The 57,671-nt window shown below is 37.7% G+C and carries 54 protein-coding genes (1 of these 54 only partly in view); 24 read left to right on the top strand and 30 right to left on the bottom strand.

Annotation, left to right across the window (positions count from 1 at the left end; genetic code table 11):
* Together H4J57_RS11445 and H4J57_RS11440 are read right to left on the bottom strand one after the other, a co-directional pair.
* Positions 1 to 216, bottom strand: partial view of a LiaF domain-containing protein gene (locus tag H4J57_RS11445; RefSeq protein WP_070376125.1) — the 5' end (the start) only. It extends 426 nt beyond the left edge of the window; the window shows 216 of its 642 coding nt (coding positions 1–216); the start codon lies at positions 214 to 216; its stop codon lies beyond the left edge, outside the window.
* Between the two features lie 184 nt (positions 217 to 400).
* Positions 401 to 1,174, bottom strand: coding sequence for an ABC transporter substrate-binding protein (locus tag H4J57_RS11440; RefSeq protein WP_182242973.1), 774 nt, complete (start codon positions 1,172 to 1,174; stop codon positions 401 to 403).
* Between the two features lie 154 nt (positions 1,175 to 1,328).
* Here H4J57_RS11440 and H4J57_RS11435 point away from each other — a divergent pair, with 154 nt between their 5' ends.
* From H4J57_RS11435 to H4J57_RS11425, 3 genes are all read left to right on the top strand, one after another.
* Positions 1,329 to 1,646, top strand: a complete 318-nt coding sequence (locus H4J57_RS11435) for a DUF2956 domain-containing protein (protein WP_070376123.1) — start codon at positions 1,329 to 1,331, stop codon at positions 1,644 to 1,646.
* Between the two features lie 226 nt (positions 1,647 to 1,872).
* Positions 1,873 to 3,744, top strand: coding sequence for a GNAT family N-acetyltransferase (locus H4J57_RS11430; protein WP_070376122.1), 1,872 nt, complete (start codon positions 1,873 to 1,875; stop codon positions 3,742 to 3,744).
* The gene (locus tag H4J57_RS11425; protein ID WP_070376121.1) at positions 3,741 to 4,697 is read left to right on the top strand and encodes a histone deacetylase family protein; all 957 of its coding nucleotides are present in this window, start codon (positions 3,741 to 3,743) and stop codon (positions 4,695 to 4,697) included. Before H4J57_RS11430 ends, H4J57_RS11425 begins: the two co-directional genes overlap by 4 nt.
* Positions 4,698 to 4,765: 68 nt before the next feature.
* Here the strand turns inward: H4J57_RS11425 and H4J57_RS11420 are convergent, their stop codons facing one another.
* The 5 genes from H4J57_RS11420 to yegD all read right to left on the bottom strand — a co-directional run bounded on the left by H4J57_RS11420 (position 4,766) and on the right by yegD (position 8,998).
* Complete coding sequence (locus tag H4J57_RS11420; RefSeq protein WP_070377206.1) at positions 4,766 to 5,716, bottom strand: DUF808 domain-containing protein; 951 nt, start codon at positions 5,714 to 5,716, stop codon at positions 4,766 to 4,768.
* A 214-nt stretch (positions 5,717 to 5,930) separates the two neighbouring features.
* Positions 5,931 to 6,269, bottom strand: a complete 339-nt coding sequence (gene hpf / locus H4J57_RS11415) for a ribosome hibernation-promoting factor, HPF/YfiA family (protein WP_070377205.1) — start codon at positions 6,267 to 6,269, stop codon at positions 5,931 to 5,933.
* A 125-nt stretch (positions 6,270 to 6,394) separates the two neighbouring features.
* The gene (locus H4J57_RS11410; protein WP_070376120.1) at positions 6,395 to 6,739 is read right to left on the bottom strand and encodes a YajD family HNH nuclease; all 345 of its coding nucleotides are present in this window, start codon (positions 6,737 to 6,739) and stop codon (positions 6,395 to 6,397) included.
* A gap of 121 nt (positions 6,740 to 6,860) precedes the next feature.
* Entirely contained in the window at positions 6,861 to 7,538 is a 678-nt protein-coding gene (locus H4J57_RS11405; RefSeq protein ID WP_182171239.1) for a hypothetical protein, read from the bottom strand.
* A gap of 101 nt (positions 7,539 to 7,639) precedes the next feature.
* On the bottom strand, positions 7,640 to 8,998 hold the full coding sequence (yegD, locus tag H4J57_RS11400) for a molecular chaperone (protein WP_182214996.1): 1,359 nt from the start codon (positions 8,996 to 8,998) through the stop codon (positions 7,640 to 7,642).
* Between the two features lie 588 nt (positions 8,999 to 9,586).
* On the opposite strand from yegD, the gene H4J57_RS11395 reads away from it, so the two are divergent.
* From H4J57_RS11395 to H4J57_RS11385, 3 genes are all read left to right on the top strand, one after another.
* Positions 9,587 to 10,699, top strand: a complete 1,113-nt coding sequence (locus H4J57_RS11395) for a DUF3083 family protein (RefSeq protein WP_182242971.1) — start codon at positions 9,587 to 9,589, stop codon at positions 10,697 to 10,699.
* Positions 10,700 to 10,836: 137 nt separating this feature from the next.
* Complete coding sequence (gene rlmF / locus H4J57_RS11390; protein ID WP_182222097.1) at positions 10,837 to 11,802, top strand: 23S rRNA (adenine(1618)-N(6))-methyltransferase RlmF; 966 nt, start codon at positions 10,837 to 10,839, stop codon at positions 11,800 to 11,802.
* 18 nt (positions 11,803 to 11,820) lie between these two features.
* Entirely contained in the window at positions 11,821 to 12,543 is a 723-nt protein-coding gene (locus tag H4J57_RS11385; RefSeq protein ID WP_182222096.1) for a tRNA (adenine(22)-N(1))-methyltransferase TrmK, read from the top strand.
* A gap of 157 nt (positions 12,544 to 12,700) precedes the next feature.
* Here H4J57_RS11385 and hppD read toward each other — a convergent pair whose 3' ends face one another.
* From hppD to H4J57_RS11365, 4 genes are all read right to left on the bottom strand, one after another.
* Positions 12,701 to 13,756 (bottom strand): 4-hydroxyphenylpyruvate dioxygenase, encoded by a 1,056-nt coding sequence (hppD, locus tag H4J57_RS11380; protein ID WP_070376113.1) that lies wholly within the window; start codon positions 13,754 to 13,756, stop codon positions 12,701 to 12,703.
* Between the two features lie 279 nt (positions 13,757 to 14,035).
* On the bottom strand, positions 14,036 to 15,838 hold the full coding sequence (locus H4J57_RS11375) for a DEAD/DEAH box helicase (protein ID WP_070376112.1): 1,803 nt from the start codon (positions 15,836 to 15,838) through the stop codon (positions 14,036 to 14,038).
* A gap of 499 nt (positions 15,839 to 16,337) precedes the next feature.
* Complete coding sequence (locus H4J57_RS11370; RefSeq protein WP_182215003.1) at positions 16,338 to 18,740, bottom strand: ATP-binding protein; 2,403 nt, start codon at positions 18,738 to 18,740, stop codon at positions 16,338 to 16,340.
* Positions 18,741 to 18,857: 117 nt separating this feature from the next.
* The gene (locus tag H4J57_RS11365) at positions 18,858 to 19,343 is read right to left on the bottom strand and encodes a zinc ribbon-containing protein (protein ID WP_182215005.1); all 486 of its coding nucleotides are present in this window, start codon (positions 19,341 to 19,343) and stop codon (positions 18,858 to 18,860) included.
* A gap of 248 nt (positions 19,344 to 19,591) precedes the next feature.
* On the opposite strand from H4J57_RS11365, the gene leuS reads away from it, so the two are divergent.
* The 15 genes from leuS to H4J57_RS11290 all read left to right on the top strand — a co-directional run bounded on the left by leuS (position 19,592) and on the right by H4J57_RS11290 (position 34,240).
* Complete coding sequence (leuS, locus tag H4J57_RS11360; protein ID WP_182222095.1) at positions 19,592 to 22,195, top strand: leucine--tRNA ligase; 2,604 nt, start codon at positions 19,592 to 19,594, stop codon at positions 22,193 to 22,195.
* Between the two features lie 30 nt (positions 22,196 to 22,225).
* Positions 22,226 to 22,747 (top strand): LPS assembly lipoprotein LptE, encoded by a 522-nt coding sequence (lptE, locus tag H4J57_RS11355; protein ID WP_259364662.1) that lies wholly within the window; start codon positions 22,226 to 22,228, stop codon positions 22,745 to 22,747.
* Positions 22,747 to 23,790: a DNA polymerase III subunit delta gene (holA, locus tag H4J57_RS11350; protein WP_182242969.1), complete on the top strand. Its 1,044-nt coding sequence runs from the start codon at positions 22,747 to 22,749 to the stop codon at positions 23,788 to 23,790. The genes lptE and holA overlap by 1 nt, the downstream gene beginning before the upstream one ends.
* Positions 23,777 to 24,445: a nicotinate-nucleotide adenylyltransferase gene (gene nadD, locus H4J57_RS11345; RefSeq protein ID WP_182222093.1), complete on the top strand. Its 669-nt coding sequence runs from the start codon at positions 23,777 to 23,779 to the stop codon at positions 24,443 to 24,445. Before holA ends, nadD begins: the two co-directional genes overlap by 14 nt.
* 70 nt (positions 24,446 to 24,515) lie before the next feature.
* Positions 24,516 to 24,833 carry a ribosome silencing factor gene (gene rsfS, locus H4J57_RS11340; RefSeq protein WP_070376106.1) on the top strand — a complete coding sequence of 106 codons (318 nt, stop codon included), beginning with the start codon at positions 24,516 to 24,518 and terminating at the stop codon, positions 24,831 to 24,833.
* A 28-nt stretch (positions 24,834 to 24,861) separates the two neighbouring features.
* On the top strand, positions 24,862 to 25,332 hold the full coding sequence (gene rlmH / locus H4J57_RS11335) for a 23S rRNA (pseudouridine(1915)-N(3))-methyltransferase RlmH (RefSeq protein WP_070376105.1): 471 nt from the start codon (positions 24,862 to 24,864) through the stop codon (positions 25,330 to 25,332).
* A 2-nt stretch (positions 25,333 to 25,334) separates the two neighbouring features.
* Positions 25,335 to 27,338: a penicillin-binding protein 2 gene (mrdA, locus tag H4J57_RS11330; protein ID WP_182215013.1), complete on the top strand. Its 2,004-nt coding sequence runs from the start codon at positions 25,335 to 25,337 to the stop codon at positions 27,336 to 27,338.
* Positions 27,338 to 28,453, top strand: coding sequence for a rod shape-determining protein RodA (rodA, locus tag H4J57_RS11325; protein WP_182242967.1), 1,116 nt, complete (start codon positions 27,338 to 27,340; stop codon positions 28,451 to 28,453). The genes mrdA and rodA overlap by 1 nt, the downstream gene beginning before the upstream one ends.
* A 39-nt stretch (positions 28,454 to 28,492) precedes the next feature.
* On the top strand, positions 28,493 to 29,287 hold the full coding sequence (locus tag H4J57_RS11320; protein ID WP_310733724.1) for a septal ring lytic transglycosylase RlpA family protein: 795 nt from the start codon (positions 28,493 to 28,495) through the stop codon (positions 29,285 to 29,287).
* A 102-nt stretch (positions 29,288 to 29,389) separates the two neighbouring features.
* Complete coding sequence (locus tag H4J57_RS11315) at positions 29,390 to 30,577, top strand: serine hydrolase (RefSeq protein ID WP_182215016.1); 1,188 nt, start codon at positions 29,390 to 29,392, stop codon at positions 30,575 to 30,577.
* A 173-nt stretch (positions 30,578 to 30,750) separates the two neighbouring features.
* Positions 30,751 to 31,014: a DUF493 family protein YbeD gene (gene ybeD, locus H4J57_RS11310; RefSeq protein ID WP_070376102.1), complete on the top strand. Its 264-nt coding sequence runs from the start codon at positions 30,751 to 30,753 to the stop codon at positions 31,012 to 31,014.
* Between the two features lie 142 nt (positions 31,015 to 31,156).
* Complete coding sequence (gene lipB, locus H4J57_RS11305; RefSeq protein ID WP_220463210.1) at positions 31,157 to 31,780, top strand: lipoyl(octanoyl) transferase LipB; 624 nt, start codon at positions 31,157 to 31,159, stop codon at positions 31,778 to 31,780.
* Entirely contained in the window at positions 31,770 to 32,738 is a 969-nt protein-coding gene (gene lipA, locus H4J57_RS11300) for a lipoyl synthase (protein ID WP_182215017.1), read from the top strand. The genes lipB and lipA overlap by 11 nt, the downstream gene beginning before the upstream one ends.
* Before the next feature lie 247 nt (positions 32,739 to 32,985).
* Positions 32,986 to 33,366, top strand: a complete 381-nt coding sequence (locus H4J57_RS11295; protein ID WP_070376099.1) for a GntR family transcriptional regulator — start codon at positions 32,986 to 32,988, stop codon at positions 33,364 to 33,366.
* 10 nt (positions 33,367 to 33,376) lie between these two features.
* On the top strand, positions 33,377 to 34,240 hold the full coding sequence (locus H4J57_RS11290) for a hypothetical protein (RefSeq protein WP_182242965.1): 864 nt from the start codon (positions 33,377 to 33,379) through the stop codon (positions 34,238 to 34,240).
* Positions 34,241 to 34,318: 78 nt separating this feature from the next.
* Here the strand turns inward: H4J57_RS11290 and H4J57_RS11285 are convergent, their stop codons facing one another.
* The 15 genes from H4J57_RS11285 to trmJ form a co-directional block, all read right to left on the bottom strand.
* Positions 34,319 to 35,719: a hypothetical protein gene (locus tag H4J57_RS11285; RefSeq protein ID WP_070376097.1), complete on the bottom strand. Its 1,401-nt coding sequence runs from the start codon at positions 35,717 to 35,719 to the stop codon at positions 34,319 to 34,321.
* Between the two features lie 132 nt (positions 35,720 to 35,851).
* Positions 35,852 to 36,184, bottom strand: a complete 333-nt coding sequence (locus H4J57_RS11280; RefSeq protein ID WP_182215022.1) for a PBPRA1643 family SWIM/SEC-C metal-binding motif protein — start codon at positions 36,182 to 36,184, stop codon at positions 35,852 to 35,854.
* A 290-nt stretch (positions 36,185 to 36,474) separates the two neighbouring features.
* Complete coding sequence (locus H4J57_RS11275; RefSeq protein ID WP_182242963.1) at positions 36,475 to 37,059, bottom strand: YceI family protein; 585 nt, start codon at positions 37,057 to 37,059, stop codon at positions 36,475 to 36,477.
* 35 nt (positions 37,060 to 37,094) lie between these two features.
* Positions 37,095 to 37,658: a cytochrome b gene (locus H4J57_RS11270; protein ID WP_182215112.1), complete on the bottom strand. Its 564-nt coding sequence runs from the start codon at positions 37,656 to 37,658 to the stop codon at positions 37,095 to 37,097.
* A gap of 160 nt (positions 37,659 to 37,818) precedes the next feature.
* The gene (gene cobO, locus H4J57_RS11265; protein WP_182222086.1) at positions 37,819 to 38,448 is read right to left on the bottom strand and encodes a cob(I)yrinic acid a,c-diamide adenosyltransferase; all 630 of its coding nucleotides are present in this window, start codon (positions 38,446 to 38,448) and stop codon (positions 37,819 to 37,821) included.
* 169 nt (positions 38,449 to 38,617) lie between these two features.
* On the bottom strand, positions 38,618 to 41,005 hold the full coding sequence (locus H4J57_RS11260) for an EAL domain-containing protein (protein WP_182242962.1): 2,388 nt from the start codon (positions 41,003 to 41,005) through the stop codon (positions 38,618 to 38,620).
* Between the two features lie 251 nt (positions 41,006 to 41,256).
* Positions 41,257 to 41,595 carry an ISC system 2Fe-2S type ferredoxin gene (gene fdx / locus H4J57_RS11255; protein ID WP_070376092.1) on the bottom strand — a complete coding sequence of 113 codons (339 nt, stop codon included), beginning with the start codon at positions 41,593 to 41,595 and terminating at the stop codon, positions 41,257 to 41,259.
* Positions 41,596 to 41,616: 21 nt separating this feature from the next.
* Positions 41,617 to 43,479: a Fe-S protein assembly chaperone HscA gene (gene hscA, locus H4J57_RS11250; protein ID WP_182215027.1), complete on the bottom strand. Its 1,863-nt coding sequence runs from the start codon at positions 43,477 to 43,479 to the stop codon at positions 41,617 to 41,619.
* A gap of 115 nt (positions 43,480 to 43,594) precedes the next feature.
* Positions 43,595 to 44,125, bottom strand: coding sequence for a co-chaperone HscB (gene hscB, locus H4J57_RS11245; RefSeq protein ID WP_182215029.1), 531 nt, complete (start codon positions 44,123 to 44,125; stop codon positions 43,595 to 43,597).
* 106 nt (positions 44,126 to 44,231) lie between these two features.
* A complete protein-coding gene (iscA, locus tag H4J57_RS11240) occupies positions 44,232 to 44,555 on the bottom strand; it encodes an iron-sulfur cluster assembly protein IscA (RefSeq protein WP_070376089.1) in 324 nt (107 codons plus the stop codon).
* 15 nt (positions 44,556 to 44,570) lie between these two features.
* A complete protein-coding gene (gene iscU / locus H4J57_RS11235) occupies positions 44,571 to 44,951 on the bottom strand; it encodes a Fe-S cluster assembly scaffold IscU (protein ID WP_070376088.1) in 381 nt (126 codons plus the stop codon).
* A 69-nt stretch (positions 44,952 to 45,020) separates the two neighbouring features.
* A complete protein-coding gene (locus H4J57_RS11230; protein ID WP_070376087.1) occupies positions 45,021 to 46,235 on the bottom strand; it encodes an IscS subfamily cysteine desulfurase in 1,215 nt (404 codons plus the stop codon).
* Between the two features lie 32 nt (positions 46,236 to 46,267).
* Positions 46,268 to 46,780, bottom strand: a complete 513-nt coding sequence (gene iscR, locus H4J57_RS11225; RefSeq protein ID WP_070376086.1) for a Fe-S cluster assembly transcriptional regulator IscR — start codon at positions 46,778 to 46,780, stop codon at positions 46,268 to 46,270.
* 172 nt (positions 46,781 to 46,952) lie between these two features.
* The gene (gene cysE / locus H4J57_RS11220) at positions 46,953 to 47,759 is read right to left on the bottom strand and encodes a serine O-acetyltransferase (RefSeq protein WP_182215031.1); all 807 of its coding nucleotides are present in this window, start codon (positions 47,757 to 47,759) and stop codon (positions 46,953 to 46,955) included.
* Between the two features lie 115 nt (positions 47,760 to 47,874).
* Entirely contained in the window at positions 47,875 to 48,681 is an 807-nt protein-coding gene (gene trmJ / locus H4J57_RS11215) for a tRNA (cytosine(32)/uridine(32)-2'-O)-methyltransferase TrmJ (protein ID WP_182215033.1), read from the bottom strand.
* Positions 48,682 to 49,032: 351 nt separating this feature from the next.
* On the opposite strand from trmJ, the gene suhB reads away from it, so the two are divergent.
* Entirely contained in the window at positions 49,033 to 49,836 is an 804-nt protein-coding gene (suhB, locus tag H4J57_RS11210) for an inositol-1-monophosphatase (RefSeq protein WP_070376083.1), read from the top strand.
* Between the two features lie 170 nt (positions 49,837 to 50,006).
* Complete coding sequence (locus H4J57_RS11205) at positions 50,007 to 52,874, top strand: pitrilysin family protein (protein ID WP_182242960.1); 2,868 nt, start codon at positions 50,007 to 50,009, stop codon at positions 52,872 to 52,874.
* A gap of 95 nt (positions 52,875 to 52,969) precedes the next feature.
* Here the strand turns inward: H4J57_RS11205 and H4J57_RS11200 are convergent, their stop codons facing one another.
* Genes H4J57_RS11200 through prmB form a run of 3 tightly spaced genes read right to left on the bottom strand, consistent with a single transcriptional unit; the run spans position 52,970 to position 56,252 of the window.
* Positions 52,970 to 54,133 carry an MFS transporter gene (locus tag H4J57_RS11200; protein WP_182242958.1) on the bottom strand — a complete coding sequence of 388 codons (1,164 nt, stop codon included), beginning with the start codon at positions 54,131 to 54,133 and terminating at the stop codon, positions 52,970 to 52,972.
* Positions 54,134 to 54,162: 29 nt separating this feature from the next.
* Positions 54,163 to 55,254 carry a chorismate synthase gene (aroC, locus tag H4J57_RS11195; protein ID WP_182242956.1) on the bottom strand — a complete coding sequence of 364 codons (1,092 nt, stop codon included), beginning with the start codon at positions 55,252 to 55,254 and terminating at the stop codon, positions 54,163 to 54,165.
* Positions 55,255 to 55,307: 53 nt separating this feature from the next.
* Positions 55,308 to 56,252, bottom strand: a complete 945-nt coding sequence (gene prmB, locus H4J57_RS11190) for a 50S ribosomal protein L3 N(5)-glutamine methyltransferase (protein WP_070376081.1) — start codon at positions 56,250 to 56,252, stop codon at positions 55,308 to 55,310.
* Positions 56,253 to 56,534: 282 nt separating this feature from the next.
* Here prmB and smrB point away from each other — a divergent pair, with 282 nt between their 5' ends.
* Entirely contained in the window at positions 56,535 to 57,092 is a 558-nt protein-coding gene (smrB, locus tag H4J57_RS11185; protein WP_182242954.1) for an endonuclease SmrB, read from the top strand.
* A gap of 8 nt (positions 57,093 to 57,100) precedes the next feature.
* Here smrB and sixA read toward each other — a convergent pair whose 3' ends face one another.
* Positions 57,101 to 57,574 carry a phosphohistidine phosphatase SixA gene (gene sixA, locus H4J57_RS11180; protein WP_182242952.1) on the bottom strand — a complete coding sequence of 158 codons (474 nt, stop codon included), beginning with the start codon at positions 57,572 to 57,574 and terminating at the stop codon, positions 57,101 to 57,103.
* Positions 57,575 to 57,671: the final 97 nt, after the last annotated feature.

Raw genomic sequence — 57,671 nt, 5'->3', positions numbered from 1 at the left:
TTCTTTTTTCTTCTCGATATATTCTTCGTCAACTTTTAAGTCTAAATCAGCAACAAGTGAAACAAGGTCTTCATTAGATTCAAAAGCCATTGCTTGATCTAATCGCCTTTCAAAAGCTTCATGTGAAAGTTCACCGTGACTATAGTTCATCACTAATTGGTCAACCACCTCTTCTCTTACTTTGTCGGTAGGTCTATCTGCAATGTTAACGGCCATATTATTATTCCTTTAAACAGTTAAAATATTATTAAAATAAAGCAATAAACAGACCATTAATAATAATGTTAAATTACAACACCCTACATATCCACGGTAATAAATAGATAGATAAAACATGATGATTTAGTATTTTTAACCAATATCCATGTAATTCAACCAACCCATCAAGCAATAACAAGGTTTATTCTTTACAGTCATGGTCAAAATTTGGTGCTAACTCATCATAGGATATATTAAGTCTATTTATCAAATCGGAGGAGGTATTAAGGCTACTCGCTAAATATAAATTACGCGTTAAGTAATCAATAGGAAAAATAGGTTCTATCTTGTCCGCATAGGGTGAATTGCTTTCAATGAGCGATGCAAAGTATGTTGATGAGAGAACGACCAACTCTACACGGTCGAAGGCTAACATTTGAATAAAATTATCGTTATTATATGAAATGGATAGATTTTTTTCAGGTTCAAAACCTAGTCTTAATAAATACTCGGCTGAAGCTTGCCCTTTTTGTGCAGCAATAAGATAATTTTTTGCTTCTGCTAATGAATTAACTTGAATATCAGGCCTAGTTTTTAAGCGATAAAATGAAAATTCTATCGAACATAATGGTGCTACCCACCGAAATAAAGACTCCCTCTCTTGTGTCCTTAACAGCGAAAATATAAAAATATTGGGTTGCGTTAACGCTAGTTGATAAGCCCGTGCCCACGGATATATCTTTATCTGATAATCAATAGAGGAATGATGAAAGAGCAATTTTACTTTATCAGCAGACAGCCCACTAAGCTCACCATTTTCATTGATAACTTGGTAAGGTGGATAAATTTCAGATACAACCTGAATGCCAGGTGACTCCTGTTTGAAGGTTTTTACTTGATTTTCATTAGATGCGTAACTATCGACATTAATAAAGATAAGTAAGACAAGTAATTCTCTTTTAAATAATAAGGTCATACAATTAAAAAATCTTCATTCAAAGTTCAACAAATACCTTCGCTGGCATACGCATGGTTTATCACTTTTTAAAAGTTAAGATAAGCCTTGCTCAACAGGTGAGGTTCTTATAGATTCATCCTTATGATATTAATATTAGACGATAATAAATAAAATGTTAGATAAACACTCTCCTGAAGTACAAGAACAAGCAATAAAAATAGCTAAAAGCATACAAAAGCCTAAACAAACGAAGGAGCAGACTAAACTTATTGCCCAAGGTATTGAGAAAGGTATTGCTGAATATAAGAAGCAGCAGAGTAAAAAATCTCGCATACGTGATAAGGCCAAAAAATCATTACTGAGAGAAAAGAACAATCAAGAAAAAAGCACTGAAGCTTGCCCTCAAGAGATACCACCTAAAAGGGCACTTTACTTACCTTGGTTGCTTTTAGTCATCAGCTGGATTGGTTTTATTCTTTTCAGTCAATGATGATAAATAAATTGATTACTTTTATAACCAAAAAGTATCTATCTCAATGTTAAAACCCTTTAATTTTTATTTAAGTATAAACAACAAAATATTCACACGTTAAGACTAAGGTATAAGACCATAGACAATAACGTTACGTTATACTCAATTGCCTTGATTTTAATCAATAAAGCCTTTAGCTGTTGCGGCATACTTTATTTATCATCATTAATGAGAGTCACTTACTATGTCATTATTCGACCAAGATAAGAAAACAGTAAAATGGGAACAATTCTTAAAATCAGGTAATCGCATTTTCATTGGCTCTAATGCCGCTGTACCAAACGCCTTAATCGACGATTTAATTGCCAACAGTGCAAAATTGCATGACATTGAAACGGTTCATATATTAACGCTTTCAGATAATAAGTGGGCAACACCTGAGCACAAAGATTTATTCAAAGTAAATGCGCTATTTATTGGTGGTAAAAATATTCGCGAAGCCATCGCAGAAGGCAGAGCTGACTATACACCGAGCTTTATTTCTGATATTCCCCGTTTATTTCGTGAAAATGTTTTACCACTTGATGCGGCATTAATTATGGTTAGTCCGCCAGATGAATATGGTTATTGTTCACTTGGCGTGAGCGTAGACATAGTGTCGTCGGCAGTAAAATCAGCAAAATATGTTATTGCACAAATCAATTCAAAAATGCCACGAACGAATGGACATAGTTTTGTTCATGTTAATCAAATTCATGCTTGGTTAGAGGCAGATCAAACTCTTCCTGTTTTAGCACAACCGAGTATTGACCGAGTGGCAGAGCAAGTAGGTCAATATGTTTCTATGCTCATTGAAGATGGCTCAACCCTGCAAATAGGTATAGGAAAAATTCCTGAAGCGGTCTTACGCTATTTAGCGAACCATAAAGATTTAGGCATTCATAGTGAGATGATCTCTGATGGCGTAATCGACTTAATACGTTCGGGTGTTATTAACAACCGTAAAAAGACCTTCCACAAAGGAAAAGCCGTGTTAACTTTTTGTATGGGAACGCAGCGACTCTACGATTTTGTTGATGGTAACCCCCATGTTGAATTCTATCCTTCAGAGCATGTTAACTCTCCGGTAAATATTGCTAAAAATGATAATATGGTTTCTATTAATAGCGCTATAGAAGTAGATTTGACTGGTCAGGTCGTTTCAGATTCTATTGGTTATCAATTTTATAGTGGTATTGGTGGTCAAGTCGATTTTGTACGTGGCGCGTCATTGAGTAAAGGTGGTAAACCCATTATTGCGCTGCCCTCGACAACAAAAGATGGAAAAACCTCTCGTATTGTTGCCCATATTACCGAAGGTGGTGGTGTGGTCACTTCTCGCGGTCATGTCTCTTATGTTGTTACTGAATATGGTATTGCTTCATTATTAGGGAAAAGTATCCGTGAACGGGCATTAGAACTTATTCGTATTGCTCATCCAAAATTTCGCGAGCAACTTTTAAAAGATGTCAGGAAAAACTATTGGGTGCCAGAATATCAAGAGAGCTCGCCAACCTCAGTACCTGAATTAGGCGAAATAGAACTCAAAAAATTTACCTTTGAAGACATTAATTATTATTTACGCCCCTTAGCTCCCGCTGACGAACGTCGTTTACAGGAGTTTTTCTATTCGCATACCAAAGAAACCTTGATCATGCGTTATAACCATCATGCCACACAAATGACCCGTGAAAACGCTTGTAAGTTAGTCAGTGTCGACCAACATAAAGATTTAGCCTTGTGCTTTACTCAGCGCACTAATTTAGCTGATGTTATCCATGCCGTTGGTCGCTACTACTTCATCGAAAGTCATAATTGTGGTGAAGTAGCTTTCGTTATCAGCGAGCATAAACGTGGTAAAGGAATGGCAAAAACCTTATTAGATGAAATAATAAAAATTGCTACCCTACGTAAGCTAGACAAGCTCATTGCCTGTGTAAGACGAGATAATGCGCCAATGTTAAAGGTCTTTGAAAAAGCAGGATTTCTTCGGAAATATTCTGAAGAGATGGACGAACTCAATTTAGAATTACAATTAACAGCATCAACAATAGCAGAAATAGAGGAACAATCATGACAGTAGGTGTAATTGGTCATCATAAATGTAATGGGCACAGTATGGGGGATTATCATCCAGAAAGCCCAAAAAGACTGGGGGCGATTCAAGATCAGTTGATCCGCAGTGGTCTTGAATATGTTATCCGCCAATATGATGCTACACCTATCGACCGAGATCTCATTTCACTTGCTCACGATGACAAGTATATCCAATATATTTTTGATAATGCTCCAAAAACAAGCGATCAAGATGCCATTTTTCGCCTTGATGATGATACCAGCATGAATGCTGATACCTTACCAGCTGCCTTATTATCGGCTGGTGCAGCGATTAATGCCGTTGATTTAGTGATGGATAAAACCTTAACGGCCGCTTTTTGTGCTACGCGCCCTCCTGGGCATCATGCTGAATATGATAAAGGTATGGGGTTTTGTTTTTTTAATAATATTGCTATCGCAGCCGCTTACGCAAAGAAAAAATATAAACTAGAACGTGTCGCGATCGTAGATTTTGACGTACATCATGGTAATGGCACCGAAGATATTATTAAAAGAGCCACCGCTAATGGCAAAGAACAAGGTTACTTATTTTGTTCAAGCTACCAGTACCCTTTTTATCCTTTTGAAATGCAAGAAAGTGATACGCCACCTATTATCAACACCCCCTTACCTGCCACTTGCAAAGGCCCTGAGTTTAGAGCGGCGATAAGTAAGCATTGGTTGCCGGCTTTAGAGAAATTTAAACCGCAAATTATTTTCATTTCTGCTGGTTTTGACGCTCATATCGAAGATGAAATGTCGCAAATTAGCCTGACTGAGTGTGATTACCGTTGGGTAACGGATGAACTTAAGACCATTGCTGATAAGTACAGCGAAGGTCGAATAATATCAATGCTTGAAGGGGGCTATGCTTTAAGTGCTTTAGGACGAAGTGTCGTTGAACATATGAAAGGTTTAATCAGTAATCAGTAATCAGTAATCAAGCATGTAGCTGAATATTTTTAAACATCAGCTACATTAAACTAACCACAGAAAACATATTAATGGGCTTTTTTAAGTGACTTTACTAATGTTACGACTAATAACACTAAGCCTCCGGCAATAATACCTATGATACCTTCGGTTAATATCGGTACTATAATTTCAGCGATCGCCCCAAAAGTGTTCGCCAGAAATTCAACCAGATGATGTACCTGCTTATGCAACCATGAAAAACTATGGACCAAAATACCACCGCCTACCAAGAACATTGCAATAGTACCAACCACTGTCAGCGTTTTCATTAATGCCGGGGCAAAAATAAGTAAACCGCGCCCTAAAGCTCGTTGAATGGCATTAAAGCGCCCCGAAACAGACTTTCTTAATAAGTATAAGCCTAAGTCGTCAAGTTTAACGATAGCGGCAACAAGCCCATAAACACCAAAGGTTATTGCTAGGGCAAGTCCAGAAACGACCGCAACTTGAACTTCAAAGGCAGCCTCTTGAACTGTGCCTAAAGCAATAACAACAATTTCTGCTGATAATATAAAATCAGTACGGATGGCACCTTTAATTTTTTTCTCTTCAAAGGCGACTAAATCTACGTTTTCATCGGCTAAAGCTAACAACTTTTTTTGATGTGCCTCTTTTTGATCTTGAGATGAATTATCATTATGTTGGAAGAATTTATGGAAGACCTTTTCAAAACCTTCAAAGCATAAAAACAGCCCGCCAATAACAAGCAAGAGAGTAATTAAGGGCGGCGCAAAAGCACTAATAACTAAAGCGGTAGGCACAATGATAAGTTTGTTTAACAGCGACCCTTTAGCAACAGCCCAAACTACCGGTAATTCACGTTCAGCTTTAACTCCTGAGACCTGCTCAGCATTCAGTGCTAAATCATCCCCTAATACGCCAGCTGTTTTCTTTGCTGCGACTTTTGATAAGATAGCGACATCATCAAGTACTGTTGCAATATCATCGAGTAAGGTTAATAAACTTGATCCGGCCAATGGTTTCTCCCTGTTTACGCTGCCAGTTATAGACATCATCGTTATTTACCATCCACAATGGAAGGTCTAAATTTGTCGGCAGCTAAAATAACGTGCAACAAGCACTATTGCAGCAAAGACTAGGATGCCTAAAGCTGTTATCAACATTTTCCTGAACATAAAAAAGGCTGCTCATAGCAACCTTTGTTAAGATAATAAACTAATTCGATTACATTTATTCCACAGGTAAAAATGCATCTGATTGTTCAACTTCATATTTTTTATGTAATTTTGCAGCTAAGACACCTTTGCGGTGAGCGAGGGCTGCTTCCATCTTTTTAGCGGCACTTGCAATAGCAGCGTACAACTCTTTTCCTGATGCCGTTACGGAGATCTCATTACCTTCATAGTGAGTAGAAACTTCTAATTTTTGTTGATGAGGCTCGACGGTAATAATTGCGCTAATAGAAGTGAGACTTGGGTAATGCTTAGCAACTTTTTTAAACTTGTCCTCAATTGACTGCTGGATACCTTCAGTAATTTCAACATGGTGACCGGAAATATTTATTTTCATAATGTTACCTTTTACTAAGAGAAAATTGTCTTCACTTAATATACTCGGGGTTATCTCGGTAAAACACAATGGTAATTTTGTAAAAAAATGAAAAAAAATTGTAACCATATTGAAATATAAATAAATTATTTCTTAAGCATTGATTTCAAGTCAGCAAATGGATTATAGGTTGCCGTATCTTGATTAGTATCACCGGCAATAACTTCTGTTTTATATTTAGCGTGATCTGTATATTTAGCGTGTTCGTTATCGTGACAGTAAATACATAACAGTTCCCAATTACTTCCATCATTTGGATTATTAGTATGGTCGTGATCAACATGATGCACAGTTAACTCCATAAGGTTTGAATAAACAAACTCACGAGCACAGCGGCCACAGACCCAAGGAAATAATTTGAGGGCACGGTCACGATAACCCTTTTCTTTGGCTTTGTAATTGAGGCTTGCGCCTAAGGTATCAGAGGACATAATTAAGCAATATGAAAGTAAACATAAACCATTGTAAAATGCTGCTTAAATATGTTCAATGTCTATTTCAATTCAATTCAATTCAATTCAATCAACATAACGCTTCAAAGGCTTAACGCATTTAAATGACTTCAATCTTATATTCAATATCCTGCATCATATGTCCATGTACCGAATTATCATGATGGTACTGGGCATTAAACTTTAACGTATGAACACCTTTAGCTAAGGGGCGCAACATTAACCAATAGCCATCAGTAGCAGAAGGATAAACTTTTTCTGTTGCTTGTGTTTTCGCAAGTAATGCGTGTAAATCAAAACACTCTTTTGATTTTATTCGATTATTACGGATATTGGGAATAGATTGGCCATCGAGTTCAGCATAAACAAAATACAACTCTCCATTGTTTAATGCCGCTTCTTGTTTTACTTCATCACAGGTTTTACTGACATTTTGTTCTGGCCAATACGCCATATTAATAATAGGAAAGAAGATATGTTTACCATAAGGAATAATGCAATGCCGCTTTATTTTCGAGGTGCCATAACCACCGGCTAAAAACCAAACATTCCCTTTTTGATTAACACCGCAAAACTCTCCCGTACTATCACGCACCGGAGAGCTTCTATCACTCATTGTTTGGGTCCATTGCCACCAAGTATTCGCATATTGATCAAGTGATTTACCGGCAATGCTCTCATTAACGCCAACAACTATCGGTTGATAATTATTAGCTAAGCCACTGAAGGTGAAAAAACTATAAATAAAACAAATAAAACTTAATGTTTTAATACACATATCAATTCCTTTTTAAATGTAAAACCAGTCACAACTCCACAGTATTGTTTTTAACATTGTTGACACTACTATTACAAGATAATTGCAGTGAAATAGTCATGCTATTGAAATACTTTTTCAGCCCAGCGCGCTAAGCCAACGGTTACACTGCCAAAGTGATCGCCAGCAATCACCGGCGTATTTGGCATTTGCTCACGTAAAAATTGGTTTAACACCGGTGACTTTGCTGAGCCTCCAGTAACAAAAATCACATCAGGTTGGCAATTAGCTTGCACCACACATTCATTCATCAATTGAGCAATTTGCTTCAATTGTGAAGAGCTTGCTTTCAACATCAAGGCACGATTAACTTCTACTTTTAAATTATCAGCTAATTCATCTAGGTATATTGGCTGAGAGTCTTGTTCGGTTAAGCCTATTTTTGCTTGCTCTGCACCATTAACAATAAGGTGACTTAATTTTTGCTGGTGAACCTTTAACAAACGGGAGAATACCTCAGGCTGTTTAGCATCGCGTTGCAGCGTTTGCAAATAACGATAATTGGCTTGACTGTAAAAATTAGTTTGCTCGTTAATATTATTAATGGCCACAGCTTGATTAAAACTATTAACAGGCATAGGTTTACCCGTTTTTAACGTATCATTCATCCCTAGGCTTGGCATTATTCCCTTGAGCGCTAATTGAATATCGAAATCATTACCACCAATACGCACACCGGTGTGCGCAAGCAAGTGTTGCTCTCTTGAAGTACTGCTTTTAAATTGTGGTCCCATCAATAACATTGAGCAATCAGTAGTACCACCACCTATATCAACAACCAAAACTTTCGTTTCTTCTTGCAAACTTGCTTCATATTCAAAACCAGCGGCAACTGGCTCATATTGAAATTCTACACTCTTATAACCGACTCGTTTAGCTGCATTAGTTAATATCGTTAACGCTTGACGATTACTTTCTTCACCTTTTAAGCCTTGAAAATTAATCGGTCTGCCAATAACAGTCTGCGTTATTTCTTTTTGCTGGTTTTCTTCAGCCAATGTTTTTATGTTGCTCATCATTGCAGCAACAATATCTTCAAACAAGTTAATTTGGCTATCAACCAAACCACTCGCCCCTAAAAAGGATTTTGGTGACTTAATATAATAACCTTCTTCAGGATCTTCTAAGTATAGATTCAGCGCCGCTTGGCCAAACGATAATTCACTAGGGATGCCATCGAGCTTTAGCTCTCGTAATACATTCTGACCCCTTTGTAACGGACCAACCCGTTGTTGTTTGAACAGGAGCTGTTGCTCTTCACTTAATTGTTGACATAACCAATGAGAAATAATGTCTCGACTTGGTGCGTATAGTGTTGAAGGAATATACTTACCATGTTCGCCTAAAGATAATATCTTCGGCTGGCCACTTTCCATTACTGCGACAGCACAATTTGAAGTACCGTAATCAAAACCTATCATTGTTTATTTATACCACTGAGTCTAAAAGGGGTCGCGTAGCATACTGGGCAAGTGAGTAATTTTCAACTCATTAATAAATTTCAGTGATGTAATCGGTTTAATAACGCGGGTATTTACATTTTATTCAGTTGGTACCAATGACATTAAATAATAATCTTCAGTACAATTAAAAATAACTTTATTTATCTAATACTTTTGTTTAAAAACGCCTTAGTTAATTAACTGTCTCTTTTGAACATGATTATTACGACTATCAAAATATATTTTTCTCAGTGGATATAAATGTGCCACACCGTATGTTTTACCCACTAAGTCCTGCGCATTAGGTGCTCATTTGCAAAATGCGCTACTTAATAAAAAAAATGAGCTTAATAGTACATTTACTTTTTAGTATTTTCATCGGGGTATGCTCTAATAATAAAATGGCTATTAGTTCACTAACTTGCTGATATTTATTTACCCTCGAAAATTTTTAAACGTGAGGATAAAGTGATCATACTCCAAATTTTTGTTTTAGATCATGTGAATACAGACGCTTCTTGTTATAATGCCTTTAAGATTTATGACTCTATTTAATAAGGAAATAAAATGCCTATCTCACGTTCTCGTAATAATCAGCATAAAGTATACATTCCGTCATCTGCGCGTACTAATCACTACTTGTTAGTTAAATTCCCACTGACTGACGAGTTAATCAGCCTAAAAAATCAATTAATTGATCGAACTAGTGAGCAGCCCTACCAGCGTCTATATCAACATTTAGCTGACAGTTTCTTTGACGTGAATAATAAATTAGACATAGAAAGTGGACAATTTATTGCTAACGGAAAATTTGCTCGTATCCGTTATAGCCCAGAAAAATTAACCGTACAAACTGATGAAGAAATTCTTTTTTTGTACAGTCCACGCAACCATTACAGCCAAAACACTTACATTAATGGCAAAAAGCGTGTGCGAGTTATTACACTGGTATTTTTAGCTAATGGTGACGATGTTCGCCAAACCTCAGCAGAGTTTCATAAGAATGTTCTGCTCGCTTTAAATGAGTTTATTGACGTTAACCACATTAATAAATCAACAGTAAGAGTCTGTGATCACCAACATTTTACTTATGATTTATTCTCTAAAGATAAAGGCGTTACGGGTACACAAACCCATAAATTACGTACTTTAAAAAATCGCTATGCCGCTGATGATATTAGCTTGCCAGACAAAAGAGATGTACTTACTTATGTAGTGGCTGATTTACCTATTAACCGCCGCATCAAAGAACTACTTAATATTGATAAATCAAAAGAGCAACCTTATCAACCACTCTATGATTTAATCAGCCATGCTTTTATTGAGTCGGCTAATAAGCAACATTTATTCGAAGGTGCTATTTTAGCTAATGGTTTAATACCTATCGTCAGAAGTCGTTTGGAAGAAAAGCATAAAGCTGCAGGTGAGTTACAAAAATTAAGCTTCAACCCATTTGAACCTAATAATAACTTCACCTTACATTTTGCTGGCGATTGCTTAGTTGATTCCATACAATTTGTTATCATAGCAACAGAAGATCATAAAACGAGTCAAGGCTATGGTAAATTCCTTAATTTAGCTGAACAAGCACTGCGTTCAACTGCTGTAAAACTAGGCTATGTTAATTCGAAAGAAGAATTAGTCATCCGCTTACACCAGCACCTAGGTTATGACCTTTAAACCACCCAAGTAAAGATGATGCTATTGACGTTTGTCGTATAACCTTTATATACGACAAACTTATCATTTATTATCATGTGGCATGGCTATAAAGGAAATGTTAAAATGTTAGGGATATTTATTTGTAGAGAAAATTCGTGCCATTAAAACAAAACCTTCATCCAAGCAACCGCCATAACAACGGTTATGATTTTTTAGCACTGTGCCAGTCGTTACCGACATTAAAACCCTTTGTTCATACCAATAAATATCAGAACTTATCTATTGATTTTGCCAATGCAAAGGCGGTAAAAGCACTTAATCAGGCATTATTGAAATATCACTATCAAGTAAATCAATGGGATATACCTACGGGGTATTTATGTCCACCTATCCCTGGCAGAGTCGACTATATTCATTATCTTGCTGATTTATTAGCAATATCACTCCCTGCAACTTCAACCTTAAAGGAAAGCAAAGTATCAGTGCTTGATATAGGCGCTGGGGCAAGTTGCATTTATGCTATTTTAGGTCAACGTGAATATCAATGGCAGTTTACTTGCACCGATATAGATCCGACGTCCATTAAAGTTGCCAAGCAAATAATCGCTGCTGACAAGTCGTTTAAAAAATCGATTACTTGTCGCTTACAGCCGAATTCATCACAAATATTTAATGGCATCATTGAAGAAGATGATCGCTTTGAATTAACCATGTGTAACCCTCCTTTTCATCGTTCATTGGCTGAGGCAACAAAAGGGTCAGCTCGGAAAGTCAAAAATTTAGCGGCAAATAAAAAAACGTTCAACCCCTCGCTAACAACCAGTCCCAGTGTACCGTTAAATTTTGGCGGTCAAAATGCGGAATTATGGTGCGAAGGTGGCGAGCTTGCCTTTATTAATCAGATGATAAAAGAAAGTAAATCTATCCAAAAACAAGTGCTATGGTTTACCTGCTTAGTGTCAAAAAAAGACCACATTAGCCAACTAAAGCAGACGCTTAATAAGTCGAAAGCCAAACAAATAAAAGTTGTAGATATGGCGCAAGGACAAAAAATCAGTCGTTTTATTGCTTGGAGTTTTCTCGATGAAAGCCAGCAAAAAAATTGGTTTAATTTGGTTTAATTTGGTTTAAGCACGCAGATGAGAAACATTAGTCAACGATTGCAAAAAATAGATAATATGGTCAGTACTCACTATCAAAGCATTTGGGATTGTTGCTGTGATCATGGTTTACTGGGACTAACATTATTAAAGCGCCAAACAGCTGACACCGTGCATTTTGTCGATATTGTTCCCTCATTAACCACGCATCTTGAATCATTATTACAAAAGCACTTTAGTGCAGACGACTATATTCAAGCTTGGCAGGTCCATTGTATTGATGTCGCAAAGCTACCGTTGGCAATACAAGATAAACAGTTAGTTATTATTGCTGGCGTTGGTGGAGAGCTACTCATTAGTTTTATTGAAAGTATCATCACTAATTTTCAGCAAAACTCGCTCGTTCCCCCAACAAGCGAAATAGAGTTTATCGTTTGCCCCGTGCATTACAACTACCCTGTAAGACAAACCCTAATAGCTCATAATTTTATTTTACTGGATGAATGTATCGTTACTGAAAACAAACGTTGCTATGAAATTATCCATGTCAAAAAACAGTTTGGTGCATCTGCCGAAATTGATAATCCTTTAAATAAAATATCACCTACCGGTGATAAAATGTGGGATTTGTCGATTAAATCACATCAACAATATTTAGCGAAAACCATTGGCCATTATAAGCGTATGTTACTGGCCGCAAAAGATAATGAGAAACAAACGATTAACCGTATTATTGAACAATACTCTTCCCTTACAACCTAGCTAAGAAAACCTTAAAACAAATCTTGATTAATTTGTATTACATCTAAGTTTATTCGTTAAAAATCAAGTAACTAAGCCACTTAAACAAACGCAAAATAGCAACAAAAAAGGCCTGCGTAAGCAGACCTTTAATCATTATACCGCTAATTTATAAAAATTAAACGGTACCTTTTTCCATTTGGTTAAGCTCAATAGATTTAAACAAAGCGGTAAAATTGCCTTCTCCAAAACCTTGGTCGTCAACACGCTGAATCATTTCGATAAAGATTGGACCAAAAATATTTTTAGTGAAAATTTGTAATAAATACGAGTTTTCTTTTTGGCTATCGACAAGAATTTGATGATCTTGAATGCGTTTATGATCTTCTTTAACCCAAGGAATGCGTTTAAATACGTCATCATAATACTCAGGGACGATATCAAGGGTATCAATAATATTTTTATCTAACTTGTCTAAAGAACCAACTAAGTCATCACTGATAAAGGCTAAATGCTGAACACCAGGACCGTTATACTCATCTAAGTACTCATCGATTTGGTTATTCTTCTTACCCTTACCTTCATTAATTGGTAAGCAGAAAGTGCCACAAGGCGATGCTAACGCGTATGAAATTAGTGCAGTTTTCTCACCTTTAATATCAAAGTAGCGCACATCGGTAAAGCCAAAAATATCTTTATAGAAATTAGCCCAATGCTCCATCGTACCTTGATGAACATTGTTCGTTAAATGATCAACACGTAAAAAACCTTTATCTTCGTTAATAACCGGAGCGTCAATCGCTTCAAAGTCATCTTCGTAGATAGAACCCGGATTAGTCGTTGATGCTGCAAATTTCTCAATAAAATAAATTAAACTGTCACCAATACCAAAAATAGCTGGATAGGGTAATTTGTTGTCTTCGTTAGCCGCAGATTTAGCACCACGCTTAATCGCTTCTTCAAAAGCAAAATCAGCATCGTCTACACGCCAGCCCATAGAGCAAATAGCAGGACCATGGCTTTTAGCAAATTCTTTTGAAAAGCCTGCTTTTTCATTGTTTAATAAAAAATGAATATCATTTTGATTAAAGTAATCGATATCACGACCTTTAAACTTTTTCGTTTTTGAAAAACCAAAACCATAAAAAGCGTTTTCCATAAAATCTGAATCGGGTGTCGCATATTCAGTGAATTCTATACCACGAAGGTTAAGTGGATTTTTTACATCAGTCATGTTTATCTCTCTTAAAGAATCAATGGGTGCATTATTACTAGGTTTTCAATGAAGAGATAGCGCAAAGCAAATCTAATAAAACATCGCAGCGTAACAGAAAATGTACGTGCTATCTGTGCGGAATGTATTCGACGTCGAGACAAGCCATATAGTGCTTAGCCAACAGCTGTTCAGTTATGTTTACATGACTAATTAACGCTAAAGTATTCATGCTTTTTGGTAAATTACAGGCATAAAAAAAGGTACGATATACGTACCTTTTTATTATTTATTTATCGACTAGCTAGGACGATTAGAACGCTCTTGACGTTTACGAGGACGATCAGTTGTTGGTGTTGATTCAACCGTTTTAACATCTGAAACCGTAATTTCTAATGATTGACGACGAATTTTAACACGCTTTAATTGCTCAAATGATTTCTCTGGCATGCCTTTTGGTAACTGAACATAAGTATGTTTATCATGTAAGTTAATTGCACCAATGTAGCTACTATCTAACGAAATTTCGTTAGCGATTGCGCCAACGATATCACCAGGACGTGCACCATGCTCTTTACCTACTTCTAAACGGTATGTCTGCCAATCAACGTCGGTACGGTTAACTTTAACTTTACGAGGAGCACGTTCGCCACCACGCTCAGCGCCACGTTCACCACCACGTTCATTTCTGCCGCCACGACTTTCGTTACGACCACCACGCTCACTTCTAGAATCACGGTCACTACGCTCACGCGTTTCACGACGAGGCTTAGGATCTTCTTTTGGTTGTAATGGCTGGTTTAATTGTTTTTGGAACAATAAAGCTGCAGCTAAATCAGTCATAGAAAGCTCTGATTCATTGGCCATTGCTTCAACAATTTCACGCATGTTTACTAAATCTTTATCTGCAACAATTTGTGCCATTTCAACACGTGTACGTTCAATACGTTTTTTACCAATTTCTTCAATATTTGGTAATTCATAAGTGTTAATAACACCTGAAGTTAAACGTTCGTAATGACGTAGAGAGTGCATTTCGCGAGGACGAACAAATGCAATTGACATACCTTCACGACCTGCACGACCTGTACGACCGATACGGTGAACATAAGCTTCATTGTCGCCTGGTAAATCATAGTTAACCACTAATGAAATACGTGGAATATCTAAACCACGAGCAACAACATCAGTTGCCACTAATATAGATGACTTACCTGATTTCATTTGTTCGATACAACGTTCACGCTGTGCTTGGTTCATGTCGCCGTTTAAAGCTAATGCTGGGTAACCAGCTCGCTCTAATTGTTCTGCAACTTCTACCGTGTCGCTACGAGTACGTACGAAAACTATCATCGCATCGTAATCAACGATTTCAGCTATACGCTCTAAAGCGGTAATTTTACGAATGCCACTAACTTTCCAAGCAAATTGAGAAATATTTGCTTTTGACTGTTTAACAGCAGCAATTTTAATATGTTCTGGATCTTTTAAGAAACGGTTAGCAATTTTACGAATTGCTGGTGGCATAGTTGCAGAGAACAAAGCCATTTGCGTCGTTTCTGGTAAATGGTCAAGTATCCACTGAATGTCTTCAAGGAAACCCATGTTAAGCATTTCATCAGCTTCATCAAGTACACAAAAAGATAAGTTACCTAGTTTTAGACTCTTACGACGTAAGTGATCCATTAAACGACCAGGTGTGCCAACAACAACTTGAGCGCCACGCTCTAATTGTTGAAATTGTGGCTGGTATGATTGACCACCGTATAAAGTAGCAACCAATAAACCTTTCATATTTTTACCGAAGCTTTCAATTGCTTCAGCAACTTGCATCGCTAATTCACGTGTTGGTGCTAACACCATTAACTGTGGCTTTTTCAATGAAACATCAATTTTAGCCAATGCAGGTAAACCAAAGGCAGCAGTTTTACCTGTACCTGTTTGTGCTTCACCTAAAACATCTTTACCAGCTAATAATGGCGGAATAGTTTTTGCTTGAATATCAGTTGAGTTTTCGAAACCGATAGATTTTACAGCAGATAATAAAGTTTCAGGCAAGCCTAAAGAGTCAAAGCTCACAGGAGCATCGTTAGAAGTAGTCATAAATTTTGTCTTCTCTTGTGGCGGAATAGGTTAAAAGTAACCAAAACATTCCGCGTTATATACGAGGAAACCACCAGGAAGACTTAAGGCACGTTCACTAAAGAACATAGGGCTAATAAAGAATATTAGCTAAGAAGTCTATTGGGCGGAAAACCCCACTCATTTCGTATAACCAGTGTGAAAGAAAATATTCAAGTCAGAATCACTGTTATCGAGGCGCGCATTATACTGACATTTATTTATTATTCAAGGTATATAAATCATTTTGTTCAAAAAACAATCAGAAAAATGTATTTAATACCAATAAAGATAAATAACAGGGGTAATGAGATTGACCGTGAAAAAGAAACGGCTATGGTTAAATTACAAATACTGACAAGTAATCCTCTGTGGCCTGAGCTATATCGGTCATTTTATGTAGACATTGATATAAAAAAGGCCAGACGCTTATATATGCCTGACCTATATTAAAATCAGTTAAACGTAGATAATATTTTAATTATTCGTCAGCACCCGTTAACAAATCAGAAAAAAGTGAAAGTTTATTTAAAACTAAACCATGAATAGATTTTCTTGGGTAGCGCCCCGTTCGACTAATTTCTCCAGCGGGTTCATTCATCAGCAACTCTAATGCTTGATCAATGTCTTCAACAGCGTGAATGGCAAATTGGTTGTTTTTAACCGCTTCAATAACATCGTCCGCTAACATCAGATTATTAACATTGGTGCGCGGAATAATAACCCCTTGCTTTCCCGTTAAGCCTTCGTCTTTACATAAACGATAAAAACCTTCAATTTTTTCATTAACGCCACCAATTGATTGCACACCTCCGTGCTGATTAATCGAACCAGTAATGGCAAAGCCTTGTTTAATTGGCAGTAAAGAAATAGCAGAAATAAGCGCACAAAGTTCCGCCATAGACGCACTGTCACCATCAATATGTCCGTAAGACTGTTCTATTGCAAGGTTGGCAGAAATTGACACTGGAAAACCTTGCCCGTATTTATGTCCTAAATACCCGGTTAATAACAGCACACCTTTGGAGTGAATAGACTTACCTAAGTCTACTTCTCTTTCTATATCGGTGACGCCTTCACTTCCCGCATAAACGGTTGCTGTGATGCGCGCAGGCGTTCCAAAAACACTGTCCCCTATTTCTAAGACAGTTAAACCATTTACTTTACCGATATGGTGCCCTTGGGTGTCAATCAATACTTGTTTTTCTTTTATTTCACCTAACCATGCCTCACTCATTCGGCCAGTTCTTCGCTGTTTAGCTGCAAGCGCTAAAGCAACATGGCTGGCAGTTAAATGACCTTTGTTGTCTGTTTTCTTCCACAAATAAAAAGCTTCATCAAGTAAGTCGTTTACTTGAACAATATTAGCCGAAATTTTATGTTGATGCTCTGCACGTCTCAATGCATAGCGCACTAGCTCTAATACAGCTTCATTACTGACATGTGGATAGTTGTATTTATGTGCACGCTGGCGAATCAAATGAGCGTAATCATTAAGATTTTCTTCGTTACTTTCAAGATACTGATCAAAGTCTGCTAAGACCCTAAATAATTCGGTGAACTCTTGATCATAGTCTTGCAACATGTAATAAATTTCGGGGTCACCGAGCAATATAACTTTAACGTTTAATGGAATTTTTTCAGGTTGTAAGCTAAATGAGCCCGGTTGACTATATTCAGAGTAAGGATTTTCAATGGTAATTTCTTGTGATTTAAGCGCTAATTTTAAACGTGCCCAGACAAGGGGTTGATTGAGTAGCTTGTCTGCCTCTAAAATTAAATAACCGCCATTAGCCTTATGTAACGCTCCAGGTCTAATTAATCGATAACTGGTATAGGTGCTTCCTTGAAAGCTCGCGAAATCAACATGGCCAAATAAGTTTTGAAAGGTTGGGTTTTGCTCATAAATAACAGGAGCGCCAGCATCAGGTTTTTGAGAAACAAGTAAATTAGGTAAAAATTGTTCAACCATAAGTTTACGCGCATCTTTATCGTTTCTGTTCTCAACACTTTCATCAACAAGAATTTCTAAAACAGTATCAACTACATGGGTTTTTACTTTTGACAAGTATTTTAACACGCCAATATTACTGGCAAACTCATGCTCTAATTCTTCTAGAAATGGCCTAATAGCTTGTTCTGCTGTCTCATTTTTTAATTTACGTAATTTATCAGATGAGATGCGTTTCCATTGTGGTAATTCGATCAATTTTTCAGAGAGGAAATTTTCTAATTTATCTAACAACAGATAAAAGTCAGCACGTTTGCCTTCATCTAAACCGGCAAATTCTTTATCATTTAAAGGTTTTCCCTCAACCAGCGGAGAAAAACCAATCTCTCCATTTTCTTCAAACAATAAAACATTATCTTTTAAAGCACTTTCTTCGACTTCAGCGATGGCTTGATCATATTTTTTATTAAATGCGCGATCAACCGCCGACTTTTGTCGTTGATAACTTGGGTTATCAAAAATCTCAGGAAATAAGTCTAATAATTCATCAATAAAAGTATTGATACGTGCCAATAATTGTTTACCATCTCCGGGACTTAAATAGAGGTTGTGCGGTGCATGAACATCATCAAAATTATTGATATAACACCATTCATAAGGCGTTTCTTGATTGCCAGCGGTTGTCGCTAACATTTGCTTAATTAAGGTTTGTCTACCCGTACCATGCTCTCCCATAGCAAAAACATTAAAACCGGGAGCTTCCATAGACAAACCAAATTCAAGCGCCTCTTTAGCGCGAGCATGACCGATAATAATTTGCTCTACATCAGGAGTGACTTCAGCATTAGAAAACTGCTCAGCAGATAATTGAGCAGTTAATTTTTCAACAGGTAACCGAGTAATTGAAGAAGTTAACTTAACGGATGAAGGCATGCAATATCTCACTGATAACGCTTAAAAAACAAGCGTATAATAATTAATAAATTTAATACTGCCAGTGTACCCTCATTTTAAATAATTAGTAAATTTTAGTGGCGTCCCAGCTTCGTTTTAAGGAGCAAAGGGTAACCTTATAAAAGAACTACCGCCGCAATTAAAACAATCAGCAACATCCGCCGCATGACTGTATGTTATTTTTTCTTGGCAATGCTGGCACTCTAACAAACCAAAACCAATAAAGTCGCCCGTTTTATATAGACCACGATGCTTAATATCTTCATCAAGCTCTGACCACTCCACTTGTGACTTATCAGTGATCGCTTGCATATTTTTCCAGAAAGACTCATTGAGTAAGCCTAAATAGAGGGAATGTTTGGCTTGTGCTTCATTTTGAATAATAAATTCGTTGATATCAAAACGTAAATTATCAACAAACTGCTTAACTTTCTCTTCGGGTAATTTTTCTGCCGCTTGCAAGTAAAGCTTACTTTGCTCTACTTTGTTAACGATATCAGTTATCTCATGCTGGTTAACATCTTCAGCCCATGTAACTAAAGCTTGATAAAGCTCTTGAAAAACACTATTTTTTGATTTCATAACACATTCCTCGACGACTTATAGATTAAGTATAGCTAGTCATAGCTTTATAGAAAAACAAATCAAATAAACTTCTAAAAACTATAACATATCCTTACTTTACTTCAATATGCTCAAAACAGTATCTTGATGTGAGACAGGTATATAAGGTATTCTATCGCCATTATTTTTATGCGTTCATGATCGCGGTCAATTTACTATTGATTGGCTAATGAACACCACATTCTAAAGTGTTTGAGAAATCTTTAATGGAATCCATTTACAATCCCCAAGCTATCGAAGCGCAAGTTCAAAAATTTTGGACTGATAACAATACCTTTAAAGCCGAAGAAAAGCCCGGCCAAGAAAAATATTACTGTCTTGCTATGTTCCCTTATCCAAGTGGACGTTTACATATGGGGCATGTGCGTAATTATAGTTTAGGCGATGTTATCTCTCGCTATCAACGCCTGCAAGGCAAAAATGTTATGCAACCTATGGGTTGGGACGCATTTGGTTTGCCTGCAGAAAATGCGGCAATTAAAAACAAAACAGCGCCGGCTAAATGGACCTATGAAAATATTGATTACATGCGTAACCAATTACAATCACTGGGTTTTGCTTACGACTGGAGCCGTGAATTAGCGACTTGTAAAAAAGACTATTACAAATGGGAACAATGGTTCTTTACGCAACTTTACGAAAAAGGTTTAGTTTATAAGAAAAATGCTACGGTCAACTGGGATCCCGTTGATCAAACAGTATTGGCAAACGAGCAGGTTATTGACGGACGTGGTTGGCGTTCAGGCGCACCGGTTGAACGTAAAGAAATTCCACAGTGGTTTATTAAAATTACTGATTACGCTGAAGAGTTACTTACAGATTTAGACCAACTTACTGAATGGCCTGAACAAGTTAAGACTATGCAACGTAATTGGATTGGCCGCAGCGAAGGTATTGAAATGACCTTCCAAGTTGCAGATTCAGATGAAAGCTTTGACATCTACACCACACGTCCAGATACACTCATGGGAGTTACTTACGTAGCACTTGCTGCGCAGCATCCACTGGCTTTAGCTGCAGCAAAAAACAACCCTGCATTGAACGACTTTATCACTGAATGCAAAACCAATAAATCTACCGAAGCCGATATGGCAACGATGGAGAAAAAAGGTGCCGATACCGGTCTTAAAGCGATTCACCCACTAACCGGTAACATCGTTCCAGTTTGGGCAGCAAACTTTGTCTTAATGGATTACGGTTCAGGTGCGGTAATGTCTGTTCCTGGCCACGACCAACGTGACTTCGAATTTGCCACTAAATACGGCTTGGAGATTACCCAAGTTATTGCTGGTAGCAAAGACGACGATTTCAGTAAGGCAGCAATTACTGAAAAGGGATTATTAATTAATTCAGGCGAATACGACGGTTTAGACTTTGAAGCGGCCTTTAAAGCGATATCAGAAAAATTAATCAGTGAAAATAAAGGCTCTGTAAAAGTTAACTACCGATTGCGTGACTGGGGTGTTTCTCGTCAGCGTTATTGGGGTACTCCCATTCCTATGATGCACCTAGCAAATGGTGAATCTGTCGCGGTACCTCTTGACCAGTTACCCGTTGAATTGCCTGAAGATGTCATCATGAATGGCGTTACATCACCGATTAAAGACAATCCTGAGTGGGCAAAAACCACTTATAACGGTGAAGAAGCATTCCGTGAAACTGATACCTTTGATACGTTTATGGAATCCTCTTGGTATTACGCACGTTACTGTTCACCGAACGATGATACACAAATGATTGACCCCGCCAAAGCAAATTATTGGCTACCGGTTGATCAATACATCGGCGGGATTGAGCATGCTATTTTGCATTTACTTTACGCACGTTTTTTCCACAAGTTATTGCGTGACGCAGGTTTAGTAAACTGTGATGAACCGTTTAAAAAGTTATTATGTCAGGGCATGGTTCTAGCAGATACATATTACCGCGAGGCAGATAATGGTGGTCAAGATTGGATTTCACCAACAGATGTAGACGTTGAGCGTGATGAAAAAGGACAAGTTACTTCGGCTGTTAGCAAGCTTGATGGCAAACCAGTTATTTCTGCTGGTATGAGTAAAATGTCAAAGTCAAAAAATAACGGCATCGACCCACAAGAAGTTATCGGCAAATATGGCGCAGATACTGTACGTTTATTTATTATGTTTACTTCACCACCAGAGCAAACCCTTGAATGGTCTGATTCAGGTGTTGAAGGTGCACACCGTTTCTTAAAGCGTGTTTGGAAACTCGCCTTTGATTTTAGCGAACAAGTAAAAGAACATGGCGAAGTGGCTTTATTGAGCACATTAACCTTGAATGCAGCGCAGAAAACATTACGCCGCGAGTTACACAAAACTATAGCAAAAGTCAGTGATGATATTGGCCGAAGAAACACCTTTAATACAGCTATAGCTTCAATTATGGAATTAATGAACCATTTATCGAAAGCAAGTTTAGTCAGTGTTGAAGACAGAGCGGTTATGCAAGAAGCCGTTCGCGCGGTCATTATAATGTTGACACCAATTACACCACATATGTGTCATGAAATTTGGAAAACATTAGGCGGCGCTAATAACGATAATGCTTCGATTGAAGAAGCATCTTGGCCTATCGTTGATGAGAGTGCTTTGGTTGAAGACCAGAAGTTAATTATCGTGCAAGTTAACGGTAAGGTACGTGCAAAAATTACCGTTTCAGCCAACGCCAACAAAGAAGAAGTTGAAGCCTTAGGTTTAAGTGATGAAACAGTGGTCCGCTTTATTGATGATAAGACAATTCGTAAAGTTATCTATATACCGGGTAAACTTTTAAACATTGTTGCTAACTAATCGCGAAAAAGTCCTACAAGGGTAATAAAAATGAGCCATATGCACAAAAAAACGACAAAACACCAAACACGGGTAGCCGCGGCTACTTTGGTGTTATTCACCTTGTTTTTATCAAGCTGTGGCTTTGCTTTACGCGGTGATTATTTATTATCGCCGCAACTGCAAACTTTGCACTTAAGTTCCGCTGATAAATTTGGGGAGCTTACTCGCCAAGTTAAGCAGCACTTAACGATAAATAAAATAAAGTTGCTGAGCCAAGCTACAGAGAATGTCCCGCAACTTAAACTTTCAAAAGACAGCCTAAACCGTCGCACCTTATCCGTATTTCCAAATGGGCAAGTGGCAGAATACGAATTGATTTATACCGTTAGATATCAGCTAGTACTTTCACAAAAGGATGTTCGCTCTTTTGTTTTTGAACTTAATCGCGATTATCAAGATGATCCCAATATTGCGCTTGCTAAAAGTCGGGAACTGGAATTAATGTTAAGCGAAATGCGCAAAGAAGCGGCTAATAAAATCTTACGCGACCTCTCTACGATTAAAATCTAATGCGGATCTATCATAACCAGCTATCTAATACCCTCAATCAGGGCTTAAAGCCTGTTTGGTTAGTTTTTGGTGATGAGCCTTGGCAAAAGAACAACAGCTTAACCACAATAAAACAGCACTGTCAGCAACAGGGATTTAGTGAAGTTATCCGTTTTAGTGCTGACGATAAATTTGACTGGAACCTTTTGGTTGAAGAGTATCAAGCGATGAGCTTATTTTCAGCACAGCGCATCATTGAAATAGAACTAGTCACCGGAAAAATAGCTGACGCCGGCAGTAAAATACTACTTAAACTCAGTGAAAACTTTCATCCTGATGTACAGCTAATCTTTCATGGTCCTAAAATTGACAGTGCGGGTCAAAAACGAAAATGGTTTAAATCATTAGAACAGTTAGGTTGTTTTGTCCCCCTTTATGATATTGAAGGTCGTCAATTACAACAGTGGTTAAATCAACAAATCAAACAGCATAAATTAAATATTCATCACGATGTTACCCCATTGATGATAGAGCTTTTTGAAGGTAACTTACCGGCTTTAGAGCAAGAGTTACAAAAATTTTCATTGCTGTTTGGTACACAACTAATTATTGCTGAAGACGCAGAAAAATTACTGATTAAACAAGCAAAATTCAATCCTTTTCAGGTGGTTGATACCTTACTTAGTGGTGACCTGCCAAAGTGCATTGGCATGTTAGATCAACTGCAACACGAAGGGGCTGCAATCGGTCAGCTTATTTGGTTTATTCACAAAGAGATAACGCAATTATCAACTATGCTAGAGCAAATTGAACAAGGTGAGAGTATCGATAGTATTTATAAAAAATACCGGATTTGGGATAAAAAGAAACCTCTGTATCAGTATGCCCTTAACCATATTAGTCGTGACAATATTTATCAAGCTCAAGCGCGTTTAGCACAAACTGATTTGATCAGTAAAACCAGTAGTGACTTTAACCCTTTTATATTATTGGCAGATGTTTGTATAAGTCTCTATCACGGACAAACCACCAAAAAATTCAATTTAGATTATGAATTCGGCTAAACGAGTAAGCGAAATTAAGAAAAATATTGCCATAATGGGGGGAACGTTTGACCCTATTCATAATGGTCATATTGAAACAGCTAAAGAAACAGCAGCATGGCTTAATGTTGAACAACTCTTCTTTTTACCTGCGCATTTGCCACCTCATAAAAACACCACAACAGCCAGCGCTATGCACCGAACAGCTATGGTGAACCTTGTTTGCCAACAGCAGCCATTATTTAAGCTTGATAATCGCGAACTAAAACGACATAGCGCTTCTTATACCGTAACAAGTCTACGTGAAATAAAACAAGAACAACCCAACAGTCGGGTTTTCTTTATCATAGGTATGGACTCGTTCCTTAACTTTACCCTATGGCATCAATGGCAAACTATTTTGTCACTATGCCATATTGTCGTCAATATTCGACCTGGCTATCAATTAAATCAAATTAATACCGCCACCCAAGAACTATTAAAAAACCATCAAATAGATGACCTAGCAGAAATAAAGCAACAAGATGCCGGCGGCATTATTTTCCATCAAAACCAGTCGCTTAATATTTCTTCAAGTGAAATACGCCAACAACTTTTAAGCAATAATAAACACAATAATCACTTAACAGAATGCGTACATCATTACATTATTGAAAAAAAACTCTATCAAAAATAATTTGCTAGTTAACCTGCAGAAAAAATGATGATATTATAGCGCATTATTATTTACACTAAGAGTAATTCCCTTGCAAGTTGAAGCGTTAAACGCATTTGTTATTGAAAAAATCGAAGAAATGAAAGGTCGTGACATCACGACTTTAGACATCGGAAAAAAATCAGGCTTTGCTGATTATATGGTTGTCTGTTCAGGTAACTCGAATCGCCATGTTAAATCTATTGCACAATCAGTTGCCATCGAATGCCGCGCTAAAGGTATTGAGCCGTTAGGTATTGAAGGTAATGATGTTGGCGAATGGGCGTTAGTTGATTTAGGCAATTTAATTGTTCACGTAATGACAGACGAAATTCGTGACCGTTACCAGTTAGAAGAATTGTGGAACTAAGCTAATAGTGAAGGTTAACTAAACTATTATGCGACTTACCTTATATGCTGTTGGCAATAAAATGCCAGCATGGGTTACTCAAGGCTTTAACGAATATTGTCGTCGATTTCCGCGCGACATGTCGTTTCATTTAGTAGAAATCCCGCCAGGTAAGCGTGGTAAAAACGCCGATATAGCTCGCATTCTAGAAAAAGAAGGCGAATTATTACTAAACGCAATTCCAAAAGGTAACCGTATTGTTACGCTTGAAGTGGAAGGTAAACCGTGGACAACACCACAGCTTGCCCAACAACTTAAGCGTTGGCAATTAGACAGCCGCGATGTTGCTTTACTTATTGGTGGCCCCGAAGGTTTAGCCCCCGCTTGTATTAAAGCTTCAGAACAAAAATGGTCTTTATCGCCATTAACCTTGCCACATCCAATGGTGCGTATTGTTGTTGCTGAAAGTCTGTATCGAGCTTGGAGCATTAACAATAATCACCCGTATCACCGAGAGTAATAATGGCATCGAACAAACGTGTTGCTATTCGAAACCATTCGGCAGAAGCTAATTTATTTGCGCGCAGAACATTTATTGCCTTTATCGGCATACTCGCTTTATTGTTAACCTTAATTAGCAATATCTACGAGTTAGAAATTAATTCTTATGAAAAATATCAAACTCGCTCTAATTCCAATCGAATAAAACTCCTTCCAGTTGCACCTAATCGCGGACTAATTTACGATCGTAATGGCATTCTACTTGCTGATAACAAACCCGTATATTCGCTTGAGGTTATTGCTGAGCAAACGGTTGATTTGAAGAAACACATTGTAGAAGTCAGTGAGTTGCTTGATATCAGTGAAGAAAAGCAGCAAAAACTTTTTGAAGCACTAAAAAGCAAACGACGCTTTAAACCAGTAGAACTGCACTCGCGGTTAAGCGCACAACAAGTTGCATTATTTTCTGTCAACCAACACAAATTCCCTGGTTTTTTTATTGATGCTCGTCTTAAAAGATATTACCCATTTGGTGATTTAACGACCCACTCTTTGGGTTATGTTGCCCGCATTAACCTTAAAGATTCAATTCGTTTGGCCGAAGAAAATTTAGATGAAGATTATGCAGCAACGCGTAATATAGGTAAGCTTGGTTTAGAAAAATATTATGAAAATATACTTCATGGCACTATTGGTCATCAAGAAGTTGAAATAAATAATCAAGGTCGCATTATAAGAACGCTTGATTATGCGCCCCCAATATCAGGAAAAAACTTAACCCTGAGTATTGATATTGAATTACAAATGATTGCTAAACGTGCCTTAGCAGGCAAGCGTGGCGCTGTAGTAGCAATTGATCCACGAAGTGGTGAAATATTGGCCATGTATTCAAACCCAAGTTATGATGGAAACTTATTTGTTCATGGCATTAGTAGTAAAAACTATCGTAAATTACTTAATCCTAAAAACGACAGACCATTACTTAATCGAAGTGTACAAGGTTACCCACCCGCCTCGACAGTCAAACCTTTGCTCGGATTAACAGGATTAGAAGCAGGTGTAATTACCAATGAATCACGCTTCTACGACCCTGGCTGGTTTCAGCTAAAAGGTCTTGAACGTAAATACCGCGATTGGTGGGCCCCCGGCCATGGCTGGGTAGATCTTAATCAAGCCATTGAACACTCATGTAATGTTTTCTTTTATAATTTAGCGTATCAATTAGATATTGATACGATTACCGACATGATGGAAAAATTTGGTTTTGGCGATCTTACGGGTGTTGATATCTGGGAAGATAAACGCGCTATTTTGCCTGGTAGAGAAACCAAGCGTAGTCGATACAATAAACCTTGGTATACCGGCGATACAATCGCTGTTGGTATTGGTCAAGGCTACTGGACAGTAACACCGTTACAGCTAGCTCAAGCTTTTTCTATTTTAACGAATAAAGGCGACATAAAAATCCCACATTTTTTACGTGCTACTGCAGAGTTAGTCGCGGAAGAAGTTAAAATCAATGAGGAAATCACCACCGCTGAGACTGAGGGTAATGTTAATATTATCAATAAAATGGTCACTAAAATGGCAGAATATGATGATAAACCCCCTATTGTTTTAAAAGACAGTAAGCACTGGAGTTTAGTGCTTGATGCTATGCATAACACGGCACAAAAGAAATATCCTGCATTTAAAGGTGCTCGCTATGACGCCGCAGGAAAGTCGGGTACAGCACAACTTATTGCAAAAAAACAAGATGAGAAATATGATGCAGAAGCCACTAAAGAAAAGCAGCGAAACAATGCTATGTTTGTGGCTTTTGCTCCTTATGAGAATCCAGAAATAGTGGTTGCGGTTGTCGTTGAAAATGTTTTGGAAGGTGGTGGTGGTTTTAATGCTGCGCCGGTAGCACGCCAAGTTATGGATCAATATTTTGGTGATAGAGTCATTATTAGTACCGATAAAAGTAAGCATCCACAACACAATAATGTTTATGGTGTTGACAAAAACACAGGACGTAACTAGTGCGTAATATTGGTCATGACCAACAAAAACAGCGAAGTTTCTGGCAAAGAATTCATATTGACTTGCCTCTTTTGTTGGGTATTTTAGCATTAATGACCTTAGGGCTATTTATTGTTTATAGTGCAGGTGGTCAAGAAGCAGCCATTGTTTACCGTCAAATAACCCGCTTAGGTATAGCATTATTGGTGATGTTCGCCGTTGCTCAAATCCCGCCCCTTTCCTATCAAAAATGGGCGGTACCCGTATTTATTTTAGGTTTGCTGCTCTTAATCGCCGTACTCTTATTCGGTCATATAGGTAAAGGCGCACAGCGTTGGTTAGACTTGGGTTTTATGAAATTTCAGCCTTCTGAAATAATGAAACTGATTGTCCCCATTATGATCGCTTGGTACGTTAGCCAATATGACTTACCCGCTAAAATATCTACCATCACCATTGCATTTATTTTAGTGTTATTGCCAACCTTATTAATTGCTAAGCAACCTGATTTAGGTACGTCACTGTTAATCGCCAGTTCAGGTATTTTTGTGATTTTTCTTGCCGGAGCAAGCTGGAAGCTAATTATCGCTTGTATTGGCTTAGCATCGGCATTTGCACCCGTTCTTTGGATGTTTTTGATGAAGCCCTATCAGAAGCAGCGTGTATTAACTTTTCTTGACCCAGAGCAAGACCCACTTGGCTCTGGATATCATATTATTCAATCAAAAATAGCCATTGGTTCAGGTGGTTTGCATGGCAAAGGTTGGTTACAAGGTACACAGTCACAACTGGAATTTTTACCTGAACGCCATACCGACTTTATTTTTGCGGTGTTTAGTGAAGAATTTGGCTTTGTAGGTGTCGCAGTACTGCTCAGTGTCTATTTAATGATAGTGATGCGAGGCTTATGGATTGCTGTCCATGCCGACCATGCCTTCACAAAACTATTAGCCGGTAGTATAACTTTAACCTTTTTCGTTTATGTCTTTGTGAACATAGGTATGGTGTCAGGCTTATTGCCTGTTGTTGGCGTTCCTTTGCCCTTAGTCAGTTACGGCGGAACATCAATGGTGACATTACTTGCAGGTTTTGGCATGCTGATGGCGATTAGCACCCATAAGCGTTTTATTGCTTAAATTGATTAAATTGATTAACAACATAAAAAGAATCTGCCAGTGAAAATACAACTATTAATGATGACGCTTTTAGTCTCGATTTCTGCCTGCAGTGTCAATACCGGACGCTATCAACAACACAAAGATAGTATGCCCAGCCGAGCGCCTACGGCAAGTGAGCTTATTAATATTACGCCAAGAGCAGAGCCCCATAGTAGAGGGGGGAATAAAAGCCAATATCAGGTGCGTGGTAAAACTTATTCAGTATTAAAAAGTTCTGAAAATTTTAGCCAAACGGGTATTGCTTCTTGGTATGGCGAAAAATTCCATGGTCATTTAACCTCAAATGGTGAAATTTATAATATGTACGCTATGAGTGCGGCTCATAAAAATTTACCCCTACCCACTTACTTAAAAGTAACTAACAACGCCAATAGTCAATCAGTAATTGTTAGAGTAAATGACCGCGGACCATTTCATCAAAACCGTATTATTGATTTATCTTACAGCGCGGCTTATAAACTAGGTATGATGAAAACAGGCGTGGCTAATGTCACGATCACTGCCATTACTGATTTTGCTGTTACTGAGATAAAACAAAAACTGACTGAAAATAACTTACCTACAGATAGCGAACAACGTAAATATATTCAAGTTTTCGCCACTAAGAATGAAGTACTTGCCAATAAAACAGCCCAAGCCCTAGAGAATTTATATCAAATAAATACCATAATCCCAATGAACGATGGCCTTTTTCGTGTACAAATCGGCCCAATCAACGATGAAGAGGCGTTAAACACCCTATTGACCAGTTTAAAAAAATCAGGTTATCCAAAAGCATTCAGTCTGAAGTAATCATTCGTAACAATTTGCCACGATAGCACCATAGCAATCAGTAACAAAGATGGTATACTGCTGAAAAATTCTTCTTTTATCATTCAGTTTCGTAGGAATATTATGACTTACCCATTAGCTAAAAAAACGGCTAAAACCTCAACAAAACTTCTCTGCCTTTTAGGCGCAATTTCTTTAACTTTTTCATCTTTTTCCCAAGCGTTAACCATTATTCCATCACCACCAGAAGTTAAAGCAAAAGGTCATATACTTATTGACTTCAATACCGGTAAAGTTCTTGCAGAGAGTAATGCCGATGCTTTGTTAGCGCCAGCCAGCTTAACAAAGATGATGACCAGTTATATCATAGGTAAAGAATTAGCAAGTGGTAATATCAACAACACTGACTTAGTCAAAGTCAGTGAAAAAGCTTGGGCAAAGAACTTCCCTGGTTCATCGCTTATGTTTATTGAAGTTGGTACCGAAGTTTCTGTAGAGTTATTAAATCAAGGGATTATTGTCGCTTCAGGTAATGATGCTTGTGTTGCTATGGCTGAACATATTGCCGGTAGCGAAGGTGCATTTGCTCAGTTAATGAATGGTCATGCCGCACAACTAGGGATGAGTAGTAGTTACTTTGAAAACAGTCACGGTTTAGACAGCCAAGAACACAAGACAACACCTCGTGATATGGCAACACTAGCAATGGCACTTATTCGAGATGTACCTGAAGAATATAAAATTTACAGCCAAAAAGTCTTTAGTTATAACAATATTAAACAATACAACCGTAATAATTTATTATGGGATAAAAGCATGAATGTTGACGGTTTAAAAACCGGTCATACCGCTCAGGCAGGTTACAGTTTAGTTTCATCCGCTACTAAAGGTGGAATGCGCTTAGTCAGTGTTGTTATGGGTACGGAAAGCGAACGAGCAAGAAAAGTTGAGAGTAAAAAGTTACTTAATTATGGCTTTCGTTTCTTCGAAACCTATACCCCTTATAAAGCGGGTGATAAGTTTGCTACCAATCGTGTTTGGATGGGCGATGTAAAAGAAGTCGACTTGGGTATTTTACTCGATACCCCTATTACAGTCCCGCGTGGTCAACGTAAAAATTTAGCCGCCAGTATTGAACTTGACCAACAATTAAAAGCGCCGTTAGCCAAGGGAACCGTTGTTGGTAAACTATTTTTACGCTTAGACGGTGAAGACATCGCAGAATACCCGTTAGTAACTTTGCAAGAAGTTAATGAAGGCGGCATGTTTAGCAAGTTAGTCGACTATGTGAAACTACAATTTGTGAACTAGTTAGCAAATAAAAAACCTTGTAATTTTAAACTCGGCTCATGCCGAGTTTTTTATTATTAAGACAAAATTGTGATTAATAATAAAAGCGGTAAATACAATGATCACATTTTATTTGATTAATGATAAAATACCCACAGATTGACTATTGACCAAGTACTATTTAGAGAGAGAAAATGAAAACCAAGTTTGATGAATTATTAGAATTTCCGACCGTACTTAACTTTAAAGTTATGGGCGTTGCTTGCGACGAATTACCTGATTTAGTGATTAATGAACTACAAAAGCATGCACCCGGTGATTACTCTCCTAAAATTAAAGCCAGTTCGAAAGGGACTTACCATTCGCTTTCAATTGCGGTGACGGTTACCAGTAAAGAGCATATAGAAACAATTTATACAGAATTAACGGCTATTGATATCGTCCGCTACGTTCTTTAAAAAAATTACGCTTTAGCGTAGCGATAATAACCTTAGTATTTGTCCGGTGTATTCCTATTATTATTTGGATATAATCGGCATCAATAGAATTAAGTGAAGTATAAACTTGAAAAATTCGTTAATCATTCGACAACTTGCCACTATGGACTACACCAAGGTTTGGCAAGGGATGCAAAAATTTACCGATGATCGTAACGAAGACACTCAAGATGAACTTTGGTTAGTCGAGCATCCAGCCGTTTTCACACAAGGGCAAGCAGGTAAAGAAGAACACTTGCTAATGCCGGGTGATATAGAAGTAGTAAAAGTAGATCGTGGCGGACAAGTGACTTATCACGGCCCTGGTCAACAAGTTATCTACTTTATGATCAATTTACGTCGCCGAAAAATGGGCGTGCGTGATTTAGTAACGCTACTTGAAAATGGCTTAATTGCCGCATTAGCTGATTTTAACATTATCGCCAAAGCTAGACCTGACGCACCAGGGGTTTATGTTGGCGAAAAGAAAATTGCATCGTTAGGTTTACGAGTGCGTAAAGGTTGCTCTTTTCACGGTTTGGCACTGAATGTAAATATGGACTTATCGCCCTTTCTTCGGATAAATCCTTGTGGTTATCAAGGACTAGAAATGGTGCAAACAGCCGATATCAGTCAATTAACAGATACTGCTCAAGCAGGTGAATCCTTAGTAAAACACCTCGCTAAATTATTAAATACCAATAATATCAGTTATAAAACTGGTTGGGACGAAATGAATGACCACTAAAACAACTCGAGTTATCCCTGGCACAAAAATGCGTGATGCAGAAAAAATGGCGCATATCCCTATTCAAATTGTGCCCTCAGAGCGTGAAACCATGCTTAGAAAGCCTAAATGGTTACGTATTAAACTACCTCGTACGACAGAACGGATTGACAGTATAAAAGCAGCGCTTCGTAAACATGACTTACATTCAGTCTGTGAAGAGGCTTCTTGCCCAAACTTATCCGAGTGTTTTAACCACGGTACCGCCACTTTTATGATCTTAGGTGATATCTGTACACGCCGTTGCCCTTTTTGTGATGTTGGCCACGGTCGTCCTTTAGCCCCTAAAGTTGATGAGGCTAAAAAGTTAGCACTAACACTTAAAGATATGAAACTGAAATACGTGGTGATCACTTCGGTTGACCGTGATGATTTACGTGATGGTGGCGCTCAACAGTTTGCTGATTGTATTAGTGAAATAGCCATACATGCACCAAATACTAAAGTTGAGATTTTAGTCCCTGATTTTCGTGGTCGCATGGACCGTGCCTTAGAAATTTTAAATGCTAATCCGCCACATGTCTTTAATCATAATTTAGAAACCGCACCGCGTCTTTATACCAAAGCGCGTCCAGGCGCTAACTACCAATGGTCGTTAGATTTACTGAAAAAATTTGGTGAAGCCAATCCTGCAGTACCGACAAAGTCAGGTTTAATGGTTGGCTTAGGTGAAACAGACGAAGAAATTTTACAAGTTATGCGCGACCTCCGAAGCCATGGCGTGACTATGCTTACCATTGGTCAGTATTTACAGCCGAGTAAACATCATTTACCGGTAGAACGCTACGTTCACCCTGATGTTTTCGATATGTATCAAGCTGAAGCGATTAAGATGGGCTTTAACCATGCAGCCTGTGGGCCTTTAGTGCGTTCAAGCTACCATGCTGATAAACAAGCCGCAGGAGAAGAAGTTAAGTAATCCCCTTTGTAAATAACCTTAAGCCTGAATATCTCGATATCACTGATATCACCGAAATATTCAGGCTTTATTGTATACGACCTCTGTACCCACACATCCACGCAAGAAATTGATTTTATTAAAATAAATCACAAACACTTTTCTTAACACCTCAATAGTTCAAAAAACAAACTATTTTTACTTGCCTTGATCGAGGTTATAGTTGTACCATTACCACACACGGAACAACTGGAGCAGACAAAGAAATATGGAAATTACCATTAATATAGAAGATCCGATGCCGTTATTTACACAACTCGTTGAACAAATAAAATCAGCGGTTATTAGCGATAAGGTTAGACCGGGAGACCCACTTCCTTCGATTAGACAATTGGCTAATGATTTAGAGCTCAACAGTAAAACTGTTGCTAAAGCTTACAAATTATTAGAACGAGACTTAGTCATTCAAAGCAAAGGTTATCGAGGTACCTTTGTTCACCCTGATGCAATCGTAAATAGTAAGATGGATTTAAATGCTGATGTTTTAGCACAGTTAGATAATGCTATTTCTGCCTGTAAAACGGCAGGGGTAACCGACTCAGAAATACGTATTGCTTTTAGTAGTGCAATGAACAGTAAAAACAATTAAGGAGCAGAAGATGTCTATTAACATTTTATTTTACACATTATTTTTAAGCCAAATTATACTCATTTCATACTATTACCCTAAGCAAATAATTAAAAAAATTGATGGGGTTTTAAAAAAATTTCCGCCGGAGAGTTATCCAAAACTTTACCCTGAGTCAACTGAACAGGTTAACGTAGCTAAGGTTCGTTATCGATTACTTAATCAAATAATACTGGTTATTGGTCTGATATTACTGGGGTTCTATGTTTTGATGTCAAAAGATTATAGTGATAAGCAGAAATTTGCAGAAGGATTGCCCTTAATGTTTGGTATGGTGCAGTTTATCCCCTATATGTTGTTAGAAGTCTCTGGGTGTAAACAATTTAAACTGATGAGAAAAGCCAATAAGCGTACCAGTCGTACCGCAGATTTGACCCCACGTCACTTGTTCAATTATGTTTCACCTTTATTGATTATTTCAGCTGCGGTGTTATTATTTTCGTATATTTTATTTGATTTATATATTCATAATTTTGCGATTACCAGCGACTTCATAATTAAAATAGTAACACTGAGTTTGGTACATGCACTCTTTATTGGTTTAGCCGTTTGGCACCTTACAGGCAAACGTTTAGATCCCCACCAAGCCGTGAAGGATAGAAGTAGTCAAACTCAATTTGCTTTGCAATCAATGGGCTCAGTGAGTATTTTCTTAAGCTTATTTTTAATGGCAAATACAGCAGTTGATGTTTATCAACTAGGTTATATGGAGATTATTATTAACAGTATCTACTTTCAAGTTATTGCCTTTGTTGGTATTGGCGGCATGCTTAGAACCGTTAAAATAGAGACGATTGATTTTGATGTTTATAAGGCCGATAATTCGATAGTTTAGCGATTGATTAACCGCTAATTTTATTACGGCCAGTTCAACGACAAATAATATATTTGCAAATAAACTGGCCAACTTATACTAAAGTGGATTTCCTTCAAAATTTTGTTCTGATTTCATCCCTTCGATGTTAATGATTTTCGAACGATTCATTGTTATTTTAAAACGCTGAATGTATTGTTTAGTTTTATTACCCGGTATTTTTTGCTCTTGCACGACCGCTAAATTTATCTGATAACGTCGTTCAACACCTTGATTAGATATCTTGCTGCCATCAAGAGCATATAAACGCCCTTCTCCTTTTTTCAAAAAACGCACAAAAGGTGTTAAATTAAAAAACATCTGGTGCTGAATCTCTTTAAAGCCAGGGATAAACTCTTTAGCAATAACTTTTGAATTACAGCGAAAATGTAAGAGTTGTGCCGCTTGCTTGTTTTGTTGACGGCGTTGTTGAAAATGTTTATTAACAATATCAGGTAAGTCTTTGTTCTTAATATAATCAAGCCATAGGGTTTGCATAGACATTTTATTTTTAGACATACTATCGGTAAATACATGCTGCCACTTAGGGCGTCCTCGCTGAATTTTTCGCCAAAGATAGCGTGTGAGATCATCCTTAAATATTTCACGGACACCATAAATCACCCCTAAAAAAGTGATCAGTACTAAAGTTACTTCGTTAAATGCTGAGCGAGCGTTGAGCACAATTGACATCACGAACGCCATAACGACAGCGGTAATACTACCACGAACTAAGCGTCTTAGATTATTGTCTAGGTCATGAGTGGTTCTTTTAAAGACCACACCAAATTCACTTAATCGCTGCAACAAGCGCATTTTGTTAGTGATACGATTTGGGTCTGCTAGCGTAATTTTTGAATTATACTGGCGCTCTGTTCGGTAATTATTTTCTTGGCGACACAAGGCAAACAACACCTCTCGGGTTTCTGAATGCTCTGAGCTTTTTGGTCCATTGGCAAGCAAATTAAGAAATGACTGTTCGGTGTACCAGCTTAAATAATTATCTACATTTTCAAAGTAAGAACTTAGTTTTTGATCTAAAGGGGTATAGCGGCGCAGTTTTTTTAACAAGCTTTGTGTTTGATCAACCAATTCAAGTGCATATTGATAAAAAATTTCAATATCTTTTTCTTGTAGGGCTTGCTTGATATCTGTTTCGAGTGCGACCCTAAATTGATAAGAAAATAAATTTAAGTTACTGCGATAGTCGCCCTGATCACCCTTTTTTTGACTTATAAATCGGCTACGAACTAAAGGTAAATGCACTTGGCGAGAAAAGTAAGCACTATGGCTTCGGATACTGCTGTGAAAGTAATTATCTTCACTGAGGGTAATAGCATTAATGCCCATTTCTTCGGGAATAGAAAAATAAAGATCAAAACGTTGTGATTCTTGTGGTGATAATTGCTGGCTAACTTTAAATGATAAATTTTCATCTTGCGTTAAGCTGATTTTTTTCACTTAATGATCCTCTCCTATTAACAACAACTGAGGGGTAAGTATCTGTCAATTTTACTCTTTTTACCATAATTGCTTTAATAAAAAAGGCCGAGAAATAATTTCTCAGCCTTTTTTATTAAAACTATGACTTATTTATCCACAGCATTTTTTATATTTTTTAGTACTTCCACAAGAACAAGGATCGTTTCTGTTCGGTGTTTTATCAAAACGCTGTGTTTTAGGGACATTTAATGCCGCTTCTAGCTCAACAATATTTTCTTTTACATCAGTATTAATTTCAATGTTAGCAATAAAATTGTGCTCAGTAACAATAGCGATAACTTCTTGCTGCCTTTCTTTTGATGCAACAACGAGCATTAATGGTTTTGCTGCACTACCGAGCTTAACGCCGCGATTAGGTTTATAACCTGCACTGCCGTGAGTGCCCATAACATCAGGAGTACCGCGATAAAAAAATTTAGACATAAAAGCACCTTAATTGAATGTGAGTGCCGAATAATCAGCCATTAAAAAATTCGCGCGAATTCTAACAGCTAAACGTAATTTTAGCTAAATTTATATAATGTTTACCCATAGAGCTAAACCAGACTTAATGAGATAACACCGTTAGACGACGACTATTTCTCACAGTTCCGCCTCTAAAATAAAGATATTGTTATAAAAAAGCCAGCATCAGTGCTGGCTTTAGTTTATCAGTAGAGACTGGGACGATATGAATCGACATTAACCGGCTTGGTAAGCCAGACAATCACTTATTACTTCTTTATACCTTCAATATGCAGCTCTAATTCAACATGTGATGAAGCAGGTCCTAACGTGTCTGGAATACCAAAATCAGCTAAACCAATTTTTGTTGTTCCACTAAAGCCAACACGGTAACCACCCCAAGGATCTTTACCCTCACCAATTTTTATCGCGTCAATAATAATGGCTTTACTAACACCGTGTAAGGTTAAAGTGCCGTTAATTGCTAATTTATTTTGACCATTATCAGTAATGCTAGTGCTAACGAATTTTGCACTACCAAACTTATCCACATCAAGAAAGTCATCACTACGAACATGCTTATCACGTTCGCCATGGTTAGTATTTAAGCTAGTGCTATCCACCAACATTTCAATTTTAGCCGTAGATAAATCAGCTGCATCATAACTAAAACTGCCACTAAATTTATCAAAACGTCCCGTTAACCAACTGTAACCCAAATGCTTAATTTTGAAGTTAACGGAGGCATGCGCGCCTTTGTAATCTACGATGTAGTCTGCTGCATTAACTGTTGGAGTGAAAGCAGATGTCATAAGTAGCGTTGGCAATATTGAGGCAAGTAATAATTTTTTCATGTGAGTCCTTTTTTATTTAATCGTATGAATAAAGTCTATTTATTGTTTAAACGCTGATAACCAAGCATTCTTGTTAAGGTGTTATCTTTATCGATAAAATGATGCTTTAGCGCCGCTAATGCATGTAAAACAACAGAACACATCAATAGGTAAGCAAGATATTTATGCACCGCACCGGCAATATCTTCTTGATTAGTAAACAGCTCACCAAAACTCATTATTGATATCAACTGAAAAACTTCGATTGCACGTCCATCAGCCGTAGAAATTAAATAACCACAGATCATTAAAATAAACAGTGCAGTATACAAAAATAAATGCATAAAATGTCCAAGTTTTTTTTCTGTATCGCTATGTGTTTTAAGCGCTTTTGGTTTTATCTGAGCGCTGCGCCAAATCAAACGAAAAATCATTACAAAGAATAAAAGTATACCAATACTTTTATGAAGATCAGGCCCTTGTTTATTCCAAGGATTGTAATAATCGAGATCAACCATCCAGTAGCCTAAAGCAAAGAGTCCAATAACGGTTAACGCAACGAACCAGTGTAAAAAGATACTGACCCAGCCATAGTGCTTTGTGGTGTTTTTGATGTTAATTTCGATGTTCATTAGCATATTACTATTTAGTTTACTGTTAATAATACTACAGGGGTTTCGTGAACAGATTAAGTCGCTAAAGCGTGATTCATTGTTTCCATATAGCTTCTAATTGAGTCGATAATATAACGAAACCCGTGATTTTAGTAGATTACCTACTTTACCAGTCAAGTCCTTTTTGTGCTTTAACGCCAGCTTTAAAAGCGTGTTTAATTGGTTGAACTTCAGATACGGTATCAGCCAACTCGATTAAACGGCGATGGCAAGCACGTCCGGTAATAAGTACATGCTGCATTTTAGGTCTATTATTCAATGCCTCAATAACTTCGTCTAGTTCAATATAGCCATAAGTCACCATGTAGGTCATTTCATCAAGTAAAACAATATCAAGCGTTTCATCACTCAACATTTCTTTACTTTTTTGCCAAGCGACTTTTGCTGCTGCTACATCAGTTTCGGTACTTTGTGTTTCCCAGGTAAAGCCGGTTCCCATAACATGGTGCTTAACAGCAAATTGCTTGAGAATATTCATCTCGCCACATTCCCATTGAGTGCCTTTAATAAACTGCACCACGCCAGCTTTTTGGCCGTGACCAATAGCACGCAATACCGTACCAAAACCAGAGGTACTTTTACCTTTGCCATTACCCGTTATTACTACAAAAACACCGCGTTCTTCTGTTGCTTGAGCAATTCGTTGATCAACGCTGGCTTTAATTTTCTTTTGGCGTTCAATATGTTTTTTTTCTTTAGCCGCTGCTTTATCAGCCGCCGAGGGTAAATCACTCATATTATTTCCTATTTAACGGTATCTATTGAAAGAACTCGGCGCTTTAATCTTTTTATAAATTATTTATAATTGCAAAGAGGTTTAAAATTAGGGTATTTTAATTTAACAACAAACTTTCTTTTATGGCTTAACATCGTTTAACTAGTGGATGATGATTAGCACATAAACCTTAGCTTACTCTGTTTAAGAAGAAGCGTTTAAAGTCGCTCTCAAGTAATGGCTTAGCAATATGATATCCTTGCCCTAAATCGCAACCAATTTCTTTAAGCTTCTGATATTGTTCCGCAGTTTCAATTCCCTCTGCGGTAGTTTTAATCTTTAACGATTTAGCTAAATTAACCACAGCTTCCAGTATCAAGACCTTACTATTGACTGCATTTAAGTCGTCAACAAAGCTTTTATCTATTTTTAAAAAGTCTAAAGAAAATTGGTGTAAATAACTTAGCGATGAAAAGCCGGTTCCAAAATCATCTAAGGCGACTGGGATATTAATACTTTTCAAAATGTCTAAATGGTTTTTGACCGCGTCAACGTTTAGGATAAGGCTTTCTTCAGTGATTTCTACACATAACCGATCAGTAATATCTGCAGATTTTAGGTGCTGGTCTTGTAAATAGCCAATAAAGTCTTTAGATGCAAATCCTGATGTTGAAACGTTAACACTCAACTTAAATTGTTTTGGTAACCAGTCAGCCCATAGATTTAATTTACTGACCGCAAGCTTGAGCATATACAGATCAAGCTGTACTATCTGACCTGATTTTTCTAAAATTGGAATAAAAAAATCGGGATACAAAAGCCCTAATTTAGGATGCTGCCAACGTACGAGTATTTCAGCACCAATAACCTTGCCACTGTCAAAATCAATCAAGGGTTGGTAATTACCAATAAACTCTGAATTTTTTACCGCATTATCAAAATCATACTCAACTTTGACATTGGTTGATTTATTTTGTTCTTCGAGCGCTTCGAAGAAAACATACTGATTACGCCCTTTTAACTTAGCTTGATACATAGCATGATCGGCATCAATCAATAATTGTTCTGCGCTTTCACTCGAATTGTTATAAGTCGCTATACCGATACTAACACTGCTAAAGATATTCAAACCGTCGATATTGAAGGCAGAAGCCGTAGCAACAAGAATACTTTCAGTTATACGACAGATAGTCTCATAATCAATTTTTCCATCAAGTAGTATGGCAAATTCATCGCCGCCTAAGCGAGCTAACGTATCCGTATTTCTCAACCTAGTCATTATTGCATGCGCTATACCAATCAGTAATTTGTCGCCAACGTGATGACCATAGGTATCATTAATTTGCTTAAACCTGTCTACATCAATAAATAATATCGCTATATTGTCTTGGCGATTATTCTGGCAATGTAAAAATGCGTGTTGGGTTCTGTCTTTGAATAGCGAACGGTTCGGTAAATTGGTTAAAGGATCATGTAAGGCTAAAAATTGTAACTTTTGTTTGGCTTCCATTCTTTCGATGGCATTATTGATATGCTTAGCCACAAACATTAACAATTGTTTGTCTTTTTCTTGAAATAAGAATTCAGTACTATAACTTTGTACGACAACTATGCCTTTATTTATCCCACTACCAAAAGGCACTCCTAACCAAGCTTTGGGGATGTTACCACGAATATAAATGGCTTTTTCATCAAGCATCTTTTGAATATCTGCTTCATATAATAAAAAAGGCTGGTCTTTAGCTAACGCATAACCAGTAATACTTAAAAAATTAGGATCGATGTTAATACTAGTAAACGTTGATCTATCATCAAACTCATCAATAGCATAAGGAAAATCTATTGTTTGCCCATCATCTTTTAATAGCGCAACAAAAAAATTTTTCGCCAAGGTCAGTCTGCCAATACACTGGTGTAAATATTGATAAAACTCATCAATATTTTTAGTTTTAAAGATAATTTCTGCTATTTCAAACAGTGCATCTTGAATTTTATTAGCATACTCTAAGTTTTCTATTACCTCTTCTAGGCCATCGACCTTTATAATTTGTGAAATTTTCATTGCGGTAATTGTTGCTAACGCAGTGAGTGTTTTCAGATGAAACTCAGTGTAAAAATTAACACTGGCATGTTCCGAATCAATAACACCTAATAATTGCTGCTTAAATAAAATAGGAACTGCTAACTCAGATAAGGTCGTTTCATCCTCAACAATATAGCTTTCAAACTCACGGGTATCTTTTACCAATATTGGTTGTTTGGTCGCAGCAACTTTCCCTATAACGCCTTCATTAAAAGGTATGGTCATAGAATTAGACGAAGTATCTCTTATGGAACTAGTCGTGATTACACCATCATTGAAGGATTTTTTTTTGTCAAAGCCCGACATTCGACTTAGCGTCATCCCCCCTGAATCTAAGGTGTAAATAACGGCATCTTCAAAACCTAATTTTTCGACAATATTTTGAGCTAAATATTGCCAAATTTCACTTGGGGTATTTAATAATAATATATCAGTCGCAAACTGATTAGTGATGGTTAAGCTTTTTATCGTTTCTGATTTAGATAGTTCGGACAAATTCATTATGCCTAAAGTTATTTTTAAAATATATTCACTATTATTAAGCGATTACAACACATAAATATTCATGGTGAGTAGAGCAAATTTTTAATGTCCTGTCTATTTATCTAAGTAATACAGTTGATTTAGCCGTACGGAAAGGTTGACTAAAGCCCTCCTCTAAAAAAATAGTTCTAGCGGTGCTACAACAAAAAAGGGCAGTAACATTAACATGTTACTGCCCTATCTATCAAATTGACAAAAAATGACTAGTGGTTTTCTGAAACCATATTGACCGTATATTTTGGGATTTCAACAACTAAGTCTTCATCGCCAACCAGCGCTTGACAGCCTAAACGAGATTCAGGTTCTAATCCCCAAGCTCTATCTAGCATGTCATCTTCAAGTTCATCACTTTCTGCAATTGAATCAAAACCTTCACGTATGATCATATGACAAGTGGTACAAGCACATACTTTTTCACAAGCATGCTCAACGCCAATATCATTACGCAGTGCAACGTTAAGTACACTTTCGCCCTTTTCTGCCTCAACCACTGCACCATCTGGGCATAAGTCTTCGTTAGGAAGGAATATAATTTTCGCCATTTTCTTAGCTCCTAAAAGTTTTTAAACTTCGTCTACTGAATGTCCTGCTAGTGCTGTTTTTATCGAAGAATCCATACGACGTTCAGCAAAAATAGCGGTACTTTCATTTAATATTTCAATAGCTGCTTCAATGTCATCGGCAACCGTGCTTTGGGCAATCTTCGCTAAAGCGGTTATTGCGTTATTTATTGTGGTAATTTCGTCATGATTTAGTAATGCGCTGTCATTAATCAGTGCCGATTGTACTGATTCAATAACTCGTGAGGCTTCAACTTGTTGTTCTTTCAACATACGCGCTTGTATATCTTGCTGAGCATTGCTCATTGAATCTCTGAGCATTTGAGTGATTTCTTGCTCTTCTAAACCAAAAGAGGGCTTGACCGTGATACCTGTTTCGATCCCTGTTGACTTTTCCATGGCTGACACTTCTAATAAACCGTCAGCGTCAACTTTAAAGGTAACACGAATGTGAGCAGCACCGGCAGTCATCGCTGGAATGCCACGCAATTCAAATCGAGCTAACGAACGACAATCTTCAACAAGCTCACGCTCACCTTGCAACACGTGAACAGCCATTGCCGTTTGCCCATCTTTAAAGGTCGTAAACTCTTGTGCTTTAGCAACGGGAATTGTCGTATTTCTAGGAATAACTTTTTCAACCAATCCGCCCATCGTTTCTAGGCCGAGTGATAGAGGAATAACATCAAGTAACAAAATATCGCTGTCGGGCTTATTACCCGCCAAAATATCGGCTTGAATCGCAGCGCCAATGGCAACCACTTTATCGGGATCAATAGACGTTAATGGTAAGCGATTAAAATATTTTTCAACCTGTTGGCGAACCATAGGAACACGCGTTGAACCACCAACCATCACCACTTCAATGACTTCATCAACGCTAATATCGGCATCTTTTAATGCGCGTCGACAAGCACGTAATGTTTTAGTTACTAGAGTATTGATTAAAGACTCAAACATCACACGATTAACTTCGCCATGTTTTTCATCACCATTTTCTAGCGTTAATGAGAAACTAATAACTTCATTTTCTGTCAGTTGTTCTTTGACGTAACAGGCTTGCTGTAACAATTGACGCTCTATGGTTGCTGACAATGGTCGTTGCAAACCCGTCTGTTCGATAATGTGGTCAACAAGAAGATTGTCAAAGTCATCACCACCTAGCGCTGAATCACCACCGGTCGCTAATACTTCAAAGACACCTTTATTGAGACGTAATACTGAAATATCAAAGGTACCACCGCCTAAATCATAAACAGCAATAATACCTTCTTTGCCACTGTCTAAACCATAAGCGACCGCAGCGGCTGTAGGCTCATTAAGTAAACGTAAAACTTTTAGATCAGCAAGTTTTGCCGCATCTTTGGTGCTGTGGCGCTGGGCATCATCAAAGTAAGCAGGCACGGTGATAACAACACCGGTCAACTCACCACCTAATGCATGTTCTGCACGTTGTTTTAAACTTTTTAATATCTCTGCCGATACTTGCACTGGGTTTACTTCACCAGTACGTGTAGTGATGCTTGGATGACTTTCATCACCTGAAAAAGAATATGGCAGTGAAGGGTATTTTTTACGAATATCAGCTAATGAACGACCAATAAGGCGCTTAGCTGAAACAATAGTATTTTCTGGATCACTCACCGAATGTGCTTTAGCGGCATGACCTACTAATACTTCATTCGCTTGGTAACTCACCACTGAGGGTAATATATCTCGACCTTCGCCATCAACTAAGGTTTCAGATAAACCACTTTTAACGCTGGCGATAAGAGAGTTAGTTGTACCTAAATCAATACCTGCGGCGAGGCGATGTTCATGAGGAACCGTGCTTTGGCCAGGTTCAGCTATTTGTAATAACGCCATTTTTAGACTCTTTTATATTCGATTACGATTAACGGGCGGTATGATATTTCATTGTAAATAAAAAAACATCGATTTGCTGTTATTTTATTAAACTAAAATTCATATGAACTAACGATCAGTCGTCATTGAAAAGTTGATCTTCTAATTTATCGAGATCGACGCGTAACTTTTGATAAAACTTTAACTTTCGTAATTTATCACCTGCCAATAAGTTTGACTGGATGGAGTTTTCATCAAGCAAGGTATGCATCTCTAAAGCGAGTTCTTCAAAGCCGGTATTTAATACTGCAGCATAATTTAGAATGGCAGCTTCATGGTCGTCAGCATGCTTAACATCGTCAAGCATTTCATGTAATTCCATTTGGCGCATTAAAAAACTGTTATCACTAAATGAAGCTTGTTCATTTGGCTGATCACTTTCTCGCAATGTTAATAGATATTGTGCACGTTTCAAGGGGTGTTTTAGTGTTTGATAGGCATCATTAATTAAGGTTGATCTTTTAACCGCGACTAATTGCTCTTGACTAGAAGCATGAGCGAACTTGTCTGGATGTACTTTTTTTTGTAGTGTTTGGTAAATATCAGCTAATTTATGAACATCGAGTTCATATTGCTCTGTAAAACCGAAAATCTGAAAATAATTCACAAAAACTCCAGCGAACGACTTAACATTAAGTCGTTCACAAAATATATACCACTGCGACTAAGTTACTTGCTACTCAGCAATATTTAAAAGGCTTAGAGACTTGGTATTAAACGTTAAAGCTTTCACCACAACCACACTCGCCTTTGGCATTCGGGTTTGTGAATTTAAAACCTTCGTTTAGACCTTCCTTAACAAAATCAACTTCAATACCATCAAGGTAAACTAAACTTTTTCCATCGATAATGATATTCACATCAGAGATTGAAAACAACGTATCATCTTCATTTAACTCATCAACAAATTCCATCACATAAGCTAAACCAGAACATCCCGTTGTTTTAATACCAAGACGTAAACCGAGACCTTTGCCTCGATTGGTAATAAATGACTGAACACGGTCTGCTGCGTCTTTCGTCATTGTAACACTCATAAATAACTCCGATGTTTAAGCAGTTTTACTGCGGTAATCTTCAATCGCTGCTTTGATAGCATCTTCAGCTAAAATAGAGCAATGAATTTTTACAGGCGGTAAAGCAAGCTCTTCGGCAATAGCAGTATTTTTAATTTTCCCTGCTTCGTCGATTGACTTACCTTTTACCCATTCAGTCACTAATGAACTTGAGGCAATCGCAGAACCACAACCATAAGTTTTAAACTTAGCGTCTTCGATAATACCGTCAGCGTTGATTTTTAATTGTAACTTCATTACGTCACCACATGCCGGTGCGCCAACCATTCCTGTTGCTACTTGTGGATCATTTTTATCCATTGAGCCAACATTACGTGGGTTTTCATAGTGATCAATTACTTTTTCTGAATAAGCCATGATTTCTCTCCTAATAACGATGAACGAAACAAAATGCCCGCTCATCAGTAAAATTTTTAGTGGGGATGCTTAGTGAGCAGCCCATTCAATTGAGTCTAGATCAATACCGTCTTGGAACATTTCCCAAAGTGGTGACATATCACGTAAATGCCCAATTGATTTTTGAATAAGTGTAATCGCGTAGTCTACTTCTTCAGTCGTGGTAAAACGGCCAAAGCTAAAACGAATTGAACTATGTGCCATTTCGTCATTTAAACCTAAAGCACGTAGAACATACGAAGGCTCTAAACTAGCTGAAGTACATGCAGAGCCAGAAGAAACCGCTAAATCTTTAAGCGCCATAATCAAAGACTCACCTTCAACAAAATTAAAACTTACGTTTAAGTTACCCGGATAGCGATTATCAAAATCTCCGTTAACAAAAACTTGTTCCATGGTGTTCAAGCCAGCCCATAAACGATCGCGCATTTCAGTTACGTGAGCGATGTCTTGAGTAATTTCTTCTTTGGCAATGCGACAAGCTTCACCTAAACCAACGATTTGATGCGTTGGTAATGTTCCACTACGCATACCGCGTTCGTGTCCGCCGCCATGCATTTGAGCTTCAAGACGAATACGAGGCTTACGACGCACATACATAGCGCCCATACCTTTTGGACCATAGAATTTATGTGCTGAAATTGACATTAAATCAATTTTCAACTTTTCCATGTCTACTTCGATTTTGCCAACACTTTGTGCGCCATCAACATGGAAAACAATTTTACGTGCACGACACATTTCGCCGATTGCAGCAACATCTTGAATAACACCAATTTCGTTATTAACATGCATGATGCTAACTAATACAGTGTCATCACGCATAGCTGCTGCTAATTTATCAAGGTCAATCAAGCCATTGCTCTCAGGATCTAAATAAGTCACCTCAAAGCCTTGGCGCTCTAGTTCGCGACAAGTATCTAAAACAGCCTTATGCTCTGTTTTACAAGTGATAACGTGCTTACCTTTTTTACGATAAAAGTTGGCAGCGCCTTTAATGGCTAAGTTATTTGACTCGGTAGCTCCTGAGGTAAAAACAATCTCACGAGGGTCGGCATTAAGAAGCTCTGCGACTTGATTTCGTGCAATATCAACCGCTTCTTCAGCTTGCCAGCCAAATTTGTGTGAACGAGATGCAGGGTTACCGTAAAAACCGTCAGTAGTCATATACTGCATCATTTTTTCTGCAACACGTTTATCTACAGGTGTTGTAGCTGAGTAATCAAAATAAATAGGAAGCTTCATTCGCTAACGTTCTCCAGTTTGACAACACGCATTTAGTGCATGTCGTGCATAATATTCTTGGTTTTAATTAATGTTTCTAATGACGGCATAACTTTGTTTGCTCGCGCATGCGCTTTGTCTTGTCGTCTAGACACTAATTTCACATTGCGTTGCTCGACAAGTTCGGCCAACGTTATGTTTTTTAAAAAATCTTCGATTCGGTCACTTAAACCTTCCCACAATGTATGGGTTAAGCATTCGTCACCGTTTTGGCAATTACCTTTACCGTCACATCTCGTCGCTTTAATAGATTCATCAACAGCATTGATAACATCAGCAATCGAAATTTTTGCAGAACACATCCCTAAGCGATAACCTCCGCCAGGACCTCTAATACTATTTACTAAGCCATATTTTCTTAAGCGAGAGAATAGTTGTTCTAAATATGACAACGAGATCCCCTGTCGCTCTGAAATATCGGCTAAAGGTACGGGTCCAGTTACTGCATGTATTGCTACATCTAACATAGCAGTTACGGCGTAACGCCCTTTTGAAGTCAGTTTCATTGTGTGCCCCTATCGAATCGTTAGCAATTCTACATAACCTTATAAAATAGTCAACTAAATACCCGACTGTTTTACTCAAGTATTCTACACCTGTTGTAAAAATAAGCAATTAATAGCTAATACCTTAGTTTGATAGGGATCAAACATCGGGTAACTCATCAATTATTTTCTATTAAATTTCGGGATCAAATGACTCCACACGTTTTTCTCGACGTTTAGCTGCCGCTATTTCATCGTCAATAAATTCGCCAACTCGAAGTTCAGGTAGATCCTCTTGACACACTTCACCACCAAGATGATTGACTTCTTTACATAAGTCAGCGACTTTTTTATCCATTAAGTGCATATGATCAAGGACTCGCCCAATAGCTTTAGCGACAGGATCAGGATTATCCGCAGATACCGCATAGGCGTCGAAACCAAACTTTTTAGCCACTTGGTCACGTTGTTCTTTTTCTGACTGGCTTTTTTCATTAACAATACGTGCCGGAATACCAACAGCTGTTGCATTAGCAGGCACATCTTTCACCACCACAGAGTTTGAGCCAACTTTACCGCCTTTACCGATAGTAATGGGGCCAAGGACTTGAGCTCCTGCACCGATAACCACGTTGTCTTCTAATGTTGGATGACGTTTACCGGCATTCCAGCTTGTACCTCCTAGAGTAACACCGTGATACAAGGTAACATCGTTGCCAATCTCAGCGGTTTCACCAATAACAATCCCCATGCCATGGTCAATAAAAAAGCGACGTCCAAGTGTTGCTCCTGGATGAATTTCAACACCGGTTAACCAACGTGAAAATGTTGATAAGCTACGCGCAAGTAAATACCAGTTATTTTTCCACAACTTATGGCTCAAGCGATGGATCCAAATGGCATGCATACCAGGATAATTGGTGAGAACTTCTAGCGTATTTCGAGCGGCGGGATCTCTATCAAAGACACTTTTAATATCTTCTCTGATACGGCTGAACATATTTCTATCCTTCTATATATTGGTTAAGGCAAGTACCAATATATACCCGTTATCGGTCAAAATGCAGAATTTAGAAGGCACTTTGCATCGAAACGGGTACGATTGCTTACTTTTATTATTCTTTGTTTGCTTCTTTATCATTAGCTTTAGCGGCTCTTTGCACTGAAGCTAAGATTCCACGCATCATTTTGACTTCTTTAACATCGGGACGGGCACGATTAAATAAGCGGCGTAACTTAGTCATCACTAGGCCTGGATGACTCGGTGTTATAAAGCCGGTTTCTTTTAAAGCATCTTCAAAATGTTGATAAAAGCGCTCAGTTTCGTCCATGATCGGATACTCGTCTTCATCAAGCGTCTTTTTGGGTAAATTTTTACTTAAATTTTCGCCTTTTGTTTGAAATGCTTTTTGTTGATCAATTAAAAAACTGGTCCGCACTTCATAACTTAAGGTTTGAACCGCCATCGCTAAGTTCAATGAACTGTAATCAGGATTGGCTGGGATCTGCACATGAAAATGACAAAGTTGTAATTCGTCGTTAGTTAAACCACTGCTTTCACGACCAAAAACTAAAGCAACTGGAAAGTTATAGGCTTCTTCGACAAGTTTTTCTCCACAGCCTCTTGGCTCCAACATTGGCCAAGGTAAAGTACGAGAACGTGCGCTGGTGCCAACAACTAAACCACAATCACTAATAGCTTCCGCTAAAGTAGCAACTACCTTGGCATTTTTTAATACATCAGTAGCCCCTGCTGCTAAAGCTTGTGCTTGACCATTTGGCATTTCAATAGGATCAACTAATATAAGTTCACTTAACCCCATTGTTTTCATAGCGCGTGCGGCTGAACCAATATTACGACAATCGGAAGTATTAACTAATACAATCCGAACATTACTTAAAAGTGATGATTGCTCTGACATTATCTTAAATTACTCAATTTATAGTTAATTTATAAAATAAATTATACCTGCTGGTATTAACTATCTAGATGGCTAAAATTAACAATAATATTATCATAGAACATTAACCTTGTGCTGAGAAAAAATCATCAAATTTATTGAAAATGGTTAGTGCGAAAAATTATGTGTTAGTTATTAAACATCTATGAAATTTTTTCTCTGATATTTTATATAAAAAACAATGTCGCTAATTACTGATAACTTTGCTATAATTTTCGCGCTTGAAAATCCGCTCGGCGGCAAGCCTCGTTCTTTATAAAAGTTGTTATACTGTTTAATTCTATTTACAAATATGTAAAAGGTAGTCTCTATATGCATCCTATGCTTAATATTGGTATTCGCGCTGCGCGTAACGCAGGTAAAGTTATTGTTCGTGCCATCGAACAGTTAGATAAAGTTGAAGTTCAAGCAAAAGGGACAAATGATTTTGTCACTAGTGCTGACCTAAGCGCTGAAGAAGCCATTATTGAAACATTAAAAAAATCATACCCTAACCATACAATTATTGGTGAAGAATGTGGTGTGATTAAAGGAAAAGATGACGACTTCCAGTGGGTTATTGATCCAATAAACGGTACAACGAACTTTATTAAAGGCATTCCACATTTTTCAGTGTCTATTGCTTTGAAAGTCAAAGGTAAATTAGATCAAGCCATCATCTTTGATCCTTCTCGCGGTGAACTTTTTACTGCTAGTCGTGGTAAAGGCGCACAACTCAATGGCTTTCGTATTCGCGTAAAACAACATAAAGAACTCTCTGGTGCAATTGTTGCCACAGGTTTCCCATTTAAGCACAAGCAACACAGCAACGCTTACTTAGAAATGTTTAAAACATTATTTACTAAATCATCAGATCTTCGCAGCTCGGGCTCTCCAGCTTTAGATTTAGCTTATGTCGCTGCCGGACGTGTTGATGGATATTTCCAAATTGGTTTAAAACCTTGGGAATCTGCTGCTGGTGAATTATTAATTATTGAAGCCGGTGGTTTAGTCACTGATTTCGTTGGCGATCACAACCATACTGTTTCAGGTAATATTGTTGCTGCTTGTCCTCGTTTATTAAAAACTATTCTAAAAGATATCCGCCCTCACTTAGGTGAAGCGTTAAATAAATAGTCACAGTTTACATAAACAGATTTGAAAGAAGCGCTTACGGCGCTTTTTTTATACCTTGGTAATATTTATTAACATTAAATTTACTTTATATCGTTACTTTTATTGGTGTTTGGATAAATAAAAGGCACAATATCAGCAATATTATTAATCATTAAAATAAGGTTTCACTCATGAAGTGGGCAGCGCTAAGCTTTTCATTATTAACCGTTCTTGCGAACACTGGCTGTAATACAGCAGAAAAATCAATTAACTCAGTAACAATCAGCCAACAATCTGATCAGACGAATGTGGTTGATAGCGCTATAAATATTGAATATAGCAAGTTCGTCTTAGCTAACGGTTTAGAAGTTGTATTTCATATAGACCGTTCAGACCCAGTTGTTGCTGTTGCATTAACGGCACATGTTGGATCAGCTCGTGAAACACAAGGACGAACAGGCTTTGCTCATTTATTTGAACATTTGCTCTTTCTCGAGTCTGAAAACCTGGGTAAAGGTGGATTAGACAAAATGAGTGCCCGTATTGGCGGCTCAGGTGCAAACGGCTCGACTAGCCGCGATAGAACAAATTATTATCAAACTGTCCCCAATGACGCTTTAGAAAAAATGATCTGGGCTGAAGCTGACAAACTAGGTTTTTTTATCAATACGGTGACCGAAGAAGTACTCGCCAAAGAAAAACAAGTGGTTAAAAATGAAAAAAGACAAAGTTATGACAACCGCCCTTATGGTCATACACAGTATGTTATTGATAAAAATCTTTATCCAGAGAGTCACCCTTACAACTGGCAAGTGATTGGTTCATTATCTGATTTACAAAACTCAACACTTCAAGATGTTAAAGATTTCTTTAAAAGCTGGTATGTCCCCAATAATGTTACCTTGGTTATTGCCGGTGACTTTGATGAAGCACAAGCAAAAGCTTGGGTACATAAGTATTTTGATGAGATTAAGGCGGGTAATGAAATATCGCCCCTCGCCAAGCAAGCTGCAAATCTAACAACAACCAAGAAAATTTATCATGAAGATAATTTTGCTAAGTTACCCGAACTCAGCCTAACTTGGCCAACAGTCCCACAATATCACTCAGACAGTTACGCATTAAATGTTTTAGTTGAATTGCTCAGTGATGGTAAGAAAGCCTTACTCAATAAAAAGCTAATTGATGAATTAACCTTAACCTCTCGAGTAACCATGTATCACTACCAATCAGAGTTGGCAGGCCAATTAATGGTAAAGGTACGAGGCTTTGAGAACACTGACTTAAACCAGATTGACCAAGCAATTAGTCAAGCACTTAGCGAGTTTGAAAAAAAAGGTTTTAGTGATGAAGATCTTGCTACGATTAAGGCAGGTCAAGAAACAGCCTTCTATCGTGGGCTTTCAAGTGTATTAGGTAAGGGCTTTAAATTAGCACAATATAATATTTTCACTCAGGATCCTGGTTTTATTAACCAAGAAGCTAAAAATATTTTAGCCGTCAACAAAGCAGATGTTTTACGTGTTTATCATCAATATATTAAAGACAAAAGTTTTGTTGCCACCAGTTTTGTACCGAAAGGCCAAAAAGACTTAGCATTAGAAAACTCTATAAAAGCACAAATTATTGAAGAAAAAATTGTCGCTAATGCAGAGCAAAGTTTTGATGCTGGCCAGCAATCACGTTATGTAAATACGCCTTCAAGTTTCGATCGAGCGAGTGAACCTAAATATGGTGAAGCCCCAACACTATCGGTACCTACCGTTTGGCAAAGTCAGTTAAGCAATGGGCTACATTTTTACGGGATAAAAAATAGCGAAGTCCCTTTAGTACAGCTTGAGATAACGGTTGCTGGTGGCTTATTATTTGATGATATACAAAAAGTCGGTGTCGCCAACTTAGTCGCTGAAATGATGAATAAAGGGACCAAGTATAAAAGCCCTCAACAACTAGAAGAAGCGATTAATAAACTTGGCGCTACCATTAGTATTTATGCAACTCAAGAATCAATAAAGCTATCAGCCAGTACTTTAGCAAGAAACTATCAAGCAACTGTCGACTTGATCACAGAGATGCTCTTAGCGCCTCGTTGGGATGAAAAAGAGTTTACTCTCACCAAGCAAGATATTATTAGTCAAATAATACAACAGCAAACCAACCCCAACCAATTGGCTAATAACCAAATGAATAAATTACTTTATGGTAAAACTCATATTTTATCGAATAACTTATTAGGGACATTATTGTCTGTTGAGGAAATCACCTTAGCTGATTTAAAAATATTTTATCAAACAAAACTGTCGCCAAATTTAACGGATATTCATATTGTTGGCGATATCGATGAAACAAGCGTATTAACGGCTTTTAAAAAATTAGAAAATAATTGGCTTAATACTAAAGCTGTTTTGCCTAAGATGTTACCAGCAGCGCTACCCACAACATCAACCCTATATTTTTATGATGTACCCGATGCTAAGCAATCGCAGTTGAGAATTGGCTTCCCAGCCTTAAATGCTATGCATAAAGATTTCTATAGTGCTCAAGTGATGAATTATATTCTAGGCGGCGGTAGTTTCGCTTCAAAACTCACCCAAGAATTACGTGAAGGAAAAGGTTATACCTACGGCGTGCGTTCAAGTTTTAGCGGCAGTAAATCAAGTGGCGAGTTTATCGTTAGCAGTGGTGTGCGCACCAATGTCACATTAGAGGCTACAGCATTAATAAAATCGCTGGTAGAAAATTATCAAACTGATTTTACTGACCAAGATTTAGCAACTACTCAAAGCTATTATTTAAAGAGTAATGCGAGAAAATTCGAAACATATAACGCTAAACTGACCATGTTAGAAAATATTAGCCAGTACAACTTGCCAATAAACTATGTATTAGCACGAGCAAAATCAGTTGAAAGCTTAACTTTGGCTAACGTCAAGTCTTTAGCCAATCAACATTTACACCATCAACAAATGATTTACTTAGTGGTAGGTGATGCAAAATCGCAACTACCACGTCTAAAAGCATTAGGTTTAGGAGAACCTATTCTTCTAAATGCTAATTAATTAAGAAAGATGAATGTCAGCCTAGTGATTAAACACTAGGCTGAAAAATATATTGAGTATAAAAAGATATAAAAGGATGAGAACGCGGATAAGTCTTAGCCACTGACATTAACTTGTTGCCTATCTTGCATGAATAACACTAACACAAAGCCAATAAATGCTGCAGATGCCGCTAGGTTATAGGCAAGTTCACTGCCTTGCCCTCCTTGCCAAACGATACCAGCAATATAAGCGCCAATCGCGCCACCTAGACCATAAACACCACCGATATAAATAGCTTGGCCACGATTTTGTTGGTCGTGATTAAAATGTTGATGGATAAATTGGATAGAAACACTATGGTACAAACCAAAACTCAGCGCATGTATGCACTGTACTAAAACAAGTACCCAAATGACATCGGCAAAACTACCCGTCATAAACCAACGTAACGAGGTGAGTAATATACTGATGGCCAGCAAGGTTTTTAGTCGGAAGTATCGAAAGAATATACTCGCATAGATAAAAATAAGAATTTCAGCCAATACCGAGATGGTAATGAAGATACCAACCGCAAATCCCGGATAAGCGAGCTCACGAAGGTAAAGCGCAAAAAAACCATAATAAGGACCAAAACTCATTTGTAACATCAGGCCAGCAAGAAAAAAGAATATAAATGAGCGACTGAATATTTTATCGCTGATTTTTTCGATTTGCTGCACAGGATTTTTAGTCTTTTTTGCAGGGTGGAGTTTCATGCTTGAAAGAAATAGTCCCGCCAGCACAATGACACCTAAATAAGTAAAAGCATCTGCGGAATATCGTTCAATTAAATCCCCGGCTATCACAGCCAAGAAAATAAAACCGACACTGCCCCATAAGCGTATACGCGCATAAATTTTAGCACTACGTCTAATGGAATTAAGAGTAAGCACCTCAAGCTGAGGTAAAACAGCGGTCCAGAACAAGCTAAAAATCGCTAAACAAAAAACAACAGGCCAATAACCATTTAGCCAAAAAAGTAATGAAAAACTCAATAATGCCAACAAGGCACCGCTGCGAATAATGGTTAATTGTTTACCTGATTTATCGGCGGCAAAAGCCCAAAAGGTTGGACCGATGATTTTAGTGGCTGTAATAATAGCCAAAATTTCACCTATTTCAATTGAGCTGAAGCTTTTGGCATCAAGAAAAACAGGTAGAAAAGGAATGATCAAGCCTAAGATAGCAAAATACCAAAAGTAACTCGAAGACAGTCTGACGAACTTAACTGATGTCATCACTTTTGGTATTTAATAATAAAGACGACTTAAGCTTCTATATCAGGTGTTGCACAAACGACATCAGCATTTTGTCCACGATGACGTAAAAAATGATCCATCAAGGTTAGTGCTAACATAGCTTCAGCAATAGGAACCGCACGAATACCCACACAAGGGTCGTGGCGACCTTTAGTCACTAAGTCTGTCGCTTTACCATCTAAATCAATGGTTTTACCACTAACACCAATACTTGAAGTTGGTTTCATCGCAATATTTGCAACAATACTTTGTCCTGATGAAATTCCGCCTAAAATGCCTCCACTGTGGTTACTTGCAAAACCCTCAGGCGTTAACTCATCGCGGTGCTCAGAGCCTCTTTGATTGACGACAGCAAAACCATCACCAATCTCAACACCTTTAACAGCATTTATGCCCATAAGCGCATGAGCGATATCTGCGTCCATTCGATCAAAGATAGGTTCACCTAAACCAACAGGAACGTTAGTGGCTCGCACCATAATTTTAGCGCCAATAGAATCCTTTTCACGAATAATACCACGCAATAATTCGTCTAAGGCTTCAAGTTTAGTTTCGTCAGGAAAGAAAAATGGATTGTTTTCTACAATATCCCAATCAATATTAGTTGCGCAAACATCACCTATTTGGGTAACACACCCCTGAATTTCAACATTAAATTTTTCTTTTAAGTACTTTTTAGCTACGGCGCCTGCGGCAACTCGCATAGCGGTTTCACGTGCTGACGATCTTCCGCCGCCACGATAGTCACGAATACCATATTTTTGCCAATAGGTATAATCAGCATGACCTGGACGAAAGCTTTGCGCGATATTTCCATAATCTTTTGAACGTTGATCGGTATTTTCAATTAACAGCCCAATAGGCGTTCCTGTGGTTTTGCCTTCAAAAACACCCGACATTATTTTAACCTGATCGGCTTCACGACGTGCCGTAGTATAACGAGAAGTGCCAGGACGACGACGGTCAAGATCATCTTGTAAGTCAGCTTCTGATAAGGCGAGTCCTGGCGGACAACCATCAATAATTGCACCTAAGCCTAAACCATGGCTTTCACCAAATGATGTTACGGTAAATAATTTTCCAAAGGTATTGCCTGACATGAATATATCTTCTCTCTATTATTTGAATACACGATTACGGTAAATAAGCTAAATTACTTTTGTTCAAATGCTTGCGTAAAACTGTTCTGATGGCTTGTTAACTGTTCTTTAGTCAACATAAACACACCATGCCCACCATTTTTAAAGGTTAACCACGTAAAAGGCACCTGTGGATAAACATGCTCAACATGAATTTGAGAGTTACCTACTTCACAAATTAACACACCGTTCTCATTTAAATGACTCGCCGCTTGAGCAAGAATTTCACGAACAATATCTAAGCCATCGACCCCCGAACCTAAGCCCATTTCAGGTTCATGCAAGTATTCTTGCGGTAATGCGTCAACGTCTTCTTGATCAACATAAGGTGGGTTGGTTACGATTAAATCATAACTTAGCCCCTCAACCCCAGAAAAAACGTCAGATTGAATTGGAATAACTTGTTCTGTTAAACCATGATTTTCAATATTAATTTGTGCAACATTTAACGCATCAATTGATAAGTCGAGCGCATCAACCTCGGATTCAGGGAACGCTACCGCACAAGCAATGGCAATACAGCCGCTTCCCGTACATAAATCAAGAATACGTTTAGGTGGATTTTCGGGTGAAAAATTTGGCGAAAAGTGTTGCTCTATTAATTCACCAATAGGGGAGCGTGGTACTAAAACCCGTTCATCAACATAAAAGGGTAAGCCAACAAACTGGGCATGATTGGTTAAATATGCAGCCGGCAGTTGTTCGACGATACGTCGTTCAATTAAGGCCAATACCGCTGATTTTTCAGTTGATGTTAAACGACAATTAAACACTTGTTCATTTAACTCTACTGGCAAGTTTAAAGCGAACATCACTAAAGTTATAGCTTCATGCCACGCATTATTAGTACCGTGACCAAAAAAAAGCTCGGCTTGATTAAATTCACTGGTGGCAAACCGTAGATAATCACCTATGGTAAACAGTTCATCCTTAATCGGTGAAAAATCAACTTCGTTCACATTTACTCTCTTTATTTAACAAGTTTTATAAGGGGTACTATAACAATTAAATTAATTCATGGTGCAAATTTAAATGAAGATAAATTTTCAAGAACAAGACGATTGATTGACTAATAGCTGGCTATTGGGATTAAAAGCAACGCTGTTTTTGGATATTTAGAGCATTAACATTGATCATTGAGTTAATTTACTGGGTATTATAACCTTTTGCTTGTTATTGCCCACAGATGTTTTTAGAATTTGAATTGTTTTCCCTCTTAAAGTAAGAATGTAGTTTCCAAGATGAAATTTAAAGACGCATTGACACCCGATGAGAAAGATTTATTTATGCAGGCTATTGGTAAAGTAAAGCCAATTGTGCAAGATAAAATTGCGCCTATAAAAAAGCAAAGCCAAAATCAATCTTTACATCTTGGAAAAAACAAAGCAGATGCGAAGAAAAAACAACATGCTGAGTTCTACTTTTCTGATGAGTTTGAACCAAATCTGAATCAGCAAGGGCCGATGAAATATGTGCGTGAAGATGTTGACAGCTTTGAGGCTAAAAATTTAAGACGCGGTCAGTACGCACCCGATTTAATTTTAGATTTACATGGTTTAGATCAGAAAAAAGCCAAGTTAGAAATTGCCGCGCTAATGTTTGCTTGTAAAAAAGAACATGCGAAGTGTGTCTGTATTGTACATGGCTTAGGTTCACAGGTACTAAAGAATAAAGTCCCACATTGGCTAGTACAGCACCCTGACGTAATGGCTTTTCATCAAGCACCACTTGAGTGGGGTGGTAATGGCGCATTATTGGTTTTAGTTGAACTTAATGATCGCTTCGCTGATATTATCTAACCAGAGCACTAAAGACTGTTGGGTGTCGTATGCGAAACTAACCGCCCTTTCGCGGTACTTATATCATAATCAATAACCGCAATAGAGGCGGTTTCAAATAACGGCGCATGTTGACCACAGGTAAACTCTTCCACTAAATAACAGACCAAAGGCATATGTGAAACAATAAGTACATTTGCCTGGGCATTATCGATGAAAGTGACATCAATATAATTATGCATTTGTTGAGCTGAGTCTTCTGGCGTTATAAATTCAAGCGTGGTTAGAGTTGTTGTTGTTGCTAAGATGTTTTTTACAATTTTTGCGGTTTGTTGAGCGCGAACATAAGGGCTAACAAAAATAGCATCAAAGTGCTCTTTTTGATGGACCAATTTCTTTGCCATCACTTCAGCTTCACGTTGACCAACGGCAGTTAATTCACGACCTTTATCAGAAGGAGCCATTGCTTGAGCTTGACCATGTCGCATTACAAATATTCGCATAAATTTTCCAAATAACATCATTTTTTCAAATCGATGGCATTTTAGCGCTTATTTCAGTCTATAGTATAGATAATTAATAGATAAATTAAGAATACAA

It is taken from the genome of Colwellia sp. BRX8-7, assembly GCF_014077275.1.
Taxonomy (GTDB): Bacteria; Pseudomonadota; Gammaproteobacteria; order Enterobacterales; family Alteromonadaceae; genus Colwellia_A.
This window is presented reverse-complemented; position numbering and strand designations above follow the sequence as displayed.

Coding starts and splice junctions, on each gene's coding strand:
- H4J57_RS11435 (WP_070376123.1), top strand. CDS start 1,329: ATGTTAGATAAACACTCTCCTGAAGTACAAGAACAAGCAATAAAAATA.
- H4J57_RS11275 (WP_182242963.1), bottom strand. CDS start 37,059: ATGAAAAAATTATTACTTGCCTCAATATTGCCAACGCTACTTATGACA.
- iscR (WP_070376086.1), bottom strand. CDS start 46,780: ATGAAACTGACTTCAAAAGGGCGTTACGCCGTAACTGCTATGTTAGAT.
- H4J57_RS11295 (WP_070376099.1), top strand. CDS start 32,986: ATGGAAATTACCATTAATATAGAAGATCCGATGCCGTTATTTACACAA.
- H4J57_RS11385 (WP_182222096.1), top strand. CDS start 11,821: ATGAGAAACATTAGTCAACGATTGCAAAAAATAGATAATATGGTCAGT.
- lipB (WP_220463210.1), top strand. CDS start 31,157: ATGGACTACACCAAGGTTTGGCAAGGGATGCAAAAATTTACCGATGAT.
- ybeD (WP_070376102.1), top strand. CDS start 30,751: ATGAAAACCAAGTTTGATGAATTATTAGAATTTCCGACCGTACTTAAC.
- hppD (WP_070376113.1), bottom strand. CDS start 13,756: ATGACTGATGTAAAAAATCCACTTAACCTTCGTGGTATAGAATTCACT.
- hscA (WP_182215027.1), bottom strand. CDS start 43,479: ATGGCGTTATTACAAATAGCTGAACCTGGCCAAAGCACGGTTCCTCAT.
- trmJ (WP_182215033.1), bottom strand. CDS start 48,681: ATGTCAGAGCAATCATCACTTTTAAGTAATGTTCGGATTGTATTAGTT.
- yegD (WP_182214996.1), bottom strand. CDS start 8,998: ATGATAGGTTTTGATTACGGTACTTCAAATTGTGCTGTCGCAGTAATG.
- cobO (WP_182222086.1), bottom strand. CDS start 38,448: ATGAGTGATTTACCCTCGGCGGCTGATAAAGCAGCGGCTAAAGAAAAA.
- lptE (WP_259364662.1), top strand. CDS start 22,226: ATGAGCCATATGCACAAAAAAACGACAAAACACCAAACACGGGTAGCC.
- mrdA (WP_182215013.1), top strand. CDS start 25,335: ATGGCATCGAACAAACGTGTTGCTATTCGAAACCATTCGGCAGAAGCT.
- H4J57_RS11230 (WP_070376087.1), bottom strand. CDS start 46,235: ATGAAGCTTCCTATTTATTTTGATTACTCAGCTACAACACCTGTAGAT.
- H4J57_RS11425 (WP_070376121.1), top strand. CDS start 3,741: ATGACAGTAGGTGTAATTGGTCATCATAAATGTAATGGGCACAGTATG.
- smrB (WP_182242954.1), top strand. CDS start 56,535: ATGAAATTTAAAGACGCATTGACACCCGATGAGAAAGATTTATTTATG.
- hpf (WP_070377205.1), bottom strand. CDS start 6,269: ATGAAAATAAATATTTCCGGTCACCATGTTGAAATTACTGAAGGTATC.
- H4J57_RS11200 (WP_182242958.1), bottom strand. CDS start 54,133: ATGACATCAGTTAAGTTCGTCAGACTGTCTTCGAGTTACTTTTGGTAT.
- H4J57_RS11440 (WP_182242973.1), bottom strand. CDS start 1,174: ATGACCTTATTATTTAAAAGAGAATTACTTGTCTTACTTATCTTTATT.
- H4J57_RS11280 (WP_182215022.1), bottom strand. CDS start 36,184: ATGTCTAAATTTTTTTATCGCGGTACTCCTGATGTTATGGGCACTCAC.
- sixA (WP_182242952.1), bottom strand. CDS start 57,574: ATGCGAATATTTGTAATGCGACATGGTCAAGCTCAAGCAATGGCTCCT.
- H4J57_RS11370 (WP_182215003.1), bottom strand. CDS start 18,740: ATGCCTTCATCCGTTAAGTTAACTTCTTCAATTACTCGGTTACCTGTT.
- iscA (WP_070376089.1), bottom strand. CDS start 44,555: ATGAGTGTTACAATGACGAAAGACGCAGCAGACCGTGTTCAGTCATTT.
- H4J57_RS11375 (WP_070376112.1), bottom strand. CDS start 15,838: ATGACTACTTCTAACGATGCTCCTGTGAGCTTTGACTCTTTAGGCTTG.
- suhB (WP_070376083.1), top strand. CDS start 49,033: ATGCATCCTATGCTTAATATTGGTATTCGCGCTGCGCGTAACGCAGGT.
- H4J57_RS11395 (WP_182242971.1), top strand. CDS start 9,587: ATGCCTATCTCACGTTCTCGTAATAATCAGCATAAAGTATACATTCCG.
- H4J57_RS11430 (WP_070376122.1), top strand. CDS start 1,873: ATGTCATTATTCGACCAAGATAAGAAAACAGTAAAATGGGAACAATTC.
- iscU (WP_070376088.1), bottom strand. CDS start 44,951: ATGGCTTATTCAGAAAAAGTAATTGATCACTATGAAAACCCACGTAAT.
- fdx (WP_070376092.1), bottom strand. CDS start 41,595: ATGGCGAAAATTATATTCCTTCCTAACGAAGACTTATGCCCAGATGGT.
- H4J57_RS11205 (WP_182242960.1), top strand. CDS start 50,007: ATGAAGTGGGCAGCGCTAAGCTTTTCATTATTAACCGTTCTTGCGAAC.
- lipA (WP_182215017.1), top strand. CDS start 31,770: ATGACCACTAAAACAACTCGAGTTATCCCTGGCACAAAAATGCGTGAT.
- rlmH (WP_070376105.1), top strand. CDS start 24,862: ATGCGACTTACCTTATATGCTGTTGGCAATAAAATGCCAGCATGGGTT.
- H4J57_RS11410 (WP_070376120.1), bottom strand. CDS start 6,739: ATGTCCTCTGATACCTTAGGCGCAAGCCTCAATTACAAAGCCAAAGAA.
- leuS (WP_182222095.1), top strand. CDS start 19,592: ATGGAATCCATTTACAATCCCCAAGCTATCGAAGCGCAAGTTCAAAAA.
- H4J57_RS11315 (WP_182215016.1), top strand. CDS start 29,390: ATGACTTACCCATTAGCTAAAAAAACGGCTAAAACCTCAACAAAACTT.
- cysE (WP_182215031.1), bottom strand. CDS start 47,759: ATGTTCAGCCGTATCAGAGAAGATATTAAAAGTGTCTTTGATAGAGAT.
- H4J57_RS11405 (WP_182171239.1), bottom strand. CDS start 7,538: ATGTGTATTAAAACATTAAGTTTTATTTGTTTTATTTATAGTTTTTTC.
- holA (WP_182242969.1), top strand. CDS start 22,747: ATGCGGATCTATCATAACCAGCTATCTAATACCCTCAATCAGGGCTTA.
- H4J57_RS11365 (WP_182215005.1), bottom strand. CDS start 19,343: ATGAAATCAAAAAATAGTGTTTTTCAAGAGCTTTATCAAGCTTTAGTT.
- H4J57_RS11290 (WP_182242965.1), top strand. CDS start 33,377: ATGTCTATTAACATTTTATTTTACACATTATTTTTAAGCCAAATTATA.
- aroC (WP_182242956.1), bottom strand. CDS start 55,254: ATGTCAGGCAATACCTTTGGAAAATTATTTACCGTAACATCATTTGGT.
- nadD (WP_182222093.1), top strand. CDS start 23,777: ATGAATTCGGCTAAACGAGTAAGCGAAATTAAGAAAAATATTGCCATA.